The organism is Dietzia sp. KRD202 (assembly GCF_017168155.1).
Taxonomy (GTDB): domain Bacteria; phylum Actinomycetota; class Actinomycetes; order Mycobacteriales; family Mycobacteriaceae; genus Dietzia; species Dietzia kunjamensis.
Genome location: NZ_JABFAN010000017.1, coordinates 38893 through 94129, shown reverse-complemented (window position 1 = coordinate 94129; position 55237 = coordinate 38893). Strand labels below are relative to the sequence as shown.

The 55237-nt window shown below is 69.7% G+C and carries 54 protein-coding genes and 3 tRNA genes (1 of these 57 cut by a window edge); 31 read left to right on the top strand and 26 right to left on the bottom strand.

The window, feature by feature from the left end; genetic code table 11:
* A protein-coding gene (locus J1M64_RS13090; RefSeq protein WP_182631479.1) for a bifunctional 3-(3-hydroxy-phenyl)propionate/3-hydroxycinnamic acid hydroxylase crosses the window boundary here: on the top strand, window positions 1-1171 show its 3' portion. The gene continues 347 nt to the left of window position 1, outside the view; the window shows 1171 of its 1518 coding nt (coding positions 348-1518); its start codon lies beyond the left edge, outside the window; it ends in the stop codon at window positions 1169-1171.
* 105 nt (window positions 1172-1276) lie between these two features.
* Here J1M64_RS13090 and J1M64_RS13085 read toward each other — a convergent pair whose 3' ends face one another.
* The gene (locus J1M64_RS13085; protein ID WP_206474399.1) at window positions 1277-1459 is read right to left on the bottom strand and encodes a hypothetical protein; all 183 of its coding nucleotides are present in this window, start codon (window positions 1457-1459) and stop codon (window positions 1277-1279) included.
* A 405-nt stretch (window positions 1460-1864) separates the two neighbouring features.
* Here J1M64_RS13085 and J1M64_RS13080 point away from each other — a divergent pair, with 405 nt between their 5' ends.
* Window positions 1865-2608: a DUF2202 domain-containing protein gene (locus tag J1M64_RS13080; RefSeq protein ID WP_206474398.1), complete on the top strand. Its 744-nt coding sequence runs from the start codon at window positions 1865-1867 to the stop codon at window positions 2606-2608.
* Here the strand turns inward: J1M64_RS13080 and J1M64_RS13075 are convergent.
* Window positions 2562-3674 (bottom strand): cell wall metabolism sensor histidine kinase WalK, encoded by a 1113-nt coding sequence (locus J1M64_RS13075; protein ID WP_206474397.1) that lies wholly within the window; start codon window positions 3672-3674, stop codon window positions 2562-2564. The genes J1M64_RS13080 and J1M64_RS13075 overlap by 47 nt on opposite strands.
* Window positions 3671-4399, bottom strand: a complete 729-nt coding sequence (locus tag J1M64_RS13070; RefSeq protein ID WP_307872441.1) for a response regulator transcription factor — start codon at window positions 4397-4399, stop codon at window positions 3671-3673. The genes J1M64_RS13075 and J1M64_RS13070 overlap by 4 nt, the downstream gene beginning before the upstream one ends.
* 65 nt (window positions 4400-4464) lie before the next feature.
* On the opposite strand from J1M64_RS13070, the gene J1M64_RS13065 reads away from it, so the two are divergent.
* Genes J1M64_RS13065 through J1M64_RS13055 form a run of 3 tightly spaced genes read left to right on the top strand, consistent with a single transcriptional unit; the run spans window position 4465 to window position 8952 of the window.
* Window positions 4465-4989, top strand: coding sequence for a GtrA family protein (locus J1M64_RS13065; protein ID WP_206474395.1), 525 nt, complete (start codon window positions 4465-4467; stop codon window positions 4987-4989).
* Between the two features lie 5 nt (window positions 4990-4994).
* Window positions 4995-7055: a DUF6541 family protein gene (locus J1M64_RS13060; protein ID WP_206474394.1), complete on the top strand. Its 2061-nt coding sequence runs from the start codon at window positions 4995-4997 to the stop codon at window positions 7053-7055.
* 25 nt (window positions 7056-7080) lie between these two features.
* Window positions 7081-8952, top strand: coding sequence for a glycosyltransferase (locus J1M64_RS13055; protein ID WP_206474393.1), 1872 nt, complete (start codon window positions 7081-7083; stop codon window positions 8950-8952).
* A gap of 17 nt (window positions 8953-8969) precedes the next feature.
* Here the strand turns inward: J1M64_RS13055 and J1M64_RS13050 are convergent, their stop codons facing one another.
* The 7 genes from J1M64_RS13050 to J1M64_RS13020 form a co-directional block, all read right to left on the bottom strand.
* Window positions 8970-9632, bottom strand: coding sequence for an urease accessory protein UreD (locus J1M64_RS13050; protein ID WP_206474392.1), 663 nt, complete (start codon window positions 9630-9632; stop codon window positions 8970-8972).
* A gap of 200 nt (window positions 9633-9832) precedes the next feature.
* The gene (gene ureG / locus J1M64_RS13045; protein ID WP_374220853.1) at window positions 9833-10402 is read right to left on the bottom strand and encodes an urease accessory protein UreG; all 570 of its coding nucleotides are present in this window, start codon (window positions 10400-10402) and stop codon (window positions 9833-9835) included.
* Window positions 10403-10512: 110 nt separating this feature from the next.
* A complete protein-coding gene (locus J1M64_RS13040; RefSeq protein WP_241261509.1) occupies window positions 10513-12231 on the bottom strand; it encodes an urease subunit alpha in 1719 nt (572 codons plus the stop codon).
* Window positions 12228-12917, bottom strand: coding sequence for an urease subunit gamma/beta (locus J1M64_RS13035; protein WP_206474390.1), 690 nt, complete (start codon window positions 12915-12917; stop codon window positions 12228-12230). The genes J1M64_RS13040 and J1M64_RS13035 overlap by 4 nt, the downstream gene beginning before the upstream one ends.
* A 19-nt stretch (window positions 12918-12936) precedes the next feature.
* Window positions 12937-13602 carry an urease accessory protein UreF gene (locus tag J1M64_RS13030; RefSeq protein WP_206474389.1) on the bottom strand — a complete coding sequence of 222 codons (666 nt, stop codon included), beginning with the start codon at window positions 13600-13602 and terminating at the stop codon, window positions 12937-12939.
* Window positions 13599-14192 (bottom strand): hypothetical protein, encoded by a 594-nt coding sequence (locus J1M64_RS13025; protein WP_206474388.1) that lies wholly within the window; start codon window positions 14190-14192, stop codon window positions 13599-13601. The genes J1M64_RS13030 and J1M64_RS13025 overlap by 4 nt, the downstream gene beginning before the upstream one ends.
* A 131-nt stretch (window positions 14193-14323) precedes the next feature.
* Entirely contained in the window at window positions 14324-15319 is a 996-nt protein-coding gene (locus tag J1M64_RS13020) for a response regulator transcription factor (protein WP_206474387.1), read from the bottom strand.
* Window positions 15320-15914: 595 nt separating this feature from the next.
* On the opposite strand from J1M64_RS13020, the gene J1M64_RS13015 reads away from it, so the two are divergent.
* From J1M64_RS13015 to J1M64_RS12960, 12 genes are all read left to right on the top strand, one after another.
* Entirely contained in the window at window positions 15915-17333 is a 1419-nt protein-coding gene (locus J1M64_RS13015; protein ID WP_206474386.1) for an ABC transporter substrate-binding protein, read from the top strand.
* A gap of 3 nt (window positions 17334-17336) precedes the next feature.
* On the top strand, window positions 17337-18299 hold the full coding sequence (locus tag J1M64_RS13010) for an ABC transporter permease (RefSeq protein ID WP_206474385.1): 963 nt from the start codon (window positions 17337-17339) through the stop codon (window positions 18297-18299).
* Window positions 18296-19252: an ABC transporter permease gene (locus J1M64_RS13005; RefSeq protein WP_206474384.1), complete on the top strand. Its 957-nt coding sequence runs from the start codon at window positions 18296-18298 to the stop codon at window positions 19250-19252. The genes J1M64_RS13010 and J1M64_RS13005 overlap by 4 nt, the downstream gene beginning before the upstream one ends.
* A gap of 34 nt (window positions 19253-19286) precedes the next feature.
* On the top strand, window positions 19287-20132 hold the full coding sequence (locus tag J1M64_RS13000; RefSeq protein ID WP_206474383.1) for an ABC transporter ATP-binding protein: 846 nt from the start codon (window positions 19287-19289) through the stop codon (window positions 20130-20132).
* Between the two features lies 1 nt (window position 20133).
* Window positions 20134-20931, top strand: coding sequence for an ATP-binding cassette domain-containing protein (locus J1M64_RS12995; protein ID WP_206474382.1), 798 nt, complete (start codon window positions 20134-20136; stop codon window positions 20929-20931).
* Window positions 20931-22337 (top strand): amidase, encoded by a 1407-nt coding sequence (locus tag J1M64_RS12990; protein ID WP_206474381.1) that lies wholly within the window; start codon window positions 20931-20933, stop codon window positions 22335-22337. The genes J1M64_RS12995 and J1M64_RS12990 overlap by 1 nt, the downstream gene beginning before the upstream one ends.
* 113 nt (window positions 22338-22450) lie before the next feature.
* Window positions 22451-22648 (top strand): hypothetical protein, encoded by a 198-nt coding sequence (locus tag J1M64_RS12985; protein ID WP_206474380.1) that lies wholly within the window; start codon window positions 22451-22453, stop codon window positions 22646-22648.
* Window positions 22649-22653: 5 nt separating this feature from the next.
* Window positions 22654-24060: an amidase gene (locus tag J1M64_RS12980; RefSeq protein ID WP_206474379.1), complete on the top strand. Its 1407-nt coding sequence runs from the start codon at window positions 22654-22656 to the stop codon at window positions 24058-24060.
* Window positions 24057-25475: an amidase gene (locus J1M64_RS12975; protein ID WP_206474378.1), complete on the top strand. Its 1419-nt coding sequence runs from the start codon at window positions 24057-24059 to the stop codon at window positions 25473-25475. The genes J1M64_RS12980 and J1M64_RS12975 overlap by 4 nt, the downstream gene beginning before the upstream one ends.
* Window positions 25476-25641: 166 nt before the next feature.
* On the top strand, window positions 25642-26802 hold the full coding sequence (locus tag J1M64_RS12970; RefSeq protein ID WP_206474377.1) for an MFS transporter: 1161 nt from the start codon (window positions 25642-25644) through the stop codon (window positions 26800-26802).
* A 128-nt stretch (window positions 26803-26930) separates the two neighbouring features.
* The gene (locus J1M64_RS12965; protein ID WP_206474376.1) at window positions 26931-27797 is read left to right on the top strand and encodes a potassium channel family protein; all 867 of its coding nucleotides are present in this window, start codon (window positions 26931-26933) and stop codon (window positions 27795-27797) included.
* A 112-nt stretch (window positions 27798-27909) separates the two neighbouring features.
* Window positions 27910-28965, top strand: coding sequence for a hypothetical protein (locus J1M64_RS12960; protein ID WP_206474375.1), 1056 nt, complete (start codon window positions 27910-27912; stop codon window positions 28963-28965).
* Window positions 28966-29026: 61 nt separating this feature from the next.
* Here the strand turns inward: J1M64_RS12960 and J1M64_RS12955 are convergent, their stop codons facing one another.
* The gene (locus J1M64_RS12955) at window positions 29027-30226 is read right to left on the bottom strand and encodes a TerC family protein (protein ID WP_206474374.1); all 1200 of its coding nucleotides are present in this window, start codon (window positions 30224-30226) and stop codon (window positions 29027-29029) included.
* Between the two features lie 94 nt (window positions 30227-30320).
* Window positions 30321-30755 carry a DUF4442 domain-containing protein gene (locus J1M64_RS20420; protein ID WP_307872439.1) on the bottom strand — a complete coding sequence of 145 codons (435 nt, stop codon included), beginning with the start codon at window positions 30753-30755 and terminating at the stop codon, window positions 30321-30323.
* 149 nt (window positions 30756-30904) lie between these two features.
* On the opposite strand from J1M64_RS20420, the gene J1M64_RS12945 reads away from it, so the two are divergent.
* Window positions 30905-31096, top strand: coding sequence for a ferredoxin (locus J1M64_RS12945; protein WP_007633389.1), 192 nt, complete (start codon window positions 30905-30907; stop codon window positions 31094-31096).
* Here J1M64_RS12945 and J1M64_RS12940 read toward each other — a convergent pair.
* From J1M64_RS12940 to J1M64_RS12925, 4 genes are all read right to left on the bottom strand, one after another.
* Entirely contained in the window at window positions 31083-31688 is a 606-nt protein-coding gene (locus J1M64_RS12940; RefSeq protein ID WP_206474373.1) for a maleylpyruvate isomerase family mycothiol-dependent enzyme, read from the bottom strand. The genes J1M64_RS12945 and J1M64_RS12940 overlap by 14 nt on opposite strands.
* A 93-nt stretch (window positions 31689-31781) precedes the next feature.
* Window positions 31782-32897, bottom strand: coding sequence for a glycosyltransferase (locus J1M64_RS12935; protein WP_241261508.1), 1116 nt, complete (start codon window positions 32895-32897; stop codon window positions 31782-31784).
* Window positions 32887-33705, bottom strand: a complete 819-nt coding sequence (locus tag J1M64_RS12930) for an ABC transporter ATP-binding protein (protein ID WP_067714748.1) — start codon at window positions 33703-33705, stop codon at window positions 32887-32889. Before J1M64_RS12930 ends, J1M64_RS12935 begins: the two co-directional genes overlap by 11 nt.
* A gap of 12 nt (window positions 33706-33717) precedes the next feature.
* Window positions 33718-34605, bottom strand: a complete 888-nt coding sequence (locus tag J1M64_RS12925; protein ID WP_132062167.1) for an ABC transporter permease — start codon at window positions 34603-34605, stop codon at window positions 33718-33720.
* A 66-nt stretch (window positions 34606-34671) separates the two neighbouring features.
* Between J1M64_RS12925 and J1M64_RS12920 the strand changes: the two genes are divergently transcribed.
* The 6 genes from J1M64_RS12920 (at window position 34672) to J1M64_RS12895 (ending at window position 40947) form a co-directional block, all read left to right on the top strand.
* Window positions 34672-35688: an NADP-dependent oxidoreductase gene (locus tag J1M64_RS12920; protein ID WP_206474372.1), complete on the top strand. Its 1017-nt coding sequence runs from the start codon at window positions 34672-34674 to the stop codon at window positions 35686-35688.
* 93 nt (window positions 35689-35781) lie between these two features.
* A complete protein-coding gene (locus J1M64_RS12915; RefSeq protein WP_163375326.1) occupies window positions 35782-37149 on the top strand; it encodes a polysaccharide pyruvyl transferase family protein in 1368 nt (455 codons plus the stop codon).
* Window positions 37150-37252: 103 nt separating this feature from the next.
* Entirely contained in the window at window positions 37253-38611 is a 1359-nt protein-coding gene (locus J1M64_RS12910; RefSeq protein ID WP_069389251.1) for a TrkH family potassium uptake protein, read from the top strand.
* A 19-nt stretch (window positions 38612-38630) separates the two neighbouring features.
* Complete coding sequence (locus J1M64_RS12905) at window positions 38631-39269, top strand: TrkA family potassium uptake protein (protein WP_061229485.1); 639 nt, start codon at window positions 38631-38633, stop codon at window positions 39267-39269.
* Window positions 39270-39410: 141 nt separating this feature from the next.
* Window positions 39411-40391 (top strand): nitronate monooxygenase family protein, encoded by a 981-nt coding sequence (locus J1M64_RS12900; RefSeq protein WP_069389250.1) that lies wholly within the window; start codon window positions 39411-39413, stop codon window positions 40389-40391.
* A 4-nt stretch (window positions 40392-40395) separates the two neighbouring features.
* Window positions 40396-40947 (top strand): PadR family transcriptional regulator, encoded by a 552-nt coding sequence (locus J1M64_RS12895; protein ID WP_069389249.1) that lies wholly within the window; start codon window positions 40396-40398, stop codon window positions 40945-40947.
* Here the strand turns inward: J1M64_RS12895 and J1M64_RS12890 are convergent.
* The gene (locus J1M64_RS12890; protein ID WP_206474371.1) at window positions 40934-41974 is read right to left on the bottom strand and encodes an NAD(P)H-quinone oxidoreductase; all 1041 of its coding nucleotides are present in this window, start codon (window positions 41972-41974) and stop codon (window positions 40934-40936) included. The two genes, J1M64_RS12895 and J1M64_RS12890, sit on opposite strands and share 14 nt — an antisense overlap.
* 139 nt (window positions 41975-42113) lie before the next feature.
* Between J1M64_RS12890 and J1M64_RS12885 the strand changes: the two genes are divergently transcribed.
* Window positions 42114-42199, top strand: a tRNA-Ser gene (locus J1M64_RS12885).
* Window positions 42200-42242: 43 nt separating this feature from the next.
* On the opposite strand, the gene J1M64_RS12880 is transcribed toward J1M64_RS12885, so the two are convergent.
* The 3 genes from J1M64_RS12880 to J1M64_RS12870 form a co-directional block, all read right to left on the bottom strand.
* Window positions 42243-43169: an alpha/beta fold hydrolase gene (locus J1M64_RS12880; RefSeq protein ID WP_206474488.1), complete on the bottom strand. Its 927-nt coding sequence runs from the start codon at window positions 43167-43169 to the stop codon at window positions 42243-42245.
* A 255-nt stretch (window positions 43170-43424) separates the two neighbouring features.
* Window positions 43425-45161 carry a bifunctional UDP-sugar hydrolase/5'-nucleotidase gene (locus tag J1M64_RS12875; RefSeq protein WP_206474370.1) on the bottom strand — a complete coding sequence of 579 codons (1737 nt, stop codon included), beginning with the start codon at window positions 45159-45161 and terminating at the stop codon, window positions 43425-43427.
* 122 nt (window positions 45162-45283) lie between these two features.
* Window positions 45284-46342 (bottom strand): pyridoxal phosphate-dependent aminotransferase, encoded by a 1059-nt coding sequence (locus J1M64_RS12870; protein ID WP_206474369.1) that lies wholly within the window; start codon window positions 46340-46342, stop codon window positions 45284-45286.
* 105 nt (window positions 46343-46447) lie between these two features.
* On the opposite strand from J1M64_RS12870, the gene J1M64_RS12865 reads away from it, so the two are divergent.
* Window positions 46448-46539 (top strand) — tRNA-Ser (locus tag J1M64_RS12865).
* Between the two features lie 47 nt (window positions 46540-46586).
* Window positions 46587-46659, top strand: a tRNA-Arg gene (locus J1M64_RS12860).
* Between the two features lie 59 nt (window positions 46660-46718).
* On the opposite strand, the gene J1M64_RS12855 is transcribed toward J1M64_RS12860, so the two are convergent.
* The 4 genes from J1M64_RS12855 to J1M64_RS12840 all read right to left on the bottom strand — a co-directional run bounded on the left by J1M64_RS12855 (window position 46719) and on the right by J1M64_RS12840 (window position 49641).
* A complete protein-coding gene (locus J1M64_RS12855; RefSeq protein ID WP_206474368.1) occupies window positions 46719-47762 on the bottom strand; it encodes a hypothetical protein in 1044 nt (347 codons plus the stop codon).
* Entirely contained in the window at window positions 47762-48106 is a 345-nt protein-coding gene (locus J1M64_RS12850; RefSeq protein ID WP_154829336.1) for a PadR family transcriptional regulator, read from the bottom strand. Before J1M64_RS12850 ends, J1M64_RS12855 begins: the two co-directional genes overlap by 1 nt.
* Before the next feature lie 223 nt (window positions 48107-48329).
* On the bottom strand, window positions 48330-49220 hold the full coding sequence (locus tag J1M64_RS12845) for an oxygenase MpaB family protein (RefSeq protein WP_206474367.1): 891 nt from the start codon (window positions 49218-49220) through the stop codon (window positions 48330-48332).
* A 76-nt stretch (window positions 49221-49296) separates the two neighbouring features.
* Window positions 49297-49641 carry a hypothetical protein gene (locus tag J1M64_RS12840; RefSeq protein ID WP_206474366.1) on the bottom strand — a complete coding sequence of 115 codons (345 nt, stop codon included), beginning with the start codon at window positions 49639-49641 and terminating at the stop codon, window positions 49297-49299.
* A gap of 266 nt (window positions 49642-49907) precedes the next feature.
* Here J1M64_RS12840 and J1M64_RS12835 point away from each other — a divergent pair, with 266 nt between their 5' ends.
* Entirely contained in the window at window positions 49908-50852 is a 945-nt protein-coding gene (locus J1M64_RS12835) for a DMT family transporter (RefSeq protein WP_206474365.1), read from the top strand.
* Here J1M64_RS12835 and J1M64_RS12830 read toward each other — a convergent pair.
* Window positions 50811-51503, bottom strand: a complete 693-nt coding sequence (locus tag J1M64_RS12830) for an NUDIX hydrolase (RefSeq protein ID WP_206474364.1) — start codon at window positions 51501-51503, stop codon at window positions 50811-50813. The two genes, J1M64_RS12835 and J1M64_RS12830, sit on opposite strands and share 42 nt — an antisense overlap.
* Window positions 51504-51573: 70 nt before the next feature.
* On the opposite strand from J1M64_RS12830, the gene J1M64_RS12825 reads away from it, so the two are divergent.
* Both J1M64_RS12825 and J1M64_RS12820 read left to right on the top strand, forming a co-directional pair.
* On the top strand, window positions 51574-52422 hold the full coding sequence (locus tag J1M64_RS12825) for a hypothetical protein (RefSeq protein ID WP_206474363.1): 849 nt from the start codon (window positions 51574-51576) through the stop codon (window positions 52420-52422).
* Complete coding sequence (locus J1M64_RS12820; RefSeq protein ID WP_206474362.1) at window positions 52422-53393, top strand: ADP-ribosylglycohydrolase family protein; 972 nt, start codon at window positions 52422-52424, stop codon at window positions 53391-53393. The genes J1M64_RS12825 and J1M64_RS12820 overlap by 1 nt, the downstream gene beginning before the upstream one ends.
* Here the strand turns inward: J1M64_RS12820 and J1M64_RS12815 are convergent.
* Window positions 53361-53870 carry a hypothetical protein gene (locus J1M64_RS12815; RefSeq protein ID WP_206474361.1) on the bottom strand — a complete coding sequence of 170 codons (510 nt, stop codon included), beginning with the start codon at window positions 53868-53870 and terminating at the stop codon, window positions 53361-53363. The genes J1M64_RS12820 and J1M64_RS12815 overlap by 33 nt on opposite strands.
* 140 nt (window positions 53871-54010) lie before the next feature.
* On the opposite strand from J1M64_RS12815, the gene J1M64_RS20220 reads away from it, so the two are divergent.
* Window positions 54011-55237, top strand: a 1227-nt coding sequence (locus tag J1M64_RS20220) for a DUF2339 domain-containing protein (RefSeq protein WP_206474360.1), incomplete at its 3' end; no start/stop codon positions are given.

Sequence of the window (55237 nt, the reverse complement as noted above, 5' to 3'; positions counted from 1 at the left end):
TGCCGGTCTCGCGCGCCGCGAACATTGCACGTTCCGCGGCGGGGTCGAGGTCATCGATGTCGCCAACACCCGGGAGGGTGCCCGGGTGACCATGGTGGACTCGGTCACCGGTACGCGGGAGACCGCCCACGCCGCGTACGTCCTCGGATGTGACGGGGCGAACAGCGTCGTCCGATCGTCGATCGGAACCGGGATGGAGGAGCTGGGCCCGGAGCAGCGTTGGCTGGTCGTGGACATCGCCACCGACAGGGATCTCGGGCACTGGGACGGCGTGCACCAGGTGTGTGACCCGCAGCGGGCCGCGACCTTCATGAGGATCGGTCCGACCAGGTACCGCTGGGAGTTCCGATTGCTGCCGGGGGAGAGCGCACGCCGGTACGGTGACTTGCCCGCCCTGTATCCGCTCCTCGCTCCCTGGATCCAGAGCGCGGACCCCGGCGAGCTGGACGTGGTGCGGGTGGCCGAATACACCTTCTGCGCCCGGGTGGCGCTGCGGTGGAGGGACCGGAGGATCTTCCTGCTCGGTGACGCCGCGCACCTCACCCCGCCGTTCATCGGCCAGGGACTGGGGGCGGGATTTCGGGACGCGGACAACCTGGCCTGGAAGCTCGCCGGGGTACTGCGGGGCGGCCTTTCCGCGTCGCACCTCGATTCCTTCGAGCAGGAGCGCAGACCACATGCCCGCGCGATGGTGCGACTGGCCGTGGCGATGGGGTGGGCGATGACGAGCGGCGGGCACCTCGGGGGCGCGGTGCGGCGGCGGGTCGTCCCCCTCGCGGTGCGGATCCCGTCGATCGGATCGAAGATCATCGAGGGTGTCACCCCGCCGCTTGCGGCCTCCCGTCTCGTACACCGGGCCCCCGTGCGCGGCGGGCTCGCCGGGAGCCTGTGCCCGAACGTCACCGTCGGTGAGGACCTCCGACGCCTCGACGATGTCGCGGAGGGCGCAGTGGTGGTGGTGACAGTGGTCGAGCCCACTGCGGGCCAGAGGGCCGAGATCGAGCGTCGAGGAGCCCGTGTGATCCGCCCCGCGGCCGGTTCGGACCTACACCGGTGGCTCACGCGAGGCGGTGCCTCGGCCGCCGTCGTACGACCGGACGGGACCGTCCTGTGCGCCGCGAGGTCGCTGGCGGGCGTGTACACGCGGATCCCGGTGCTCACGTCGACCTGACCTGGCCGAAGGCCTGCCGGTATACGCCTCGCGCGCGACGCCCCGTGTCGGCCGGTGGGCCGGACGATGGGCGCCACGCGCGAGAGCGGTGCGGTGGGCTCGCGCTCAGGCGGAGCCGCGGGTGGACGGCGTCGACAGGACGACCCGACCGGTGGGCGTGTACGACGGCGAGACCGGGCGACGGTTCGGCGTCCGCAGCGGCGAGGACGGCGGGATGGCCCGGCCGGTCGGCGTGTACGAGAACGCGGTCGGCGCGTTGTTCATGGCGGGGTTTCGGTACTGCGACATGGGGATTCCTCCTGGTCGGGAAGCGAGCTGCACAGCCGCCACGTCCACTGGTGACGAGACGCCGGGCGCTGCTCGGATGCGTTGGGGGGAGGCGACGACGGCTACCCGGGAATGGCGCGGACCTGGTGGTGTTGGCGCCGGGTGAGATGGGGTGGCCGGAACGGATCGCTCCCGCGGAATCGAACGCAGTCGGCGGATGTGCCGTTCCCGGTTCGACCAGAAGCGGGCTTGTGTGCCCGCAGTGGAGAAAGAATTGCACGTCGCAGACCTGATCGCAAGGGGGGTGACGATCTTCACGTGATCCTTACGGAGACCTCTCGGGTGCCTCATGCGGAGGCGGTGGAATCGAGGTGTCGGACGAACCGGCAGACGAGGCCCCCCGCGGGGCAGGACGAGGTGAGGATCATGATGGCGAACTCGAACAGGACGATCCGTCGCTCGATGGGCGCGGTCGCGGCCGTCGGTGCGTTGGCGGTGGCGGGGGTCGGCGGATATGCGCTGGCCGGGTCCGACGGGCCCACGGAGGGCACCCGGGTCGCGACGGTGGCGACACAGGAACAGACCGGAGGGCCCCAGGGAGTCGGCGCGCCCGGGCAGGGCCGCCAGGGAGAGGGCCCGGGTAGGCAGGAGCACGGCCAGCACGGCCAGCACGGCCAGCACGGCCAGCACGGCCAGCGAGACCAGCAGGGCCACGGGCTCGAGATCCCCGCGCCCGCCGGCACGTTGTCGGCCGAGGAGGCCGAGATCCTGTCGATGATGCGCGAGGAGGAGCGGCTCGCCCACGACCTGTACGTGGCGTTGGGCGAGGCGTGGCCGGACCGCCGGTTCGACAACATCTCGGCTGCGGAGACCCGGCACGGCGAGGCCACGGCGACCCTGCTCGCGAACCACGACCTGTCCGACCCGTCGGTCGGCTCCACCCCGGGCGTGTACGCCTACCCGGAGCTCCAGGAGCTGTACGACGACTGGCTGGAGCGGGGCCTGACCTCGAAGTCCGAGGCGCTGGCGGTGGGCGCGGAGCTCGAGCGGCGCGACATCGCCGATCTCGAGGCCGCGATGGCGGCCACCGAGCAACCCGATCTGGACGCGGTGTACGAGCACCTCAGGGACGGGTCGGAGAAGCACCTGGCGGCGTTCGAGCGAGGCTGAACACGAAGGTGGACCCCCGGCCCGGGCCCCGGGAGGCGACTGTGAGGTCGCCCCCGTGGGCCCGGGCCAGTTGGCGTCCGATGGTCAGACCGAGGCCGGATCCGCCGGCGTGCCCGCCGGGCCCGCGATGGAACCGCTCGAAGACGCGCTCGGCCGAGTCGTCGTCCAGGCCGATCCCGGTGTCGGCGACGGTGATCTCCGCCCCGCCGGAGGTGCCGCGCACCGAGACCGTCACCCGGCCGCGTTCGGTGGCCGCCAGTGCGTTGACCAGCAGGTTCTCGACGACCTGCGCCACGCGGTCCGGGTCGACCGTCAGGCGCACCTCCCCGTCCGGCAGGTCCGGCCGCAGCTCGACCCCGGTCGGGGTGAACCGGGGTCGGAGCCGCTCGGCGGTACGACGCACCAGTTCGACCAGGTCGGTCTCCGTCGGCGCGAGTTCGAGGCGGCCCTCGGTGCCCTTAGACAGCGTCGACAGGTCCTCGGACAGGCGCCGGAGCCGGGCGCTCTCGGCACGGACGTGGCGCAACTCCTCCACGTCGAATACGCCGTCGGCGATGCCCTCCACGTACCCGTCGATCACGGTGAGCGGCGTGCGCATCTCGTGTGCGACCTCCGAGATGAGTCGCATCCGGCGGGACTCGGTCTGGTCGATCGCGCGGGCGAGTGTCGTCACGTCGTCGGCGAGGGCCGCGATCTCCCGCTCGGGGGGACGGGTGATGCGGCGGGTGTAGTCCCCGGCGGCTATCGCGGTGGTGGCGGCCCCCACCTCCGCCAGCGACCGGAGCATGCGGCTCCCCACGATCCCGGCGGCGAGGAGCGCGACCGCGACGCCGGCGACCGCCCCCCACACCGTGGCCGTAGTGACCGCGTCGGCGACGATCGAGCGCAGACCCGGGCCGGCGCCGCGGTTTCCGACCCCACCGACCCCACCGGGACCGCCGGGCCGGAGCGAGTCGTCGAAGAGCATCGGAGCCGTCAGCCGGACCACCACCAGCACCACGATCACACCGACCACGGCCACCGAGAGGTGGGAGAGGAACAATCGCCCGCGCAGGGTCCGGATCATCGCGCACCCCCGTGACCCGCCGGCCGGAGGACCTTGTAGCCCGCGCCCCGGACGGTGGCGACGAAGCGGGGTGCCGCCGGATCGTCCCCGAGGGCCCGCCGTAACCCGCGCACGTGGACGTCGACCACCCGCTCGTCCCCGAAGTACCCGTCCTGCCACACCGCGTCGAGGAGCTGTCGGCGGCTGAACACCTGCCCCGGGGCGGCCGTCATGGTGGCCAGCAGATCGAACTCGATCGGGGTGAGCGGGACCGCCGATCCGTCGACGGCGACCTCACGTGCCCCGACGTCCACGGTCAGCGCACCGACGGTGAGCGGCGGCGTGGCGACCACCACCGGACCCGCCTCGCGTGCCCGGCGCAGGACGGCGCGGACGCGGGCGGTGACCTCGCGGGGGCTGAAGGGTTTGACCACGTAGTCGTCGGCCCCGGCCTCGAGGCCGATCAGCCGGTCGACCTCCTCGGCGCGGGCGGTCACGAGGATCACGTACACCGGGGACACCGCCCGCAGGTCGCGCAGCAGGTCGAGGCCGTTCCCGTCGGGCAGTCCGATGTCGAGCAGGACGAGGTCCGCGGCGCCCACCAGCTCCTGGGCCTGGGCCGCGGTACCGGCCTCGTCGACGGCGAAACCGTCCGCCTCCAGGTACCCGCGCAGGACACGGCGGATGTGGGGTTCGTCGTCCACCACCAGGACGCGGCGGCGGGCGGCGGGGTCGGGGGAGTTCACGCCTCCAGTGTCCCCCTCGGCAGTGCGTGACGCTGTGCCCTCGGCCGGCGATCTACCCTGGTCGCGTGACGACATCCAGCGGCGGACCCATCCACGGCAGCCCGGCGGACCCGCCGGAGGACTCCGTCCTCGACTCCCTGCGGGGCGCCGTGGACCCCCTCGAGGCCCGCCACGAGTCCGACCCGACCCGCCCGACCGACCTGAAGACGCAGGTCGTCCGGTTCTTCCTCACCGGCGTGCTGTCGGCGATCGTCGACTACGGGCTCCTCCAGCTTCTCCGGGTCCTCGGCCTGGACTACGGCACGGCCAAGGCGCTGTCCTTCGTCGCCGGCACGCTCACCGCCTACTCCTTCAACCGCCGGTGGACGTTCCAGGCCGAGCCGTCGCGCGCCCGGTTCATCGCCACGATGGGCCTCTACGCGCTGATGTTCGGCGTGCAGTGGGGCCTGTTCATGGTGCTGACACCGTGGTTCCTCGGTATGGACTGGAGCCCGTTCTGGGCCACGACCGTGGCCTACGTCATCGCCCAGGGTGTCGCCACGGTCACCAACTTCATCGTCCAACGGACCGTGATCTTCCGGGTGCGCTGAGCACCGTGACGGTCGCGCTCGTCCTGCTCGCCGCGGTGGCACTGGTGGTGGTGCCGGGGGCGGCGGTCTGCCTGGCCGCCGGCACCCGGTGGCGGGACGCGGTGGCGGCCGGGCCGGCGCTGACGCTCGCGGTGGTGGCGGTCGGCAGCGCGGTCACCGCCGCCGTGGACCTGCGCTGGGGCATCGTCTCGGCCGGGGTGGCGGCGCTCGCCGCGCTGGTCTGCGCCGTCGTCGTGGGTATCGCGTCCCGGGTCACCGATCGGGGGACGTGGCGGCGTGGTGAGGGGGAGTACGACGACGACCCCCGCCGCGGCGGGCCGGGCCCGGGGGTGGCGGACCTCGTCGTCGTCGTCCTCGCGATGGTCCCGGTCGCCCACGTCCTCGTCGCCACCCGCGGTCTCACCGCCATCCCGCAGGGCTGGGACGCCATCTTCCACGGCGGCGCCACCCGGTTCATCGCCGAGACCGGGCGGGCCGGCCTGACCGACCTCGCGCCGGTGAGCCAGCCCGCCAACCCGCACTTCTTCTACCCGGACACCTATCACGCGTTCGCGTCGCTGCTGGTCGGGCTGCCCGGAGGCGGCCTGCCGGAGGCCCTGGGCGCCGTCTCCGCGGCGACCGGGGTGGTGTTCGTGCTGGGGGTCGCGGTCCTGGCGGCCCGCCTCTGCGGGGGGTCCCGACTCGCGGCGGTGGCGGCCGCGGCGGTCGCCGCGTCGGCGTGGACGTTCCCGTACCTCGCCCTGGTGCGCGGACCCGTACTGCCGTTCGCGCTGGGCGTCGCGGTGATCCCCGGACTGCTCCTGCTGGGTGAGCACCTCGCCGCCCGTCGGTCCCGGATGCCCGCGCACGCGCTGCTCCTGGGCGCCGGGATGGCCGGGGCGTGGTCGGTGCACCCGTCGGTGGCACTGGCCGCGGCGATCCCGCTCGCCGCGCAGGCCCTCGCCGGGCTGGCCGCCGCTCCCGGCCTGCGCCCGCGGCTGGCGGTGCTGGGCGCGTTCGTCCTGGCCGCCGTGCCCGCGGGGGCGTACGTCGGGTGGTCGGTGAGCATGGTGTCGTCCGGGACCACCCAGTCGCTCGCCGGGTTCTCGTGGCCACGGGAGGTGGGTGTGGCGCGGGCGGTCGCCGCGGTGCTCGACCTCGGTCCCACGGCGGTGGCCTCGGTGGGCATGGCCGTGGCGGTGATCGTGGGACTGGCGACGGCGGTCGCCGACCCGCGGCGGCGTCGCCCGCTCGCCGCCCCCGTCGCCGCGCTGCTCGTCTACGGGACCCTGTACGTCCTGGCCGCGGCCGTGCAGGGCGACTGGGTGCGGACGTTCACCGGCTTCTGGTGGGACGACTTCTACCGGTTCGCGTCGCTGCTCGTCCTGCCCTCGGCGGTGCTGGCCGGGGCCGGCGTGCGGGCGCTGGTTCCGCGCGGGTCGCTGCGCCGGCCGGCGGCCCGGGTCGGCGTGGCCGTGGCGGCGGCGCTGGCCCTGCTCACCGCCTCCGGGCACGCGGTGATGGCGCGGGACCTGACCGCCTGGGGGTACGCCGACGGGCCCGCGGTCACCGCCGACGAGCGGCTCGTGCTGGACGCGCTGGGGGAGAGGTACGACGGCGGGGTGGCCCTGAACGACCCGTTCGACGGCACCGCCTGGGTCTACTCGCTCCACGGGGTGCCGGTGGTGTTCGGGGCACCGCTCGCCGACGACCCGGTCGCGCAGGTCGGCGCCGACCGCATGACGCTGTACACCTCGGTCAACCGCTACGGTTTCGACCCGACCGTCACCCGCGAGATGCAACTCCGGGACGTGCGCTGGGTGATCGTCGGGACGGAGTCCGTGGGCGGGCCGGGCCGGCCGGGTGGGTTCATCGGGCTGCACCTCAACCCGAACCTGCGGCTGGTGGAGGCCACTCCGGGCGCCCGTCTGTACGAGGTCCTGCCGGTGCCCGCGGACCACCAGCCGCTGCCCCCGCCACCCGGCATCCCCCCGGTGACACCGCCTGGGCAGCCCCCGAACACCGGCTCACCGGTCGTCGAGGCGGCGCCCCCCGGCCCGGGGGCTAGCCTGGACGGCACCGCCTAACCGACTCCCAGGAGCGCATCGCCCCATGGACGCCACCACCGTGACAACCGCAGACGCCGACACCGGGACCGACCGGCCCGAGCGCGATCTGCTGCTCCAGCGCACCCTGTTCTCCGGCCCGCGCCGGTGGGTCAACGACGACCTGTATTCGCGGATCACGCGGGGCGTGGTGCGCCGCACACGCACCGAGCTGCACCTGGAGCCCGGCGCGATCGTCGACACCAACACCTACTTCGGCCGGTTCGAGGCGTCCTACTGGCAGCGCTGGACCGTCGTCACGGAGCTGACCGTACGGGTGTCGGTGGAGACAGCCGGGCAGGTCGACGTGCTGGTGCGCGCCTCGGACATCGGCTCCCACGTGCGGACGGTGGAGGTGGTCCACCACCACGGCGACGGCATGGCGGTGTTGCACGTGCCGGTGGACGCGTTCACCGACGGTGGCGCGATGTGGCTGGAGGTGCACGCCGTCGACGCACCCGCGACGGTGTCGGAGGTGGAGTGGAATACGACGACGACGAGGCCCGCCCGCCGCGCCGCCGTCGCCATCTGCACGTTCAACCGGGCGGATGACTGTGCGGCCACGGTCGACTCGCTGGCCTCGGATCCCCTCGTCGCGGACCTGATCGACGACCTCTATGTCACGGACCAGGGCACCGATCTGGTGGAGACCCGCGATCCGTTCCGGCACGCGGCGGAGGAGTTCGGCGACCGGCTGCATTACCTGCGCCAGCCCAACCTCGGCGGTGCCGGCGGCTTCAGCCGCGGACTGTACGAGGCCACCGAGCCGGACGGCCCGGGGCCGGTGGACGTGCTGCTCATGGACGACGACGTCCGCGTGGAGCCCGAGACGGTGCTGCGGCTGTTCGCCTTCGCCGCCGTCACCCGCGAGCCGATGCTCGTGGGTGCCCAGATGCTCTACCTGTTCAACCCGGACTATCTGCTGGTCTCGGCCGAACGGACGCAGCTCGACGAGCTCCGGGGCGGGTTGGACGCCGACGAGTTCGCCCTGCGTGACGAGTCGGTGGTCGCGGGTCGGCAGGAGCGGCGGATCGACGCCGAGTACAACGCGTGGTGGTCCTGCCTCGTCCCCGGCGAGGCCGTGGAGCGGGTCGGGCTCCCCATGCCGTACTTCTTCCAGTGGGACGACATCGAGTACGGCCTGCGCTGCCGCCAGGCGGGGATGCCCACGTGCACCCTGCAGGGCGCGGCGGTGTGGCACGCGGACTTCTACTGGAAGGACGGCGACGACTTCGGCCAGTTCTTCTCCCTGCGCAACTCGCTGACCACGGCCGCCGTCCGGCAGGGGATCGACCCGAAGGACATGGCCAAGAACCTCGCCCGGAGCGTCCTGCGCGCGGTGGCGGCCATGCAGTACGGGCTCGCCGCCACCCGCCTGCGCGGCATCGAGGCGTTCCTCGACGGGCCCGACGGCACCCACGGCGTCGGTGACGGCGGTCAGGCCGCGCTGGCCGCGATCCGCGCCGAGCGCGCGCGGTACCCGGAGACCGCCAAGCTCGGGGTGGAGGCCCTGCCCGCCGGGATCGGTGTCCGGCGCAAGGTGGGGATCCCGCGGGAGGACCGCGAGGACCAGGTGCTCGCCAAGCGGCTGCTCGTGCAGAAGCTGGGCCGGCAGCGCCGCGGCGTGGTGGCGATCCCCTACGAGGACGCGGCCTGGTGGCACGTCTCGCTGTTCGACGAGGTGTACGTGACCGACGCCTCGCAGACCGGGGTGCACCACCGCAAGGTGGACCCGGCGCGGTCCGCCGAGCTGCAGAAGCGGCTGGTCTCGCTGCTCGCCCGGTTCGTCCGGGAGGCCCCGGCCGCCCAGGAGCGGTGGCGTGCAGCGCAGGCCGAGCTCACCACGCGGGAGAACTGGGCGCGGCTGTACGGGGTGTGACTCCGCCCCGTGAGTGGTCAGGCCTGCGTGAGGACCGAGAGCGCCTCATCGACCGCCCGCCTTAGGTGGCATCCGTCGGCGGCCACGACGCGGACGCTTGTCCCGGGACACCGCCGGAGAGGTGAGACGGCACCATAGCTCGACGGCGAGCCGTGAGTGTCCAGCCATGCTCTCCAGTCGAGTCCCGGCACGTCCTCGCCTACCGCGAGGATGAGGGCGGATGCGCCGAAGTGGTGTTCCCCCACGCTCTCGAAGCCCATCCGCTCCACCGCGGCGACCTCACCGTCGAACTCCAACGTCGTCTCCGAGAGGTAGGTCACCGAACCCGGGTCAGGGTGTCTCACGACGGCATCCAGCAGCATGACGCACGAGGTGGAATCCACCGACACCTTCGTGAACTGGGTGAATTCAGATTCCGGGAACAACAGCCGGGGTTCGGATACGAACTCCAACCGGGAATCCGCCACCACCTCTAGGCAAAGGTCCTCGGCCGAACCCTGACCGGACTTCGCCTTCTGCACGGGCATCGCGCCCTGTCCGATTAGGCGCACCCGGCCGCCGTCGCGGACCACTATTCGCTGCCGCAGGCGCTCACCCGAGATGAGGCCGCTGGTCGCGGACTGAACAATGAGTGAGGCCGTATCGTGCGCGAGCCCCCGGGTGTGTCCGTGGGTGAGCATGCCAATCTCGTACGGCCAACGGAAATTCCGCCGAGAGAGGAAGTTGCGCCCTCCCTGACCGGAGATCTCTATGTCGAGGGAGTGCGACGGCGTGCCATGGCGGGGCCCTTGTCGAGCAGATACATCGTCGGAGGCGCCGGCCCTTGACTCCGGGAGGGGCTGCGCTGACCCCGCAAGAGACGGCGCGTCCGGCGGCGCGCTCAGAAGAGCACCTCGTCACAGATCATTCTGGCGAACTCGCCGACACCGTCACCGGTCGAGCAGTTGGTGACCAGTACCGGCCTGCCCTGCCGTACCTCGCGCGCCTCGGCGACCATCAGTTCGAGGTCCACGCCGACGTGCGGTGCCAGGTCGGCTTTATTGATGATGAGGACGTCCGCCCGTAGGACACCGGGCCCGCGTTTCCGGGGGATGTCGCCACCACCGGAGACATCGATCACGAACACCCAGAAGTCGACGAGGTCATCGGAGAACGTCGAGGCCAGGTTGTCCCCGCCGCTCTCGAGCAGGATGACGTCGGTGCCGGGGAAGGCCTCATCGAGCTGCTCGGCGGCCTCCATGTTCATGGTCGGGTCCTCGCGGATCACCGTGTGCGGGCACGCCCCGGCCTCCACCGCGAGTACCCGGTCGGCATCGATGAGGCCCGAACGTCGCAGCCGCTCCGCGTCCTCGGCCGTCACCAGGTCGTTCGTGATGACGGAGACGGACTTGCCGATCCTCTCCAACTCTGGGATCAGCACCTCGACCAGCGCGGTTTTACCCGAGCCCACCGGACCACCTATCCCCACTCGCGCAGCAGGGTTCGGTTGCGACCCGTGGACAGCCGGCACGGCCACGTTCCCTGGGGTCGACTGAAGCTCAGGACTTTCCACTCGAATTGTCATCTCAGCATGTACTTCCTGGTCAGAGGGCGCTCGTCGAACGAGTGCACCTTGAGTTTCTCCCCGTTCACGGACACGTCGAAGGTGCGCGGATCAACCCGCACGTCGGGGAGCGCGTCGTTGAAGACCATGTCGCTCTTGCGCAGGTGGCGCGTGGACGTGATGGGATGGACCGCCTTGGTGAGCCCGAACGGCTCGAGCGATCCGGACCGGGCGACGATGTCGGAGACGAAGACGGCGCTGACATGCTTCTTCGCCGACCCCCGGCCACCCCACATGGGGCGTTGGATCTGCGGCTCCGTCATCATCAGGCTGCCAGCGGCGTCGCCCATCTTGGCCCAGACGATCATCCCTGCCTTGAGCACCTGCACGGGCTTCACACCGAACGAGTCGAAAGGCCACAGGACGAGGTCGGCCATCCGCCCCGCCTGCACCGATCCGACGTGCTGGTCGATGCCCACCGCGATCGCCGGGTTGAGGGTGGTCTTGGCGATGTAGCGCTTGATCCGTTCGTTGTCCCCGCGCGCGGTCGTCTCCTCGGGCAGACGACCGCGGTACTCCCGCATGACGCTCGCCAGTTGCCACGAGTTCGCCACGTTCTCCGCGAGACGGCCCATGCCCTGGGTGTCGGAACCGAAGATCGAGATGGCGCCGATGTCGTGCAGCAGGTCCTCGGCGGACATGGTCTGTGGTCGGATCCGGCCTTCGGCGAAGGCGACGTCAGCCTCGGATCGTGGATCCATCTGGTGGCCGATGAGCGTCATCGGTACACCCTCCTCGAGCGCTGACCACGCGAACGGGTTGGTCGGGTTCGTCGAACCCGGGATGACGTTCGGGTACGACACCACGCTCAGGATGTCCGGGGCGTGACCGCCACCCGCACCCTCCACGTGATACATGTGGATCGTGCGGTCGCCTATCGCGGCCATCGTGTCCTCCGCGAAACCGAACTCGTTGATCGAGTCGGTGTGCAGGTGCACTGCGAAGTCGTGCCGGTCCGCAGCGACCAGTGAGCCGTGGATCACCTCTGGTGACGCGCCGAAGTCCTCGTGGACCTTCACCGCGACCGCGCCCGCTTTCACGGCGTGTGCGACCGCGGCGGGGTCGGAGCCGCCGCGTGCGAGTAGTCCGAAGTTGACCGGCGAACTCTCGGTCCCCTGCAGGTAGCGGCCCATGACGTGGGCGGTGCCGGAGCCGACGTCGAACACCGGCCCGGGGGAACTGCCGATCAGGGTGGTCGTCCCCCCGGCGAGAGCGTGTTCGGACTGCTCGGCGGAGAACATGTGTCCGTGCGATTCGATCGCCCCGGCGGTGACGATGCAGCCCTGCGCCGAGATCGACGTGGTGTTCTGACCGCACACGAGGTCCGGGTGGACCCCCGGCATCGTCGCCGGATTGCCCGCATTGCCGACCCCGACGATCCGACCGTTCCGGATGCCGATATCGGCTTTGACGATGCCTTGCACCGCGTCGATGATCAGAGCGTTCTGGATCACGACATCCAGCGCCCCGTCATCGGTGGTGACCGTCGCGGAGAGCGCCTCTCCGTCACGCATGTTTTTCCCTGCGCCGACGGTGAGCTCGTATCCATGGTGCGTGTAGTCCTTCTCGACCTCGGCGAGCAGCGACGTGTCACCGAGTCGCACCAGATCGCCGGCGGTGGGGCCGTAGAGCTGTGCGCGGGACGCCGGCGTCATACCGGCACCACCCATCGTCATGATTCCTCCAGGATGTAGCCGCGCAGTCGGGCCTTCTCGAACGCCTGCGCGCGGGTGTCGGAGTCGTCGAGGTGGCCGTTGACAAGGCCCGCCTGACCGTGGATGACGCGGTCGCCGACGAACGGCGTCAGTGTGACGACCTTGGGGATTCCCGGTTCGAATCGCGTGCCGCCGCCGGCGTTGATCGCGAGTTTGTGCCCGTACGCGGCCGCCCGGTCGAACGACAGGGCCTTGTTGACCTCGAAGAAGTGGGTCATGCTGCGAACCTGGATGTCGCGGTCGCCGGTATTGACGACCCTGAGTTCGATGAGGTCCGCGGGGTCGAACGCCATCTGCACCTCGCTCAGCGCGATGACTTCTCCGGGGACGGGGCCGTCGGACATCTCGGCGATGGGCGAATAGATGGTCAGCAGTTTGCTGCCCGCCGGGGTCGGGAGCTCGAGCATGATGTACGAGATCATGCTCGGCACGCCGGGTTCCACCTGCGAGGGAGTGAGTAACCGCCCGGCGCGCTCCCGGACTTCCGGGAACGACACGTTGGAGCGGGCCATGAGCATCGCCTCGTCGGTGAGGTAGGCGACGGCCTCGGGGTGGCTCAACGGGATCCCCTCGCGGAGGTTGCGCCGTGCGAACTCGGCGGCGGTGAAGAGAGTGAGTCTTTCGGATTCGGTGGGTGTCAGGTTCATAGGTCTGTCCTCGGTGTCGTCACGACGCGAATAGTCGGAGATCAGAGTGCCGGTGCCGCTCCGCGGCGATGTCGTGCTTCGGTGTCCACGCCGTCGGCCGGGCGCCGTCGGGGACCGGGAGTGCGAGGAGGTCGTCGAGCCTCGACGCTGCCCGGGTCATGAGTTCCTGGATGCTCCGGTGTCCGGCCGCCCCGAGTCGCACGGCGCTGCTCGAATACGACGAGATGACCTGCCACCCGGAGAGTGCCTCGATGTCGGCCAGTTCAAGTCCCCTGGCCCGGCCCACGGCCGCCTGCGCCACCGGTAGGTGCGTTCCCGCTGGACACACCCGCCGGAGCAGCGCCGATCTCGTGTCCCCGAGACGCGCCCATACTCCGAGCAGTGCTCCGCCCGCCCGACGGGAGGCCTTACGTGCGGCCTCTCCGATCAGGTGCAGATCGAGCTCGTCGTCCAGCGCGAGTAACGCGTCGGTCGCGTCACATCGGAAAGCCCGGTCGAGGAACACCCGGTCGAACGAGTTCCACCGGTGCACGAGAGCCTCGTCGAGAAGTGCGGCGAGTTCGGCGGGGGAGGTGGCCCAGCCGTCCGCGACCAGCGTCTCGAGTCCCGACGAGAATGACCCGGCGCCCGCGGCGAAGGCCGGGTCGGCGTTGAGCAGGAGCTCGATGCGCGAGGGGGAGGTCATCGCGAGGCGTCCACTCCGGACGCGGCCGCTCCGTGGGAGTGGGAGTGGGAGTGGGAGTGGGAGTGGGAGTGGGAGTGAGCATGACCGCTGTCGCCGTGACCGTGAGGATCGTGTTCGACGATCCCGGCCCCGTCGGTCCACGCTCCGGAGTCGATCACCTCGATCAGTCCGCTGTCGAGAAACTGTTCGATGCGCACCAAGTAGTCCTCGCGCGGCCCGTCGAGGAGGACCGTCACGTACCGCCCGGACGTGCGGATTCTCCAGTGGAGGTGCCCGGCGTGCCAACCCAGTTGGATGCCGCCCTCGGCGTCCCGCGCCCGTAGGTGCAGTTGCTCGGTGTCCTGGGCCTCGATCACCACCGCGCGTCTGCCCGTCAGCTCCAACACGGAGCCGTTCCGTAGCGAGACGGTCCTCGGGAGTGCGATGCCGTACTCGGTTCCGTCCTGGTCGACGGCCTTGAAACGTCTACGGCCCAGCTCGGCCTGGGGCACTTTCAGCCGGACTATCCGCCCGGCGTCCTCGTGGGGCAGCAACTTCTCCTGAATTCCGGCATCGAAACGATGGCCGATGAGGGTGCGGAAAGTCTCCATATTCAGACCATAGGCCGGATGCTGAATTTCATGAATACGCCATTTGACGCATTTTTCGTTCTTCCGTGGAGGTGGCAGAGGAAGCTGGGGGGAGCGAGAGGGAATCGCGAAACGCTCCCGAAACAAAAGGCTCAGCCGAGCTCTGTGAACGCGGGATGCCCGAGCAGATAGAGCCCGTCGATCATCGCCAGCCGTGTCACCGAACTCCGGTTCGCCACACCCAGTTTCACGAGAATGTGTTCCACGTGCTTGGAGACGGTTCGCGGACTCATGAAAAGGCGTTCTCCGATCTCCGTGTTGGGTAGCCCTTCGACGATTCCGGTCACGACCTCTACCTGCCGCCGGGACAGGCCGGCCGGCACAGGCGCCTTTCGCCACGACACGTAGTAGCCCCCCGCGCCGCGGCGGGCCCGCTCGACCCGGACCCGAACGGGCTCGTCCGCCCCGTCGGGCCAGATGGCGAATCGCGTCACCTGTCCCCGGGTCGGCCACGTGCGCACGAGCACGGCACGGATGAGTTCTGCGGTCTCCTGACTGTTCTCGGGTTCGAAACTCGTGAGGTGGAGATCGGCGTCGAGCAGGAGGGCTCCGTCTGCCTCTCTGCGGGCGCGACGCTCGCGAGTCCGGAACAGGAACTCGCCTAGCGCGGGAGCGACCGCGGCGAGTGCCGCCTTCTCCTCTTCTCCCGGCGGGAGGTTCGCATCTGTGTTGCCGGTGACCATGCCGACGTAGCGTTCCCCGTGGAAGAGCGGCAGATAGATCCCTTCCCGGTAGCCCAACGGGAGGATGAACTCCTGGTAGAGGCTCGAATCGGCACGGTCGATGAAGGCGTCGGTGTCCTGCCACCCCTTCGGTCGCTTGTCGCGGTGGAGCGCGGGCCAGCATAGGTCGTCGATGAACACCTGCCCGTTGAGGGCGTCCAGGAGTTTGCGCGGGAAGCGCTCGGAGTGCAGTGGGTGGTGGAGGCCCGCGGCCGGGTCCCATTCCGCGAGTTCCAGCGAGGGGTACTCAACGAACCTGTTGAGCTGCGTCAGAACCTCGTGCGCGGCGGTGAGTGCCGGGACCGCGTCAGCCTGTGTCACGCGGATGGCGTTGATGGTCGCGTCGAGAATCGTTGTCGTCTTCATCGCTCTCCCCAGAAATCCTCGTCCATCTCCGTCGCCCGTCCCTCGGGTGAAGGGCGGCCGACAGAGAAAATAATGACGATCTAATACTTCTGGTCGAACCCCACGCTGTTAATAGCGCGTTACTTCTCGTAAGTGTCTGTTAAATCGCGTGACCGCGAGAAATCCACCGCCCCGACGGAGGTCCGAGACCATTTTAGAAGTGCCGTGAATCACATGTTGACAATGTCCCGGAAATGCAATCTCCGAGAATACGCACGATGACGTATTTCAGAATCCGGCGCCCCTTTCTACTGTTCTTCTCACATCGTTCCACGTATCGACCCCGGCGTGCCGGAGGTCGATCGCTCAAGGAAAGGGCGCGCATCTCATGAAGAATCTGTCTACATCCCTTGGGTGGAAGCGGCGGACCGGAATGGTCGCCGCTTCCACCCAAGGGATGTAGACAGATTCTTCATGAGATGCGCGCCCTTTCCTTGAGGGAGGGGGCGGCGGCAACGGAGACGATCAGACGCTCATTATCGGCATCGAGTCCGAGGCCGATGTCCTCGACCCGCAGGCCGCCGGCGGGTGGGTCACGTGGCGGATCAACTCTCAGATGTACGAGCCGCTCGTGATGCACGACTTGCAGACCCCGTCCGACGAGGCGGCCGTGCCCGAACTCCGCCCCGGCCTGGCCGAGTCCTGGGAGATTTCGGACGACGGTCTCGAGTACACGTTCGAGATCCGGGAGGACGTCACCTTCCATGACGGCACCGACCTTGACGCGGAGGCCGTGGAGTACAACATCCGCCGGATGTGGGACGAGTCGTCCCCGCAGTACAGCGCGACGGCCGCCGGTCAAACGAACTTCGTCTGGCAGTTCGTGGACGAGGTGGAGTCCGTCGACGAGCACACTCTCGTCGTTCGGATGAGTCAGCCGTTCTCCCCCTTCCTCCGCATGCTCGCGCAGGGCGGCAACGGATCCACCGGCATCATCAGCCCGACCGCACTCGAAGAACACGGCGAGGACATCGCCGAGCATCCGTCCGGGACGGGGCCGTTCGTCTTCGAGGAGCGTGTCCGTGGGGAGCGCATCGCTCTCGCGCGGAATGACGACTACTGGGGTGAGGTCCCGGATCTCGACGGCGTGATCTTCGTTCCGATCCCTGACCCCGCCGGCCGCTCGGCCGCTATCCGCAGCGGAGAAGTCGACGTCATCGCCGTGCCGTCGCCGGACTCGGTCGAGCAGCTCGTCGACGAGGGCTTCCAACTCTCGGATGGCCAGCCGCCGCATGTCTGGTACCTCTCCTTCAACATGGAGGACGAGTACATGGCCATCCCCGAGGTCCGGCAGGCCATCAACCTCGCCATCGACCGGGAGGGCATGGCCACCAACCTCTTGAGGGGCACCGCCGAGCCGGCGTACGACATCCAGGCCCCGGCGAACGACGCGTATGTCGAGCGCACCGACGCCTACGGGCGAGACCTCGACCGCGCCCGGGAGCTCCTCGCGGAGGTCGGGCTCGAGGACGGCTTCTCCACCAGCATCGCGACGTCGGTAGACGGTTCCGGACAGATAGTCCCGGCCCCGATGGCCGAGTTCATCCAGCAGAACCTTGCGGAGGTCAACATCGACGTCCAGATCCAGACCATGGAGTGGATCTCGTACCTCGGTCGGTGGGGCGAGGGCGCAGGCGACGTCGGCATGATGCAAATGTCCTGGGGTATGGACACCCCGTACTGGCTCTACATCGTCACGTCCGCCGACATGATCGCCCCCAACGGTCCGAACACCGGCTACTACGACAACCCGCAGCTGGACGCCGTCATGCAGCGCGCGATAACGGCTCCGACAGAAGAGGAAGCGGTCGAGTTCTGGCAGCAGGCTAATCAGATCGCCACCGACGACGCCGCCCTCGCCCCGATCGTCAACGACCGTGCGCCGTACATCCTGGCGCCCCATGTCGAAGGTTGGGTGTCGGCGAGCCAAGAGTGGTACGACCTGACCGGCGTCAGCCTGGACTTCGAGGGGTAAGCCATGGCCCTCATGATTGCCCGACGTCTCGGATCCACCGTCTTCGTCCTCTTCGGCGTGGTCCTGATCGTCTTCCTACTCCTACAGTTGGTGCCAGGTGATCCCGCCCGGACGATCCTGGGCGCCGGCGCGACGGAGGACGCCGTCGAGGCGGTGCGCCGGGAGCTCGGCCTCGACCAGTCGGTGGCCGTGCAGTTCTTCAGCTACCTGGGCGGGTTGCTGACCGGCGACTTCGGCCGGTCGCTGACCATCAACCAGCCCGTCCTCGACATCATCCTTCCTCGCTTCCAGAACACCCTGGTGTTGTCGTTCGCGGCACTGGTCCTGTGTATCGCGATCGGCGTCCCGCTCGGGATCATCGCCGCCCGCAAGCAGTACGGCATCTTCGACCGCGTGTCGATGTTCGTCTCCCTGGCGGGGGCGAGTGTCCCGGTCTACTGGCTGGGCCTCATGCTGATCGGCATCTTCTCCCTCCAACTCGGCTGGTTCCCGACATCGGGGATGACCAATCCGCGGTCTCCGGGAGGAGGCGTGACAGACAACCTGGTCTACCTGGTCCTCCCCGCGATTGCCGCGGCGTCGGTGCCGCTCGCGGTCATCGCCCGCATGACGCGCAGCGTCATCGTGGACACCATGGAGCAGGACTACATCCGCACCCTGCGGGCATCGGGGATCCCTGAGCGGTCGATCCTGTGGAAGCACTGCCTCAGGAACGCGCTCCCGCCGATCGTCACCGTCATCGGACTGCAGATCGGCTACCTCCTCGGTGGGGTCATCTTCGTCGAAGTGGTGTTCTCCTGGCCGGGACTCGGCTACCAGCTCTACACCTCGATCACGCAGAACGACATGCCGCTCGTTCAGGCAGGCGTGCTCTTCATTGCGCTGGTCTTCGTCATCGTCAACCTCCTGACGGACACGGCGGTCGGCCTACTCGATCCACGCACCCGCAGAAAGGTCACGGCATGAATACGGTTACCGGCACGCCGCCGGCGGTGGATTCGGCCGGCGAACGCACAGCGGCGACCCCCGCGCAGAAAACCGGCCCCCAGCCGGCCGAGTCCACCACACGGCCGTCCAGGTTGTTGCTCGCGCTCCGGGCGTTCATGCGGGACAGGATGGCCGCCGTCGCGGCCGGCATCCTCATCCTCACGATCGCGGTGGCGCTCTTCGCACCCATCCTGAGTCCCTACGATCCGACGATCGGAGACTCCGAGAGGCGGCTGGAGGGTCTGGGCTCGGCCGGCCACCTCCTCGGCCTCGACGGTCAGGGCCGCGACATCCTATCGCGTCTGATCTGGGGTACCCGCTACTCCCTCTCGGTCGCGGTGTTCCCGGTCCTCATCGTGCTTCCCATCGCGTTGCTCATCGGCTTGATCGCCGGCTACCTGAAGGGACGGGTGGGCGCGACGTTGATGCGACTGCTCGACGTGTTGTTCGCCTTCCCGCTGGTGCTTCTGGCCATCGCGCTCGCCGCGGTGCTCGGCGCCGGGTTCGGCAACGTGATGCTCGCGATCAGCATCAGCCTCATCCCCTATCTGGCGCGTGTGGCGTACACGTCGACGGTCCAGGAATCGTCCCGGGAGTACGTCGAAGCCGCCCGGGCAGGTGGAGCGCGGACCCCGGAGATCCTCTTCAAGGAGCTGCTTCCCAACGTCGTGTCTCCGTTGCTGGTCTATGCCACCACGCTGTGCGGGCTCATGGTCGTCCTCGCGGCAGGGCTGAGCTTCCTGGGCGTCGGCATCATCCCGCCGACTCCGGACTGGGGAATCATGACCGCCGACGGCGCCAGCGTCCTCCTGGAGGGCTACGCCCACGTCGCCACCATCCCCGGCTTCGCCATCCTCGTGGTCGCTCTCTCGTTCAACCTGCTGGGTGACGGCGTCCGAGACGCCCTGGACCCGCGCAAGCAGACCACATGATCCACGTACGCCGGCAACGAAGGAGCGGACGGCCATGCTCGAATTAAAACATCTCAGTGTCGACTTCCACACCGATGGTGGCGTCGTCCACGCGGTGAAGGACGTCAGCATCACCGTGGGGGAGGGGGAAATCCGCGGACTCGTCGGCGAGTCGGGATCCGGTAAGTCCGTGACGTCGATGACGATCCTGGGGCTGCTCGGGACGCGGCGGGCGAAGGTCTCATCCGGGGAGATCCTGCTCAACGGTACGAACCTGCTCAAGATGTCACAGAAGGAACTCGTGAAGATCCGGGGCCGGCAGATCGGCCTAGTGTCCCAGAACGCGCTCAGCGCGCTGGATCCCTCGTTCACCATCGGTTCGCAGATGATCGAGGTGATCCGCCTACACCAGAAGCTGTCGAAGTCCGACGCGTACGAGGAGGCCGTCCGGTCTCTCGAGCGGGTGGGAATGCCGGATCCCCCGCAGAAGTTGAGGGCTTACCAGCACCAGTTGTCCGGCGGCCAACGGCAGCGGGTGGTGATCGCGATGGCGTTGGCCGCCCGGCCGAAACTCCTGTTGGCCGATGAGCCCACCACCGCGCTCGACGCGACGGTGCAGAAACAGATCCTCGACCTGCTGCTCGAGATCAACCGTGATCTCGGCACCGCGATCCTCATGGTGACGCACGACTTCGGGGTCGTCTCCCACATGTGCGACTCGGTGACGGTGATGCGCAAGGGACGAGTCGTCGAGCAGGGGTCCGCCGACCAGGTGCTCAAGGCGCCGGAGCATCCGTACACGCAATCCCTCATCAGTTCCGTACCGAAGCTCCATCTCGACGACACGGCCCGGACCGTGCCGCGAGCGGAGCGTCGTCTCCACGTCTTCCAGGAGGCCTGACATGCCAAGCGACAAGTTCCTCGAAGTGATCGACCTCCGCAAGGTCTTCTCGGTCTCCGGAGGATTCCGTAACAAGAGCGCCGATGTCGTGGCGGTCGACGACATCTCGTTCTCGATCCGCAAGGGGGAAACGTGGGGATTGATCGGCGAATCCGGATCCGGGAAGACCACCACGGGACGGATGATCCTCGGGCTCGAGCACGTCACCTCCGGTCATATCGTGGTGGACGGACACGAGACCACCAACCTCACCGGTGAACGCATGCGCAAGATGCGCCAGAAGGTCCAGGTCGTGTTCCAGGACTCCGGTTCCGCGTTCAACCCTCGACTCCCGGTCGGTCCGCAGGTCGGCGCCCCGCTCCGCCGCTTTAAACTCTGCGACGCGAAAGAGGCGACTCGTCGGGTCCTCGAGCTCCTCGAGAAGGTGGGCCTCGACGAGAGCCACTACGACCGGTACATCCACGAGTTCTCGGGTGGGCAACGGCAGCGACTCGGCATCGCCCGAGCCCTCACCACGGATCCGGAGTTCCTCGTCCTGGACGAACCGACTGCGGCTCTCGACGTCTCCGTGCAGGCGCAGGTGCTCAACCTCCTCAAGGACATCCAGGAGGAGCGCGACCTGACGATGCTGCTCATCACCCACCACCTCGCACTGGTCGAGCACATGTGTGCCTCCGCCGGCGTGCTCTACAACGGGAGGTTCGCCGAGCAGGGGCCTGTCGACCAGTTGTTGCACAACCCCCAGAGCGAGGTCACCAAGAAGCTCCTCGACGCAGTTCTCGAACCGAAGGCGGCCTGATGACACTCACTCCCGAACACCCGGCCGGACACGCCTCCGATGACCGACGGACCACACACGACGGCACGCTCACCGAGGGTGAGGGCGCGGGCTCGGTAGCCGACGTCGTCGCCAGGTACGCGGAGGTAGAACCGAGGATCAAGGCGTTCGTGGAGTTCTTCGGCTCCGACGCGCGCGCTGAGGCGGACGCGGTGAAGTCCAGCGGCATCACCGGCCCGCTCGCGGGTGTCCCCCTCGCGGTCAAGGACCTCTACGACGTCGCCGGTCACGCCACGCTCAGTGGCTCGCGGGCAGCCGACACGACGTCGGCGTCTGCCGATTGCACGGTGGTACGAAAGCTCCGCGAGGCGGGGGCGGTCATCGTCGGTAAGACGGTGACCCACGAGTACGCCTTCGGTGCCATGTCGCCACCCACGCGAAATCCGTGGAATCTCAACCTGGTGCCCGCGGGTTCCAGCGGCGGATCCGGTGCGGCCGTGTCGGCGGGTGTGGTCCCGGCCGCGATGGGGACCGACACGGGCGGGTCGATCCGTATGCCGGCAGCGGTGTGCGGCGTGGTCGGGTTCAAGCCGAGCTACGGACTCATCAGCCGGGCGGGCATCACCCCCTGCAGTCCCGCCCTCGACCACGCCGGCCCTCTGACGGTGAACGTATCCCTCGCGGCCGCGATCGTCGACGCGCTCGCCGGCTTCGACCCCGAGGACCCCGGGAGCAGGCCGTTCTCACCTCCCGCCGCCGTGGCCTCGCTCGACCGGGGCGTCGACGGAGTGAAGCTCGGCATTCCCGAGAACTTCTTCTTCGAGGCATCCGACTCCGACATCGCGAACGCAGTCCACGCGGCGGCTCGTGAACTCGAGACGGCTGGTGCGGAACTCGTTCCCGTCAGCTTCCCGTCTCCCGAGGAGTGCAGCGATGCCGTCGTCACTATCGCCGCGGCCGAAGCTGCGCTGTACCACCGGGAGCGATTCGCCGAGCGTCGCGACAGATTCGCTCCGGATGTGGCCGAGGCACTCGACCTGGGCCTGGGCCTGAGTGCAGTGGACCTCCTGGAGGCCCTCGCCTTCCAGTCGGCACTCAAGAGCGCGACCGCCGCGATGTTCGACGGGATCGACGCTGTCATCACGCCCACCATTGGCACCGAACCGCCACCACTTGAGGCGACGTCGATGGTCCTCGGCGGACAGGAGATGTCCACCCTGTCCGGCCTCAACGCCTTCACCGTCCAGGCCAACCTCATCGGGGCGCCGGGGCTCGCGGTGCCCTGCGGTCTCAACTCCAACGGCATGCCGGTGAGCATGCACATCATGACCGCTCCCGGTCACGACGCCCTGGCGCTCTCCATCGGTCGCTCCTACGAGAAACGAACCGGTTGGGGTCGGCTCGTCCCGCCGCTCACCGCGCACTAGCCACCGGCACCGGGGCGTCTCCCCACCGGTCCGTCGACTCGACCCCGCTGCCCACCGGGCGCCCGCGGAGGCTCCGGTCAGTTCTCCACCATCCGTCTACAAGGAGGAATCCCATGTCAACGTCACCCAGGGTGTTCACCAGAGATGCAGTCAGAGCGCTGTTCGACTACGCCGACAGCAAAGTCACCGACGAACGTCTGTCCGCCAAATTCGCCGACTACACGCCGTTGTTGGAGATCGCGAACGCCGAGCCGTCCCAGCCTCTCGGTGAGACCGCGCCGGCGACCGCCTTCAACGCAGAGTGGGAGTAACGACCATGGAACCGTACGAACTCAGCTTCACCGAGGCCTCAGCCATGATCGCGGCCAAGGAGTTGTCGCCAGTCGAACTGACGGAATCCTCGCTCAAACGGATCGGCGAGGTCGAACCAGACATCCACGCCTACGTCACGATGACCGAGGAGTTGGCGCTCACCCAGGCCAGGCGGGCGGAGAAGGAGATCGCCGCGGGAAACTACAAGGGCCCGCTGCACGGGATTCCGCTCGGCGTGAAGGACCTCTATGACACCGAGGGGATCCTCACCACCTCGAGCTCGGAGGTCCGCGCGGGGTATGTGCCCGACGCGGACAGCGTCAGTGTGCAGAAGCTGACCGCGGCCGGCATGGTGGTCGTCGGCAAGACCCAGACCCACGAGTTCGCCTTCGGTGCGACGACACCGACGACCCGCAACCCGTGGGACACCTCGACGGTCCCCGGTGGGTCGAGCGGGGGCTCGGGGGCCACCATCGCGTCCGGTGGCGTGACGGTTGCTCTCGGTTCCGACACCGGTGGGTCGATCCGCATCCCCGCTTCGGTCTGCGGCACGGTCGGAATCAAACCCACCTACGGCCGCGCTCCCCGTGTGGGAGTCGCCTCCCTCTCCTGGTCCCTGGACCACGTCGGTCCTCTCACCCGCAACGTCCGCGAGGCGGCGCTCGTCATGGCGGCGATGTCCGGCTACGACCGGCGCGATCCCGCCAGCGTCAACAAGCCGGTGCCGGACTGGACTCCCGACCTCGGCGGATCGGTCAAGGGCACCCGCATCGGGATCCCGAAGAATTTCTACAACGAGCGCGTGCAACCCGAGATGTGGGAGGCCTCGATGGCCGCCGCGAATGTGCTGGAGGGACTCGGCGCGGAGCTGGTCGAGGTCGAGATCCCGCTCGCGGACAAGGTGCTGTCCACCGCGTGGACCATCATGCTCGCCGAGGCCGGCGCGTACCACCAGGAGGCGCTGCGCGCGACCCCGGAGCTGTTCACCGACGAAGTCCGGACCCTCCTCGAGGTCGGCGAGGGGGTGCTGGCCACGAGCTACATCAACGCACTGCGGACGCGGACTCTCATGCAGCAGGGCTGGCGTGACATGTACGCCGACATCGACGTTCTCCTGGCGCCTACGGTCCCCGGGCCCGCGGCGAGCGCCGACAACCCGGTCTTCGAGTGGGCCGCGGACGATATCGAGGGGGCGACCACGGCCTACAGCCGGGTCTGTGCACCGGGCAACCTGACCGGGCTCCCGGCCATCTCGATGCCCGTCGGCTACACGGCCGACGGTGGTCTGCCCCTCGGCGCGCAGGTGATCGGAAGGCCGTTCCGTGAGGGTGACGTGCTCCGTGTGGCGTCGGTCTACGAGAACGCGACGGACCACATCGGCACCCTGGCACCACTGAAGGCGGCGTCATGAGTGCGGGCGGGGAACTGGCATTCCTCGAGCTCACCGAGGTCGCGGAGCTCATCCGCGGGCGGCAGGTCAGTTCTGTCGAGGTGACCGAAGGGATCCTCCAGCGCATCGAGGACTTCGACGGCCGTCTCCAGAGCTACGCGACCGTCACCGGTGACTCCGCACTGGAGGCCGCGCGTGTGGCCGACGCCGAGATGGCGGCGGGGAACTACCGTGGCCCACTGCACGGGATCCCGGTGGCGGTCAAGGACCTGTGCTTCACGATGGACGCCCCGACCGCGGCCGGCGGGACCATCCGTTCAGACTTCGTTCCACCGTTCGATGCGACCGTGGTGCGCCGGTTGAAGGAGGCCGGCGCGGTCATCACCGGCAAGTTGCGCATGACCGAGGGCGCATACGCGGAGCACCATCCGGCGCTCCCCACCCCGCTGAACCCCTGGGGCTCCGACACATGGGTGGGATCGAGTTCCAGTGGTTCGGGAGTCGCTACGGCGGCCGGGCTCTGCTACGCCTCGCTTGGTTCCGACACGGGTGGGTCCATCCGCCTGCCCTCTGCTCAGAACGGGGTGACGGGTATCAAGCCGACCTGGGGACGAGTGAGCCGGCACGGGGTCTTCGAGCTCGCCGAGAGCCTGGACCACATCGGGCCGATGACTCGCAGCGCCCGGGACGCAGGCGTGGTGCTGTCGGCGATCGCCGGTGAGGATGTCCACGATCCGACCGCGGTGTCGGTGCCGGTGCCGAACTACGCCGAGAACCTGCGGCTGGACCGGCTGCCGAGTGTGGGAATCGACTGGGACCTGACCGCGACGTTCGACGAACCGACTCGGACGATGCTGACCGGGGTGGTCAGAACCCTCGAATCGCTCGGTTGGCGTGTTTACTCCATCGAGCTCCCCGATTTCGAGAACGCCAGCGCGGACTGGGAACACATGTGCGCGGTGGAGACCGCCGCCGCGCACGCCGGAACGTATCCGTCCCGCGCGAGCGACTACGGCCCGGCACTAGCGCACCTCATCGACACTGGACTCGGGCTCAGCGCGATCGAGTACCAGGCACTGTTGTCGAGGAGGCGGGCGTTCACCGGGCGGATGAAGAGGATATTCCAGGACATCGATCTGGTTCTGCTCCCCGGTGCGGGCCTCGCGTCGCCGACGACCGCCACGATGTCCTCGCTCGGCACGTCGCCCGAACTGCTCGCAGGTCTGCTGGTACCGACGGCTCCACTGGATATCAGTGGCACGCCGACCATCTCGCTCCCCGGCGGATTTACCGAGAGGGGTACGCCGATCGGGTTCCAGCTGTGCGGCGGCGACTTCTCCGAACAGTTGCTGGTGAGCGCCGCACACACATTCCAGTCGGCGACCGACTTCCACGAGAAGCACCCGGAGTTGGAGCGAACGACAGTGGCGGTGTGACCCCTTCGCTTCTCGGCCCGCCCCTCCGTTGCCCGTCGGCCGGGCGTATGCCGCCGGGCCCGAGACGGCGGCACGCTCGTGACGTGCCGCGAGGTAGGAGATGGTAACTACTCCCAATTTCATCCACGAGACGAATCGGAACATGTCCACACAACCATCTGGGCGAATGACACCTCTTCGTCTCCTCGCGCTCGCCGTGTTCTGCGGAGTATCCGCCAGCATCGTCTACATACCACAGGCTCTGCTGACGGATATCTCTTCTGATCTCGGGGTGTCGCACCAGGTGGCGAGCCTGATCGCGGCGAGCGCATTACTCGGGTATGCCGTCGGAATCCTCTTCCTCATTCCGTTCGGCACCCGCGTCCGCTCCTCCCGCCAGGTGATCGTTCAGGCGAGCGTGCTCACCGGGGCGCTGCTCCTGACCGCGCTCTCCCAGAACGTCGCAGCGGCGTCCGCGGCCTTCTTCGCGGTGGGGTTGGTGGGAAACCTGGCGCAGGTCATCATCCCGGCTGCGAACAGAATGTGTGCGCCCGAGAAGAGAGGGTTCACGAACTCCGTTCTGGTCGGCGCCCTTCTCGTCGGCTTGTTCGGCGGAAGGGCGCTGGCCAGTGCCTCCACGGACTGGATCGGCTGGCGAGGGACCATCGCCGCGTGTGCGCTTCTGGTCGTCCTGACCCTCCCCTCGACGCTGTGGGCTCTGCGCCGGGCGGCTCCTCCCGTCGGCAGCGCACTGTCCCACCTCGCTCTGGTATCCGCATCGCTCAGGAGTGCTCGCGGGAATCCGGTCCTGCTCCGAGCCGCCTTCACCCAGTCCCTCGTTCTCGCGACGTTCAACTCGGTGTGGGCGGTGATGGTCCTCCACCTGACCGGCCCTCCGCTGTCGTGGACGGTCACGCAAGCCGGATTGTTCGGGCTCGTCGGCCTCGTCGCGGGATTCCTGACCCCCTGGTCGGGGCGCTTCATCGACGCGCACGGAGCGCGCCGGATGACCGGCTTCTTCCTCCTTGTCCTGTTGCTCTCGTCGGGGGCGATCTATCTCACCCACAGTGCACCGGTGCTCTTCGGGGTGGTCCTGTTCTTCTCGACCTGGGCGAACCAGTCCGCGTTGTCCGGTAATCAGGTGCAGGCCTTGTCCACGTCGCCGGAGCATTCTGCCCAGATCAACACAGCGTTCAGTTTCATCGTCTTCTTCATCGGCGGGTTCGGTGGCTTCGTCGGCCCCCTCACATTCACGATGGGCGGAATCTCCGCCGTAGCTGTGGAGGTAACGGTGTCGTCCACCCTCGCGATGCTGGTCTGGCGTTTCGGGCCGGGTCCTCGTCACTGACGGGGGAGGGAGCCAGGAATCAATGTCGATGCGAAAACCAGCCTTCCAGGCTGGCCCCGGCCGTCCGGGTGGCGACCGGCCGCTCCCGCAGGCGGGAAACCGCGTACCTCGCCGCTTAGGGTGGGTTGATGGTCGAGGTCGTGTTGACGGTGGTGGGCGTGGCGCTCATCGTGGTGGTGTTGATGGACGTGTTCCACACGCTGATGCACCCCGGGGGCACCGGGTACCTGAGTCCCTGGGTGTTCGCGGGGATGTGGCGGGTGTCCCGGGCGACGGGCCACCGGGTGGGCAGCGCGGTGGGTCCGGCGGCCCTGGTGACGGTCATCCTGCTGTGGGTGGTGCTCCAGGGTCTGGGCTGGGGAGTGATCTACTACCCGCACGTGCCCGCGGACTTCACCTACTCCGACGGGATCGATCCGGACAGTCTCCCGGCGTTCGTCGAGGCCCTGTACTTCTCGTTCGTCACGCTGGCCACCCTCGGGTTCGGCGACATGGTCCCCTCCGATTCGTGGATCCGGTGGATCACACCGTTCCAGGCGTTGACGGGATTCGCCCTGCTCACCGGGGCACTGACCTGGTTCAACCAGGTGTATCCGCCCTTGTTGCGGCGGCGGGCGTTGGCACAGGAACTGTCGCGTCTGGACGAGGTCGACTTCGCGGGGCGGATCCCGGACCTGCCGGCGGAGCCGGTGTGTGCCCAGTTGACGGCGGTGGCCGACAGGGTCGAGGAGGTCCGGATCGACTTCTTCCAGCACTCCGAGGGCTTCTACTTCCGCGAGCGGTCCGCGGACCTGTCCCTGCCACGACAGCTGGCCGGCGCGGTGCGACTGTCCGAACCCGGCCCGGCGGGGTCGCCGGCCGCCGTGGAGCTGGGTCGCCGCCAGCTCGCAGTGGCGCTGGAGCGGCTCGCGGTGACGCTGGACCAGCAGTTCCTGCACCGCGGTGGCCCCCCGGAGCAGGTGTTTGACGCGTATCTCGGCGAGCACCACCCCTAGGGCTCCCCGCGCCCGAGTGGCGTCAATCCACAGGCCCGACCTGTCCACAGGCGGGCCACGGGGCCGGTGTTTCCGACAGAGTCCCGGCGGTGGCGTGCCGCAGAGTGTGGGCATGGACACCTCCGCACTCGGCCACACCGACCCGATCATCACCGGCGACGACCCGCCGCCCGGCCCGCTGACCACGGCCGAACTCGCGGCCGCCGTGCCAGACCCGGCCGGTCGCGCGCGCTACCGTCGGATCTGGCACGGGATGTACCGGAGGGAGGACCAGCCGGATGATCTCCGGCTGCGCAGCATCGCGTTGGCGCGTAACTGGCCCGAAGGGGTCTTGCGCGGGCGCAGTGCCGCCCTGCTGTGGGGAGACGACTCCGCGCCGGCGGGCGCGCCTCCGGAGATCTGGCTGCCGTCGACGCGCAGGTCGCGTCCCGGCAGGGTGTACCGCTACGGTTCGATGCCCCTGTCCGCTGTCACGGAGATCGACGGGCTGCGAGTCACCACCCCGCTGCGGACCTGCCGGGACCTGTCGGGAGATCTGACGTTCGAGGACGCGGTCGTCGCGGTGGAGCGGCTGTGCGGGATGCTGCCGGAACTACCGGGCCAACTGTCGGGGGCGGCAGGGCATCCCGCCGGTCGGGGCGCGAGGGCCTTCCGCGAGGTCGCCGGGGCGGCGGATCCGCTCTCGGGATCGGCCGCGTCGACCCGGGCCCGGCTCGTGCTGGCGGCGGCGGGGTGCGGGACGTTCGGGCACGGGCACACGGTCCGGCTGGGCCACTTCACGGTGGAGTTACCGCTCGCCGATCCCTTCGACCGGTGTGTGGTGTTCACGCCCGGCGGGCGGGCCCCGTCGTTCGGCAGACCCGCCGAACGCTATCGCGAGCACTTGCGGCGGGCCGGCTGGACGGTGATCGTCGTCCGCGGCCCCGGCTCCCCGGGCGGCCCCGGCTCCCCGGGCGGTGCCGCCTCGCTCGCCCCGGCCGCTGTGCCCGATCTGCCCGCCGGGCCGGCCGCGTTCGCTTCTTCCACCACACCCCCCGCCGGCCGGGCGGTCGGTCACCGCGCGGCGGCAGTGCTGAGGTCGCGCTGGCCGTCGACGGAGGTCCGGTCCCCGTTGCGCGAGGACGGCGCGGTGGATCCGCACGGCATGTGGTCAGGCAGCCCCTGGTGAGGAGCCCGGGTCAGGAACCCCGGTGAGGAAGCCCCGGCAAGGCCCGGCCCCGCCGCCGGCGTCAGCGGGTGTAGTCGGTCGCCTTCTCGTAGCGGCCCTGCTCGTCCCAGACCCTCCGCAGGAGCTGCTCAAGCTCCCACACGTCGCCCTCGCTGCCGAAGTACTTGCGCTCGATGTCCTTGAGCTTGTCCTCGTTCTCGACGATCTTCGCCCACAGCTTCGCCCGCTCGACCGGATCGTCGACGAAGTCCTTGTCGAGGTATTCGAGCGAGTGTCGCTTGAGGTTGCCGAGCACCGTGAGCGCCTTGCCGGCCGGGCTGAGCAGGGAGCCGAGGACCGTCACCACGAGCACACCAACGATGATGCCCAGCGAGAGGAACGTGGGGACCTCCACCACGTCCACGTGCTCGCCACCGTTGATGAACGGGAGGTTGTTCTCGTGCAGGGCGTGGAGGATGAGCTTGACGCCGATGAAGCCGAGGATCGCGGCCAGCCCGTACTTGAGGTAGACGAGCCGGTCGAGCAGGCCGTCGAGCAGGAAGTACAGCTGGCGCAGGCCGAGCAGCGAGAACGTGGTGGCGGTGAAGACGATGAAGACGTTCTGGGTGAGACCGAAGATCGCGGGGATCGAATCCAGCGCGAACATGATGTCGGTGCCGCCGATGGCGACCATGACGATCATCATCGGCGTCATGACGCGCTTGCCGTTCTCGATGGTGAACAGCTTGTCGTGGTCGTAGTGGTCGGTGGCCGGGATGAATCGCTTGGCCAGGCGCACCACCACGTTGTCGGCGTCGTCGTCCTCGTCGTCCTCGGCCAGCAGACGTCCGGCGGTGACGATGAGGAACAGGCCGAAGATGTAGAACAGGACGGCGAACTTGTTGAGCAGCGCGGCGCCCACGAAGATGAACGCGGTCCGCGCGATGATCGAGAAGACGATGCCGAACAGCAGTGCCTTCTGCTGGCCCGCGCGCGGCACCTTGAAACTCGTGAGCAGCAGCAGGAACACGAACAGGTTGTCCACCGAGAGCGCCTTCTCGGTGATGTACCCGGCGAAGTACTCCACGCCCATGTCGGTGCCGCCGAACACCCACACCAGGCCGCCGAAGACCAGGGCGATCCCCACGTAGAGCGCGGACCAGATGGCCGACTCCTTGAGGGTGGGGACGTGCTCCTTGCGCACGTGGAAGAAGTAGTCGAACAACAGCAGGGCGATGATGAGGCCGACTGACAACGACCATGCGAGCGGGGTGGCTCCCAACGGGGGTTCCTTTCCGGGGAGGGCCTGGGACCGGATTATCCTACCCGTGTCCGGCGGCGGGAGCCCCCCGGCGAGTGTCTCCGGCCGCTGTCCGTCAACCCCTGCGGCGGATCGACATCGTGTGCCGGGCCTCCACGACCGTCCCGCCGCGGGCGTCGGTGACCAGGGCCGTGTGGACGATGCTCGTCCGGGGCCGCGCGGTCAGCTGCTCACGGATGGAGTCGGCCTCCACGCGGGGGACCTCCACGACGCACCGCAGACGGCCGCGGCCGGGGGTGCGGAAGTCGATCGTCGCGGATTTGGTCCACACCTGGTAACCGGTGCCGAGCTGCCCGGACAGCAGCGCCCCCGAACGCGGTGCCGTTGGTGTTGGCCGTCCACGGGGCCACGTGCATGTCGAGTTCCCCGCGGGTCCAGTCCGGCGCGACGTGACGGATACGGATCCCCGAGCCCAACAGGGATAGAGCGAGGCCAGGACCGGGAACGCCCGGGGGCTCGAGGTGTATCGGTGCAGCAGCGTCTTGGGCACGGGGCGAGCTTAACTTACCGGCGGGTCAGTTCGGGGCGGCTGCGATCCGGTGACGAAACCGCGAATTCTCTAGACAAAAGGCACTGATTTGTCTAACTTCAGGTGTCCGACCACGGTACCGATCGTGGCCGACGACGAGGAGGCACGTCATGAGGATCATCGTGGATCCGGACCGGTGCGAGGGCCAGGCGGTGTGCGTCGGGCTCGCCCCCGCGGTGTTCGAGCTGGGGGACGACGACGAGGTGGTGCGCGTCATCGTCGACGAGGTCCCCGAGGAGCACGAGAAGCGGGCACGGAAGGCCGTCGCGAAGTGCCCGATGGCTGCTCTCAGAGAGGCCTGACGGGCCACGCCCCGGGGTCGCGTCCGGTCAGCGCCAGCGCCGTGTCCCGGGCGGGGACGTCCGGCCCCTCGTAACCGGGCACCGGGGGATCGAAGAGTTCCGGGGCCGGATTGTCGGCGAGATCCGCCCGGACGAACTCCAGCACGGCCCGATCGAGCTCGTCGCCCCACCGCAGGTCGATCCGCTGGGAGACGGCGAGATCCCACGCGTGGACGGCGAGGTCGAACACCTGTTGCGCCAGGTAGTGCTTCGCGGGCGCCAGCCCGTAGGACAGGTGCACCTCGTCGTCGTCCGGCGTCCCCCGCCACGCCGCCGCCACCGGCGGGCGGATCGCGTGCCAGTCGGTGACCAGCTCCGGCCCGGTCGCCTCGTGGAGCCGACGCAGGCGGTCCTCCAGATCGTCGGCCACCTCGTCGACGGTGCCGCCGGCCAGCAACCCCGGCACCCACACTTGCTCGTCGACCACGTGGGCCAGCACCTCGTGCGCCGTCCAGTCGCTGCAGGGTGTGGCGGCGTCCCAGTCGGTGATGGCGGGCAGGACCTCGTCGTAGAGGTCGGCGGCGCGGGACTGCAGGGCGATCCAGTCGGTCATGGACCCATCCTGCCAAAATCCGCTACTCCACCTCCGGATCCGCGAGTCCAATCGGCATAGCGGATCCGGATTCGCGGTAGCGGATTTCGTGGGTCAGCCGCCGGGCTTGTCGAACCGCTCGCCCGCACCCATCCGCTGCAGTCGCAGCCACTCGCGCAGGCCCGCCGGGTCGCGCCTCGTCACCAGGAAATACCAGCCGAAGCGCAGGATCTCCTGGGGGATGAGTCGCCGATTGCCGGGCTGGGTGAGCACGTATCCGCGGTTGCGGTAGGTGAAGTGGCGTTTGACCGGGTCGTCGGGGAACTGGGTGTGCATCCGGCCGCCGAGGATCGGCTTGAACTCGTCCGAGCCCTGCGGGTGCAGGTAGGCGGTGGTCAGGCAGGTGCCGAAGGGCTGGCCGGAGCGGACCAGGCGGCGGTGCATCTCCACCTCGTCGCCGCGGATGAACAGCCGTAGATCCGGAACGCCCACCCGGTCCAGGCAGTCGGCGGTGAACAGCGCGCCGTTGAACAGCGACGCGATGCCGGGCAGCAGGTCCTCGGCCGGTGCCGCGGCCCCGCCCGCCTCGCCGCCCGTCCCACCGGTCCCGCCGTCGGTGAACAGCTCGGAGCGGTGTCGTCGCCACACCAGGCCGCGCCGTAGCGGGAACGCCAGGCGGTCGGGGTCGTCGAGGTCGCACACCACCGGCGACACCTCGGCCAGCCCGTGGCGGTCCATGCAGCCCAGCAGGGTCGCCAGCACCTCGGGCCCCTCGGGGCGGCCGTCGTCGTCGGCGCACCACACCAGGCCCGCCCCGGTGGCCAGGGCGTGGAGCATCCCCAGTGCGAACCCGCCCGCGCCACCCAGGTTGTGCTTCGAGCCGATGTACGTGGCCTCGACCGGCTGGGCTTCGACCAGTTCTCGCACGGCCTGCTCGTCGGCATTGTCGATCACCACCAGGTGGTCGATCGGGCGGGTCTGGCCGCACACCACCTCGAGCGAGGCGCGCAGCTGCTCCAGCCGGCGGTGCGTGACCACCACGGCCACGACGCGCCGCCCGTCGCCGCCCCGCTGGGTTGCGCTGGCGGAATGCTCGCTTCCGGCGGGGTTGTGCTGCGTGTCGGGACCATTCTGGGCGCGCAGGTCCGAGCCCATCACCGCAGGGGCGTCCGACCCGGGCGTGTCGCCCGCACCGCCCGGGCGGCCCGCGCCCTGCCGCTCAGTCCTCATGGTGCATCCTGCCGATGTACTCGCCGATGGACCGCCCGGCCTCGGGGCCCTCGTAGGCGGTGACGATCTCCTCGATGCTGCCGCGCTGGCGGATCCGGCCGTGGTCGACCCACATGGCCGAGTCGCACAGCTGCGCGAGGAATTCGTTGGAGTGTGAGGCGAACACGAGGATGCCGGAGCGGGAGACCAGCTCGGCGAGCTTGACCCGCGCCTTCTTCATGAACTCCGCGTCCACGGCACCGATGCCCTCGTCGAGCAGCAGGATCTCGGGGTCGATGGAGGTCACCACCCCCATCGCCAGGCGGACGCGCATGCCGGTGGAGTAGGTGCGCAGTGGCATGTCGAGGTACTCGCCGAGCTCGGTGAAGTCGGCGATCTCCTCGACCTTCGCCTTCATCTGCTTGCGCGTCTGCCCGAGGAACAGCCCGCGGATGATGATGTTCTCGTAGCCCGAGATCTCCGGGTCCATGCCGACGCCCAGGTCGAAGACCGGCGCCACGCGACCGCGGATCCGGGCGGCCCCGCGGGTGGGCTCGTAGATCCCGGAGAGCAGGCGCAGCAGCGTGGACTTGCCGGCCCCGTTGTGGCCGACCAGCCCGATGCGGTCGCCCTCGCGGAGGGAGAGGGTGATGTCCTTGAGGGCCTCGACGACGACGACGTTGGACGCGTTACGGCCGATCGCGCCGCCGGCGGACCCCAGCACGGCCTTCTTGAGCGATCGCGACTTGGCGTCGAAGATCGGGAAGTCGACGCAGGCGTCCACGCAGTCGATGGACACGCCGCCGGGCGTGGGGACAGCGGAGCTCATGGGATATATCTCCTACACCCAGTACGGGACTCGGGAGCGGAACTGGCGCAGGGCCACGAACGCGAGGACCAGACCGACGGCGGTGCAGCCCAGGACGATCCACCAGTGATAGGCGGCGGTGGGTTCCCCGAGCATGGGGGCGCGGACGATCTCGAGGTAGTGGTAGAGCGGGTTGAGCTCGGCGATCCGGGCCCGCTCGGCGATCTCCCCGCCCTGCTCGTAGAGCGTCTGCGTGGTCCAGACGATGGGGGTCATGTAGAACAGCAGCTGCACCATCGAGTCCAGCAGCGGCGCGATGTCGCGGAACCGGGTGGCGAGGATGCCGAACAGCATGGCCACCCAGACGCCGTTGATCATGAGCACCGCCAGTCCCAGGACGGACAGCAGCAGGTCCCAGCCCAGTGGGCGCGGGAAGACCAGCATGAGCACCACCCAGATCACCAGGTTGTGGCACAGGAACAGGAACTGCCGCCAGACCAGGCGGTAGACGTGGACGCTCAACGCGCTGGGCAGCTGCTTGATCAGGCCCTCGTTGGCGATGAAGACCTCGGAGCCCTCCTTGATGCACCCGGAGATGAAGCCCCACATGATGAGGCCCACGGTGACGTGCGGGAGGAACTCGGCGAGCGGGATCTGGAAGAGGATCGAGTACAGCAGGCCGAGCGCGACGGCCATGACGCCGGTGGCGATGGTGATCCACAGGGGACCGAGTGTGGACCGCCGGTAGCGCTGTTTGATGTCCTGCCAGCCCAGGGACAACCACAGCTCGCGCTGGCTGAGCCCCTGCCGCAGGTCGGCGACGGCCCGGCGGAAGGTGTGGGAGTCGTTGACGATCTCACCGCGCACGCGCTCGTCGGGGAGCGTCGCCGAGGTGGGATCGGGAAGGGACTGGTCCTGCACGATCGGGAAGCCTACTAGAGCGGCCGGCGGTGGCAGCCCCGCAGCGAGTGCGCGTAGACAGTAGAGATGACGACCAGTACGCAGATCCAGCTCGCCAGCCGCCCCCGCGGATGGCCGACCCACGACAACTTCCGCACGGTCACCGTCGACCTGCCCGAGCTCGCCGAGGGCGAGGTGCGGGTGGCCAACGAGTACGTCTCCGTGGATCCCTACATGCGTGGCCGCATGAACGAGGGGCGCTCCTACATCCCGCCGTTCGAGCTCGACGAGACCATGACCGGCGCCGCGGTGGGGCGTGTCGTCGAGTCGCGGTCCGACGCCCACCCCGTCGGTGCGGTGGTCCTGCACGACCTGGGGTGGCGCGACGTCGCGCAGGCCGACGGTCGGCAGTTCCGCGTGGTGGACGAGATCGACGGCGTGCCGGTCTCGGCGTACCTGGGCATCCTCGGCACCACCGGACTCACGGCGTACGTGGGACTCATGCACATCGGACGGTTCCGGGCGGGCGAGTCGGTGTTCGTCTCGGGTGCGGCGGGTTCCGTCGGTTCCGCGGTGGGCCAGATCGCCAGGCTCGAGGGCGCGTCCAAGATCATCGGCTCGGCCGGCAGCGCGGAGAAGGTCGCCACGTGCACGGAGCGCTACGGCTTCGACGCCGCGATCAATTACAAGGACGGCTCGGTCCGTGAGCTCCTGCGGGGGCACTTCGGCGCCCGCGACGGTGAGGGTATCGACGTCTACTTCGACAACGTGGGCGGTGACCACCTCGAGGCCGCGCTCGACCTCATGAACGACGGGGGCCGCCTGGCCCTGTGCGGCGCGATCAGCTCGTACAACGCCACCGAGCGTGCGCCGGGGCCGGACAACATGTGGCACGCCATCACCCGGGGTCTCACCCTGCAGGGCTTCACGGTGAACAAGTACATGCATTTGTTCAAGGAGTTCGCGGAGAAGGTCGGCCCGTGGGTCTCCTCGGGCGAGATCGTGTTCGACGAGACCGTCGTCGACGGCATCGACAACTCGGTCGACGCGTTCCTCGATCTGATGAAGGGCGCGAACGTGGGCAAGATGCTCGTGCGGATCTGATCCCACCGATCTGACCCTCAGTCCGGTCCGGCGGCCGGCGGCGGTCTGACCCGGGGGGGCGTGGCCCCACGGGGGTGCGGCAGGGTTGACGTCATGACGCCGACTCGCCGAGCCGCGCCCGCCGCCCGCCTGAGACGACGGGCCCGACGCCGGCTCGACGGCGTGCGCGCCACCGCGGACGCGCGGTGGGGCCGGCCGCGGGAGGGCCACCGGCCCGTGTACCTCGTCGCTCCGGCCGGTCACCCCAACCACGGCGACGAGCAGCTGTTGGCGGGGTGGCTGCGCTACCTGCGGCACGCACTGCCGGGGACGCCCGTCGTGGTGGACTGCCACACGCCCGGCCAGGCGGCGGTCCTGCACCATTCCGAGCACCCGGACGTGCTCTTCACCGACACCCTGTGGCGCCTGGCCTCCGAGCACACCGGCGCCGACGAGGCGATCGGGTTCTGTCGCGCCGCGGTGGGCGACCCCGGGCTGCGTCCGGCGCTGGCCACGGGCATCGACCTGCTGCGCAGCGCGTCTGTGGTCCACCTCATCGGCGGGGGCTTCGTCAACGACCTGTGGCCGCATCACCTGGGCGTGGTCGCAGCGGCGGGGGAGGCCGGCCGGGCGGCGGGCGCGCGCGTGGTGGCCACCGGTCAGGGGTTCGTGCCGTGCGGGGACGCCGGACGGTTGGCGGGGGCGTTGCGCGACTACGACCTGGTCACCGTCCGTGACGCCGACTCGTTCGAGCTCCTCGCGGGCACGGGGGTGCCGGTCCGTCACGTGGCCGACGACGGCTGGCTCGCCCTGTCGGCGGCGGGTGGCGTCGAGGCCGGCGACCACCCCGTCTACTCGTCCGACCCGGACGCGTGCCGCGACCTGGTGCTCTGCGCCCAATCCGACCTGGTGGAACCCGAGGTCCTCGCCGCCACCGTCGCGCGGATCCTCGCCGCGTGGGCGGTGCCGGGCGAGCGGATCACCGTCGTCGAGTCGATCCCCGGTGGGGACCGGGTGGTGTGGGACAGGGTGTGTGCGCGCGCCGCGGCCGCGTCCGGTGCCGGCGGTGGCCGGGGCGGAGACGGCGACGACGACGAGGTGGGCCGCGCCCTGGCCGATCTGCGGTTGCCCCGTGCGCGTTTCGTGCCCTTCCAGGAACTGTGGGCCACGGGTCTGCCCGCCCGGCCTGGGCAGGTCTGGCTGACCACCCGTTTCCATCCGCATCTCTTCGCGGCGGCCCGCGGGGCCTCCGGGGTGGCGCTCCGGTCGGGGTCGGTCTACTACGACGTCAAGCACGGGTCGCTGCTCGCGGCCGGATCGCGGTGGAGTTCTGTGGCGGCCGACGACGGCCCGCGCACCGTCGTTCCCCGGGTGCCCGCGGCGGGCGGCGTCGATCCGGCAGCCGTCGCCGCGCTCGTGGAGGGCGCGGAGCGGTTGGCGCAGGAGATCTACGCGGGGGTCGTGGGCCGCACGCTGCGGTGATACGCAGCCGGTTCACGGAGGGCGAACTCCTACTGTTCATCGGTGGCGCCGAGGTCTACTGTTCGACCTCGTGACTGCGTATGGGCGGGTGTCACCGTCTGTGATGCGGCGGTGGGCGGGCTGGGCGACGTTGAGTCCGGTCCGGGTCGTCGCCCTGAGTTTCGCTGCGGCGATCGCGGTGGGGACCGGGTTGCTGCTGCTGCCCGCGGCGGTGGCGTCCGGGGGCGCCACCAGTGTGACCGCAGCGCTGTTCACGGCGACGTCGGCGATGTGCTTGACCGGGTTGATCGTGGTGGACACCCCTGTGCACTGGTCGGGATTCGGCCAGGCGGTCATTCTGGGCCTGATCCAGATCGGTGGCCTGGGGATCATGACCATGGCCTCGTTGGTGGGGTTGATGTTGGCGCACCGGATCGGGCTCAAGGCACGGTTGAACACCGCGGCCGAGGCCCGGGCGGCCGAACTCGGCGACGTGCGGGGCGTGGTCGTGGGCGTGGTCCGGATGAGTCTGCTGATCGAGGCGGTCACCGCGGCGGTTCTGGCGGTTCGTTTCGCGGTCGGGTACGACGAGTCGGTGCTGCGGTCGCTGTGGCTGGGCGTGTTCCATTCGATCTCGGCGTTCAACAACGCCGGGTTCGCGCTGTACAGCGACAATGTGATCGGCTTCGCCACCGATCCGTGGATCTGTGTGCCGTTGATGGTGGCCGTGATCCTGGGCGGGTTGGGCTTCCCGGTCCTGTTCGAGGTGGGGCGGCGCATCCGCCGGTCCGGGTCGGCGGCCCGGGAGCACCCGCGGTGGAGCCTGCACACCCGGCTGACCGTGCACGTCACGGTGATCCTGCTGCTGGCGGGGTTTGCGGCGGTCCTGGCGCTGGAGTGGACCCGCACGCTGCAATCGTTCGGTTTCGCCGACAAGGTCCTGGTGGCCGCGTTCCAGGGGACGATGCCCAGAACTGCCGGCTTCAACAGCGTCGACTACGCGCAGATGGACGATGCCACCCTGCTCGTGACCGACGTGTTGATGTTCATCGGAGGCGGCAGCGGAGGCACCGCGGGCGGGATCAAGGTGACGACCTTCGCGCTGCTGCTGTTCGTCATGGTCGCTGAGGTGCGGGGCGAGAAGACGGTCACGATCTTCGACCGTCGTGTGGACACCCGCGTCCAGCGCCAGGCGTTGGCCGTGGCCCTCATCGGTATCGGATTGGTGACGGTCTCGACCATCGTGCTCCTGGCGGGGACGCCGTTCGGGCTCAATGAACTGCTGTTCGAGGTCACCTCCGCGTTCGCCACGGTGGGGCTGTCCACCGGCATCACCGCGCGGCTTCCCGAGTGGGGTCAGTGGATACTGATCGGACTGATGTACCTGGGCCGGATCGGCCCGATCACCATGGTCAGTGCCCTGGCCGCTCGCCAGCGCGGACGACGGTACGACCTTCCCGCAGAAAGGCCTCTCATTGGCTAGGAAATCAGCGCCGGACGCCGTGGCAGTGCTCGGTCTGGGTCGGTTCGGCAAGTCGCTCGCCCTGGAGTTGATGTCCCAGGGCGCGGAGGTGTTGGGCGTCGACGCGAGCGATGCGGTCGTGCAGAAGATCGCCAACCGCCTCACCCACGCGGTGGTGGCCGACACCACAGACGAGGAGTCCCTACGTCAGTTGTCGGTGCACGAGTTCGATCGCGCGGTGGTGGGGATCGGCTCCGACCTCGAGGCCAGCCTGCTGACCGCCTCGGCCCTGATCAATATGGGCGTGGCCAACGTGTGGGCCAAGGCGATCAGCAACTCTCACGCCAAAATCCTCACGCAGATCGGTGTGCATCATGTCGTGCGGCCGGAACACGACATGGGCAAGCGGGTGGCCCACCTGGTCCGCGGCCGGATGATCGACTACATCGAGTTCGATGACGGATTCGCCATGGTCAAGACGACCGCCCCCGCGTTCGCGACGGGTCGCAGTCTCGGTGCGACGTCGATCCGCACGGACCACGGCGTGACCGTGGTGGCGATCAAGCGTCCCGGGGAGGGCTTCACCTACGCCGCCGCCGACACGATCCTGCACCCCGGAGACACCATCATCGTCTCCGGCAAGGTACGCGACACCGAACGCTTCGCGGAGCTGTCCTAGACCGCGACTCCCGTCCGTGAGGTGTGGGTTCTGTCGCTGACGCGAGGCCGCCGACTTTTGTGCAACTAGTTGCATGAAAGTCGGCGCGACCGTACGGTCGGGGGAGAAGTCTGCTCCGCCCCGCTCTCGAAAGGACTGCTCATGGCCCTTCCCTCAGTGCTCGCCGGCCCGCTCACCGTCCCGGTGGTCGCCTCGCCGATGTTCATCTACTCCGGCCCCGAGCTGGTGGCAGCGCAGTGTCAGGCGGGGGTGATCGGGTCGTTCCCGGCGCTCAACGCTCGGCCGCAGTCGGCGCTGGCCGAGTGGATCGAGCAGGTGCGGGAGAGCAACGAGGCGTTCGCCGCCGCTAACCCCGACCGGTACGTCGCCCCGTTCGCGGTCAACCAGATCGTCCATCGCTCCAATGATCGGCTCGAGCAGGACCTGGCCACCGTCGTCGAGCACGAGGTGCCGATCGTCATCACCTCCCTCGGTGCGCGCGAGGAGGTCAACGAGGCCGTCCATTCGTACGGCGGCATCGTCCTGCATGACGTGATCAACGACCGGTTCGCCCGCAAGGCCGTCGAGAAGGGCGCGGACGGGCTCGTCGCGGTCGCCGCAGGCGCCGGGGGACACGCCGGCACCCAGTCGCCGTTCGCGCTGGTCAGCGAGATCCGCGAGTGGTTCGACGGCCCGCTGCTGCTGTCCGGGGCCATCGCCCACGGTCGCTCGATCCTCGCCGCACAGGCGGCCGGTGCCGACCTCGCCTACGTGGGTTCGGCGTTCCTCGCGACCGAGGAGTCCCGCGCCACCGACGCCTACAAGCAGATGATCGTCGACAGCGGCGCCGGCGACATCGTCTACAGCAACCTCTTCACCGGTATCCACGGGAACTACCTGCGGGGCAGTATCGAGGCCGCCGGCCTGAACCCCGACGATCTGCCCGAGTCCGATCCCTCGGCCATGGACTTCGGCTCCGGGGGGACCACCGACTCCAAGGCGTGGCGCGACATCTGGGGCGCCGGTCAGGGCGTGGGCGCGGTGGACTCGGTCGGGACCGTCCGCGAGCTGGTCGAGCGGCTGCGGTCCGAGTACGACGACGCGGTGACGGCTCTCACCGCGGGTCTGCCCGCGACCCGCTGACCCGATGTCGCTGAAGTTCGCGATCCTCACCTCCCTCACCGAGCGGGAGGGCAGCGGCATCGAACTCGCCCGCCGGTTCGACAAGTCGATCGGGTACTTCTGGCCCGCGACCCACCAGCAGATCTACCGCGAGCTCGATCGGCTGGCGTCCGCGGGCCTCATCCACGAGCTGCCTCAGCAGGGACCGCCGCGGCGGGGGCAACCCAGGAGGTTCGCCGTCGCCGACACCGGCCGGGACCTGCTGGTGGAGTGGATCGGGGAGGACGACGAGCCCGAAACGATGCGCTCGAGCCTCGCGGTCCGTGTCCGCGCGGCCGCGGCCACGGGCAGGGTGGATGACCTTCGGCGGGCCCTCGGGTACCACCGCCGCCAGCGGGTGGAGAACCTACGGCGGTACCGGGAGATCGAGGAGCAGGACTTCGCGGACCGCGACCCCGTCGAGGTCCGGGGTGCGCTCCAGCACCAGGTGCTCAAGTTGGGCATCCAGGCGGAGCAGGCGTGGGTGGGCTGGTGCGACGAGACCCTCGACGTGCTGGATCGCATCAGTCGACCGTGAGCAGGATCTTGCCGTGGCTCTCGCCCGACTCCAGCAGGGCCAGTGCGTCTGCGGCCCGGTCGAGCGGGATCTCGCGGGAGACCCGGGTGGTGACGTCCCCTGCTGCGACCATCGGCCACACCTGGTCCACGACCTCCCGGCAGATGCCGGTCTTGCCGCCGGGGCCGTCCGCAGGTCGGGCCCGGAGGTTGGTCGCGAGGATGCCGGCCCTCTTGGGCAGTAACCGGCCCAGGTTGAGCTCACCCTTCACCCCGCCCTGCAGGCCGATGACGATGACGCGACCGTCCGGCGCCAGGGACGCGATGTTCTTCTCCAGGTACTTCGCGCCCATCACGTCCAGGACCAGGTCGACGCCGCGGCCGCGCTCGTCGTCGTCGGTCCAGTCCTTGACCCGTTCGACGAAGTCCTCGTCCCGGTAGTCGATCACCAGGTTCGCGCCCAGGTCGCGGCACATCTGCACCTTCTCCGGCCCGCCCGCGGTGGTGGCCACGCGGGCCCCGAGCGCGCGGCACACCTGGATCGCGTGGGAGCCGATCCCGCCGGCACCGCCGTGGATCAGCACCCGCGGGGCGTCGAGGTCGGTGTCGCCCCAGCGGGCCTGCGCGGCCAGGACGCCGCGGCCGAGCCCGCCCGTCATGGCCAGGTTCGACCACACGGTGCACGCCACCTCCGGGAGCGACGCGGCCTCGTGGAGCGAGACCCCGGCGGGGACCGGCATGACCTGCCCGGCCGGGACGGCCACCTTCTCGGCGTACCCGCCGCCGGCCAGCAGCGCGCACACCTCGTCGCCCACCGCCAGGCCCTCCACGCCCTCGCCGACCGCGGAGATGCGGCCCGAGCACTCGAGGCCGAGGATCTCGGAGGCGCCGGGCGGCGGCGGGTAGTGGCCCCTGGACTGCAGCAGGTCGGCCCGGTTCACCGCGGAGGCCGCGACATCGATGAGTACCTCGCCGGCGGCCGCGACCGGGTCGTCGACGTCAGTCAGGCGCAGGGTGTCGGGGCCGTTGTCATACGCGATTGCCTTCATGTCCTCCGACGGTAGCCGGGATGAGACCCGAGGGCAGGCGGGCTGGGTGCGCACGCCCGCGGTCCACTACGATGAACGGCGTCGTCAACGCGGGTTCCACGTGGAACCACGCGGTCGTGCGTGTCGCGGCAGGCGGCGGGGAAGTGTGGCAGAGCGGCCGAATGCACTCGCCTTGAAAGCGAGCGTGCCTAAACAGCACCGGGGGTTCAAATCCCTCCACTTCCGCCCAGGTCCGATCCGCGCGGGCCCGAGTCGAGGCAGGGCCGGCTCAGGCGGTCGTCTCCTGCAGGTCCGCTGCCGCGACGTAGCGGATGATCTCGAGCACCCGCGGGTACGAGCGGGACTTTCCCGAGACGATCGAGACGTGGTCCTCACCCTCGAGCAGGACCAGTTTGGCGCGTCCTCCCCGGCGGGTGACCTCGTCGACGTAGCGCCGGGAGTTCTCCGCCGAGACGGTCGCGTCCCGGTTGCCGTGGATCGCGACGACCGGTGTCCCGGTGTCGATGTTCTGGATGGGGTCCACCGACGCGTACCGCCACGGGAACTCGGAGGGCGTCCCGCCGATCGCCGTGACGATCCTGTCGTCCCCGTGGTTCGCTGCATAGACCATGTCCAGTGGTCCGGCGATCGAGATCACGCGCGTGGGCCGGAACGCGGGCTCGGAGCCCACCTCGTCGTCCTCGAGCAGGTGGCGGGTGCCGCCCCACACGGCGAGTTGGGCGCCCGCGCTGTGGCCCACCACCACTTCGTCATCGGTCGTGATCTGGGGGAAGCGCCGGTCCACCTCGACCACGTGGTCGAGCGCGTCCGCGATGTCCCGGAAGGTGACGGGCCAGCCGCCGCCGGACCCGACCCGGCGGTACTCCACGTTGTAGACCGCCATTCCGCGGCTCGCCAATTCGCGCGCCAGGGGGTCGAAGATGTCCGCACCCAGCTGGTTCTGCCACGCCCCTCCGTGGATGAGGACCGCGAGGGGGACGGTGTCGACCCCCTGGGCCCCGGACGGCAGGTACAGGTCCGCCCAGTTCTGTTCGGGATCGGCGTCGGAACCCCGGGTCGGGTACTCGAAACGCTGGACCGTGACCTCGTCCAGTCGGACGGTTCCCGCGTAGGTCGGGTCGACCTGCGGGATGGCGGTCGTCGTCATGCAGCCGACCAGGGTGAGAGCGCCGCCCACCAGGGCCGCACCACGCATGAGGAAGTGCCCCGGTCCCACGACGGGTCTTCGCGACGACATGGCCACCACTTCCTCAGGAGTCAATAAGGCGGGATACCTTTTTTCTCCTTGGGTGGGCACGGCGCACTGGACGGGGGCGACCGAAATCTCGGAGAGTGAAGCCGATCTTACTCTTTGTCCGGCCCGTGGCGCTGAGAGGTGCCCCCCGTGTCGGCCCCGGGTGTGTCGTACCGGCCCGGGAACCCGGCGAGCCTGCCCGCCTGTCCGGTCTCGTCAGCCGATGACGCTGATCCGGCCGGTCTCGGGGGCGCTCAGCGGGCCCTCCTCGGCCACGTAGCGACGCAGTGCGTCGAGATCGGTCACCCCGGCCTCGCGGCGGTCGCCGCGTTCGGCCAGGACCGAGCCGTCCCACTCGGGGGAGGAGAGGAACTCGTTCACCACGACGGTGTACTCGCGCCGGGGGTCGACGGGCTCGTCGTCGACCACGATCTCCGACACCCGGGCTCCGGGCGGGCGGCGGAGGTCGACGGTATAGCGCACGTTCGACGAGACCGCGGGGCCGTTGCGGCCGATGTCGTCGGCGAAGTGGTCGAAGGCCGCGCGGAGTTCCTCCCCGGTCACGGTGACCAGGTAGAGGCGATCCCCGTAGGGCTGCACGGTGTGCAGGTCGGCGTAGTCGAGGGGCCCGGCGGGGAGGTCGGTGCGCAGGGAGTCCGGGTTGGACAGGGCCAGCTCGGCGCCCCGACCCCGGGCGGCGTGAAGCTGGCCGTCCGCGATGAGATCCGCCAGTGGTGACTCGCCGTTCGCATCCATGGCCCGCTCGATGGTCTCGTCGGCGGTGCCGATGACCTCGCGGGCTTGCGGTGCCGCAGCGGCCTGGGCCTGGCGGACGAGCTCCTCGGTCCCGGCGTCGGGTTCTATGTCGAGGTTGACCGTCTGGTTGAACACCGACGTCTGGGGCCGGATCACGTCGCCAGTGGCGGGGGCGACCGCCAGGTCGACGACGGTGACGGACCGGCCGTGGGACGCGGGGGCCACGACGACGCGCTCGTCGTTGTCCGAGTCGAAGACACGGCAGGTGGCCGGGCCGCCGGAGGCTCCCACGATCAGGGCGTCCACGGCGGGGTTGAGCTGCTTGACCAGGTCCAACTCGGTGAGCTCGTCGGGGCAGGCCGCCGGATCGAGATTGTCGTGGACGGCGTCGGACTGGACCATGGCGACGATCGCCTCCACGCCCAGGAACCGCAGTGACTCCACGGTCTCGTCGATCGCGCGGAGGGGGTCGGTCAACCGCGTGGTCGTCTCCGGGACGGACGTCGACGGGGAAGTCACCGCCACGACCCCCACCCGGACGTCACCGACTCGGTGGATCGCGAAGGGGAAGGTGGGGGCCGAATCGGGCGACGGGATGGCGTTGGATGCCAGGAACGGGAACGCCGCCCCACGGAACGGCGGGAGCGGGGGATCGACGCGGCAATCCCGCTCGGTCGCGCACCCCGGCCTGACCAGGGATCGGACGTGGTCGGCGCCCTTCTCGAGTTCGCGTCGTCCCACGCCGGCCCCGTCCACACCGAGCCGGTTGAAGTACTCGATGGTCGCTCGGTCACCCAGCAACGCGGCCTCGGGGGCGGTCCCGCCGATCGAGTCGCCGGTGGCGAACAGCAGTGAATCCTCGGCCTGGTCGCGCAACTTTCCGACCGTGGCCGCGAGGTGTGGCCCGCCACCGGCGGGGCGGACGTTGCCCGAGCCGTCACGGAGCTCGCCCTGGAACCCCACGGGCCGGGACAGCGCACCGGAGAACTCCCCGATCCCCAGGATGCGGACCGACCGGGTCTCCGCCGCCGGGCTCCAGGGACTGCTGGTCTGCGCGTCGGCACGCGGAGGGGAGGCGAGGGTTGCGACGAGGACCACGGCCGCGAACAGCGCGAAAGCGACCGGCCCGACGCGGCCCGTTATGGACGTGTGGATAGCTGCGGAGTTCACCTCGTGCCATGAACTCTTCTGCTGCACATCGTCTCCTAGGGGGGCGGGGGCTCGCACGTTCCGCGATCCGGGGATCGCGAGATCGTGACCTGCTCTCCCAAACCCGGCCCATGCTGCCCTCGCGATGTCACGGGACCCCGCCGGAAGCATTACGTTCTGGTCACGAAATGCCGGGCGGCAGTGAGGAATCGGTCGTTTTCCTCGGGATCCCCGATGGACACCCGCACTCCGTCGCCGGCGAAACACCGGGTGACGACCAGGTGCTCGCGGCAGTGGGCGTCAAAATCAGCCGCGGCGTCCCCGAGGGGTAGCCAGACGAAGTTCGCCTGGGTGTCCGGGACCGCGTGCCCCATGTCGAGCAGGGAAGCCCGTACGCGGGAGCGCTCGGCGACGACCGCGTCGGTGCGGGCCCGCAGTTCGTCCCCGGCCTCGAGGCAGGCGATTCCGGCGGCCTGCGCCAGGGAGCTCACCGAGAACGGGACGACCATCTTCGCCACCGGTACCACCAGTTCGGCGGGTCCGACGAGGTAGCCGACGCGGAGGCCGGCCAGACCGTAGGCCTTGGAGAAGGTGCGCAGCGAGACCACGTTGGGCCGCGACATCGCCTCGGCGACGCCGTCCACCGGGTCCTCGGATCGCATGTACTCGTAGTAGGCCTCGTCCAGCGCCACGGTGACCCGTTCGGGGACGCGGTCGAGAAAAGCGAGGAGTTCGGCGCGGGTCACCGCCGGGCCGGTCGGGTTGTTGGGCGTGCAGACGAAGATCAGCCGGGTCCGGTCGGTGACGGTGGCGACGATCGCGTCGAGGTCCAGCGACCCGTCGTCCCGGTTGGGGACCGCGATCGGGACCGCGTGGGCGATGCGGGCGATGATCGGGTACGCCTCGAAGGAGCGCCAGCCGAAGACCACCTCGTCGCCCGGTGCACACACCGCCTGGACCAGTTGCTGGCACAGGGCGACCGAGCCGCAGCCGGCGGTGACGTTCCCGGTGGGCACGTCGAGGAAGTCCGCGAGCCGGTCGACGAGCGCGCCGGCGGTGATGTCCGGGTAGCGATTGGCGCTCGCCGCGGCCTCGGCGATGGCCGCCGCCACGCTCGGCAGCGGGCCCGCGGTGGTCTCGTTGGACGCGAGTTTGACCGCGCCCGGCACGGAGGCGCCCGGAATGTAGGCGGGGATGGCGTCGAGGTCGCTGCGCACGTCGGGGGACATGACTACAGGGTAGGACCACCCCCTGCGGGCCCGGTGTCCGGCCGTTTTGCGCACCGGCCCGGCCTGTGTGTACTGTAATTCCTCGTTGGCTCAGCAGAGCCTCCAGGAGGCGTGCCAGAGCGGCCGAATGGGACTCACTGCTAATGAGTTGTCCTCCTCAAAGGGGACCGGAGGTTCAAATCCTCTCGCCTCCGCCATGCCGGGGATCCGGGTGACCGGATAGCTGGCACGACAGAAGAATATTGCGCCCGTAGCTCAATGGATAGAGCACTTGACTACGGATCAAGAGGTTAGGGGTTCGAGTCCCTTCGGGCGCACAGAAGGAACGCCCCCGTCCACGCGGACGGGGGCGTTCGCCATTTCCGGCCTGCGGTGTTCACGCGGCGTTCGCGGCCCCCCGCCGGTATGCGCGCAGGGTCTCGATCTGATCCCAGACCACGATCACCCAGATCGTGGCGATGATGCTCCAGCGGATCGCGGTGGTCGCCGTGCCGCCGTCGTCCGCGACGAGGCCGGGGTGGATCACCGAGTCGTGGCTCAGCACCAGGACCGTGAGGAAGACACCGAAGACAACGTCGGCCACCACGTCGATGCCGAGCCGCGCCGGTGACCTGCCCGGCCTCACCAGGCGCCACACCTGGACGAGCGCCAGCGCTCCGATCAGCAGCACGTACCCCGTGAACCACCTGGTGGGGATGGCGGGGTTCACGAGCGGCTCGCCGCCGTTGAGATGGCCGATGTACAGGAACGTCGACGGGACGAACGGCACCGCGGCCAGGACGGCCAGCAACACCAGCGACACGACCGCGTCCGCGCGGGACTCGGCCCCGCCCCTGTGGCCGTCCAGGTGTGCCGGGTCCCAGGTGGGGGTCAGGGACAACGGACTGCGTTCGCCCTCCGAGGTCGTCCGCTCGATGATCACCACCACGAGCGTCCAGGCCGCGAAGGCCCAGAGCAGGGCGGCGGCGACGGAGCTGACGAGTTGGCCGATGAGACCGCCGAGCTCCGGCTCCGCGGTGGTGGAGACGTAGAGGATGCCGCCGGCCAGGGCGGCGATGACGCCCACGACGGGCAGGAGCCACCGCAGTACCCGGGCCCAGACCGGGTAGACGTCCGGGCCCACGAGGTACTGGCGGGCGCCGGCATAGCGGTGTGCGAGTTCGGCCGGGTCGCCCAGTCGCGCCAGGACGGCGCGCTCGGCGGAAGCGCGCTCGGCGGAAGCGCGGTCGGCGGAAGCGCGGTCGGCGGTCCCGCTCGGCGGGGTCCCGATGGCGTCGTTCACGGCGTCGTTCACGGCGTCGGGTTCGGCGGCGACCATGTCGGCGATGGTCGCGGCGATCTCCGAGGAGATGTCGTCGCGCTGGTCCTCGGGGAGGTGGCGGACCACCTCGGCGATGTAGCGATCGGTCAGTGTGGACATCACGCGTCCGCCTTCCGCAGATCGGTGTAGCCGGCACCCAATGCCAGCCACTCGGCGTGCAGGCGCTCGGCGGTCTCGGTGCCGAGCGCGGTGGTCTCGTAGTACTTGCGGGGCCTGGGCTCCTCGGTCCGCCACGTCGAGGTGAGCAGGCCCTGTCCTTCGAGGCGGCGCAGCAACGGGTAGAGGGTGTTGGCCTCGGTGGCGATTCCCGCCTCGGCCAGCGTGGTGAGCAGGGCGTACCCGTACCTGGGCGTCCGGCAGGCCAGCAGACTCGCCAGAACGACCGACCCGCGCCGGAGTTCCTGCAGGTGGGTGCCCAGTGCCGCGTCCACGTCGTCGACCATGCGGTACACGTTACTGTGTGACACACACTATGTAAATGGCGCACAGTCTCGTCGCGGGCCCTCTCGCTCCACCCGCTGCACTGCGACACTCCGCCATCGACCGGCCCTGACCGGCCCTGACCTGCGGTGCCCTGCGGACCGTGTGCAGGGCACCGCAGGTCGGGAGGCCGCGGCCCGGCGCACTGCCGGGGTCGGGCCTGTGTGGGATCTCGCGGTCGACGCGTCAGGAAGCCGGCGAGGCCTTGGCCTTCTTGACCCGCACCCGCTGGTAGGGGGCCGCGACGGACTCACCGATCGCCTGCGCGATGAGGTCCTCGGCGGTCCGGTTCTTCCGCGCGAGTGTGGCGACGAGCTTGGTGAACCGGGCCCCGCGGGCGAACTCCTTGGCGCTGCGGTCCTCCACGGCGAAGAACAGCTTGGCCTGATCAGGGAGCAGCGACAGCACGCCGTTGAGGATCTGGCGGGTGACCCACCTGGCCACCGGGCCCTTCACGTCCGGGTGCCGGAGCGAGTGGCCGGCCATCGCGGCGAAGATGGTCAACGCCTTGGTGTCGAGGCCCTCGCGTACGTACTGGTCGACCTCTGCGAAGGTCTCGAGGTGCGGGCCGGGGACGTGCAGTTTGTCCGCGCCGATGTGGGACTCCACCACCAGGCGGTCCGCGTCCGCGGTGCTCAGGCCCGGGCCGAACTCCCGGTAGCCCCGGACGGCCGACCAGATGTACGTCCACCACGTCCACCGCATCCATTCCGGCTGCTTGGCCTCCTCCACCTCTCCGGTCTCCGGGTTGGTCCAGGTCGCCATCTCGTGGAGGTGGTCGACGCGCTTGGCCGCCGCGTCCGCGTGGGCGGTGTCGGCGAAGACCGAGTCCCGTAGGTAGGCGGCCGTGCGGTCGAACCGGGCGGCCATCTCATCGGCGCCCTCGCTGGTCAGCGAGACCCGATCGAAGTGGGTCATCATGCCCGGTTCGAGCATCTGGAGGAAGAGCGCGTTCTTCGCGCCGAGCCCCGAGGCCGGGTCCGAGAACACCCGCCAGGAGATGCTGTCGGGGCCGTAGTAGCCGTCGTCGGAGCGAGGGGCGTCGGAGAGCCGCAGGGGCACGCGGGTGTCGGTCATGGAGTCACCTTCGGGTTAGGTGGATCGGGGGGAATGGTCGGTGAGAGCCCGACCAACACCGTCGATAATAGGTCCTTCATACTTCGTACCGACGCAGACGGTGAGGAAGGCCTGCGACCGCGAGCCGCGAGACGGCTGTCTCGAGGGGGCCTCGCCCGACGAACACCGCCCAGAGGGCGCACCCGGCCGTCACCCCGAGAGTCATCGGCGAGAACGGGTCCAGGGCGCGGAAGTCGTCCATCGGGTCGAAGTGTCGGCCCTCGGCGCGCGCGATGGCGATCCACGCCGCCCAGACGAGGAGGTGTGCGGTGTACGCGGTCAGGGGCATCGCGCCCAGCACCCGTACCGGCCAGAACATCCACCGCAGCCACGTCCCGCCGATAAGGATGCACACCCCGCTGACCGCGAGTGCGAATCCCATGGACCCGACCGCTTCCCCCACGCCCGACGAGTGGGCCCGTCCCGGAGCCGCGACAGAAACCACAGTCCGACCTCTGACCGCGCGCCGTCGTGGCTCGAGGAGGCGGTGGCGGCCCCACGGACACCCGGCTCGAGGCCGGGACGGTGATCGTCGACGCGGAGGGGTGAGGGCGGAGGAGTGAGCGCGGAGGGGTGAACGGCCACGGTCCGGGGGTGGGACGCGAGAGTACGACGACGACGAGGTCGGCCGCTTCGTAGGCTGTGCCGATGTCTCAGCCCGCGCGAGAGGCGCTCCGCCGCAACGCCGGCCATCTGGCGTCGGTGGCCCTGGTGCTCATGTGGAGCTCGGGCTATGTCGGCGCGGAACTCGGGATCCGGGCCGACGGGACCCCGCTGCAGCTGCTGGGCTGGCGGTTCTCGATCCTCGGCGTGCTGTTGGTGACCGTCTGCCTCGTGCTGGGGGTGCGGTTGAACGATCGCGCGGCGTGGGCGCGGCAGGCGGTGTTGGGCCTGTTCAGTCAGGCGTTCTTCCTGTTCATGATCTTCGAGGGGGTCTCCCGGGGCGTCGACGGCGGCACCGCGGCGCTCATCGCCGCGCTCCAGCCACTGCTGGTGGCGACGGTGGCGGGCAGGGTCCTCGGCGAGCGCACGACGGCCGGCATGTGGGTCGGCATGGTGCTGGGGATGGCGGGCGTCGTGGTGGTGGTCTCCGGCGGTCTCGACGCGGGCGCCGCCCCGTGGTGGGCGTACCTGTTCCCGGCGGCGGGCATGCTCAGTCTGGCCACGGGCACGGTTCTCACGCAGCGGCTGCGGCCCACCGAGACGCTGCTGCAGTCGATCACCATGCAGTCCGTCGTCGCGGGGGTCACCCTGATGACCGCGGCTCTGGTGACCGGCCAGGCGGCGCCCGTGGCCGAACCCGACTTCTGGGCGGCGGTGGCCTGGTTGGTGTTCCTGTCCACCCTGTGTGGGTACGTCCTCTTCGTCTTTGTCACCCGCACCCGCGGCGCCACAGTCGCGAGCGTGCTGCTCTACCTCACCCCGCCCACGACCATGGTCTGGGTGTGGCTCATGTTCGGTGTCCCGATCACCCTCCCGGCCGTGGTCGGCATGGCGATCAGTGCAGTCGGCGTGACCCTGGTGCTGCGGTCGCGGGCGGCGCGGGACGCCTCAGCGCGCGCGCCGGAAGAGCGCGGCCGGGCGACCGCGTAGGGCCGTGGACAGCGCCACCTCACCGTCGTCGTCCAGGACGGGTTCCAGGTGCGGTCGCATCCGGCGCGCGAAGTTGTCCTTGTGCAGCTCCTCGCCGATCACGGCCTCGTGCACGCGACGCAGCTGGAGCAGCGTGAACGGTTCGGCCAGGAAGCCGTCGGGGTCGGGGCCCACGTCGACGTAGCGCAGGCGGATCTCGTAGCGCTCGCGGACGTCGCGTATCGCGGCGTCGACGATCGCGTCGTGGTCGAACAGCAGTGAGTCGATGCCGTCGAGTCGGCCGTCCGCGGTGACCCGGGTGAGTTCGCCGTTCGCTCCCGCCAGCGCGGATTCGGGCAGGGGGAGCGCGTGGGCGGCGGAGACGGCCCACGTCCGCTCGTCCCGCCACGGGTCGTCGAAGAGCCGCAGCAGGCGCGGACGAATGGTCTCGTGCGGCGCGATCCCCACCTTCTCGCGGAGTACGTGGTCCGCGGTCTCGGCGACGGTCGTCCGCTCGCGCAGGAAGGCGCCCGGGAGCGCGCGACCGTCCGGATCGGTGCGTGACTGCGTGAGAACCCGCAGTTGGGGGGCGGTGCCGCCGGCTCCCGTCACGGTGAGGATCGCCAGGTCCACGGCCACGGCGGGCCGGGGGAATTGCTCGAGATCGGACATGGCCTTCACTTTAGCGCGATCGGCGTGCTAATGTTTAGCGCGTTGAGAGTGCTAAAGAGGTGGAGGGGTAATGAGAAGTCGACGAGACGACGGTATGGACGGGGCCGGGGGCGAGGCCACCGAGTGCGCGTGGGGCGTGTTCCTGGACACGCTGATCCTGCGGATCGGTGCTGTCGGGGACGGTGACGCGCTGGCGCTGGTGGCCCCGCCCGGGCCGGAGGGGTGGAGCCAGCAGCTCGTCGTCCGGTCGGACCGTGTTCGGGGATTCATGTGGGTCACCCGCGGGATCGCCGGCAGCACGGCGGCCGAGGAGGTCGTGGCCAGCGCCGGCGCCGACGGGGCGTTCGCACTGGCGGACGCGATCGTCCGCGTGGCGCGCGAGGACCTGCGGTTGCCGCACCCCCAGCTGTTCACGGCCCGCGCGAGCGGACGAGGAGCAGCCGAGTTGGCGGAGTCCCTGGGGCTCGCGGACGCGGACGCGCCGGGTGGGCCGGACGGCCGCACCGACAGCGGGGTCCGCGGTGGTCCGGACGCCCTGCGTCCGGTGGTCGTGGAGGCGGTGGGGAGGATGTTCGGGCAGGAGCCGGGCGTCGACGACGACGGTGACGTGTATTTCACCGTCGCCGGCACCACGGTGTTCGTCATCTTCAGCCCCGACGGCGGGCTGGTCCAGGCCTGGGCCCTCGTGGTCCGCGGCGTGTACAGCCGTCGCAACACCGCGGTCGAGGTGGATCTGCTCAACAGCAAGGGGATGTGGAGCACCTGGTACCTCAGCGGGCGCGACGTGTTCCAGCGGATCACCCTCCCCGCGCGCCCGCTCTCGGCGGACAACATCGAGGGCATGCTCCGCGCGTTCGCGAAGGACCTCGAACAGAACCGGGATGAGCTGGCGTACCGGCTCGGAGGGAAGGTGGCGTGATGACGGGCAGTGGAGACCGGAGGCGGGACGACCGGGTCGCCGGGGTGATGCTCGGTACCGCCGTGGGGGACGCTCTCGGCGCCGGATACGAGTACGGCTCCGCGCCGCTCGGTCCCGAGGGGCCGCGGATGATCGGCGGCGGACTGGGCGGGTTCGCGCCCGGACAGTGGACCGACGACACGTCCATGGCGTGGTGCGTGCTCGACGTGGCCGCCCGGGGTGGGGGCCTGCTCACGGACGAGGCGCTCTCGGAGGTCGCCCGCAACTTCGGGCGGTGGTACGACTCCGGCCCGCCGGACATCGGCAACCAGACCGCCGCCGTCCTGCGGGCCGCGGGGCCGGCGCCGACGGCCGCCGCCGCGCGGGAGGCGGCCGAGGAGCACTTCAGACGGAGCCACCACTCCGCCGGCAACGGTTCCCTCATGCGCACCGCGCCCGTCGCCCTGGCCCACCTCGGCGACACCGGGGCGATTGTCCGGGCCGCCACGGGCGTGAGCGACCTGACCCACTCCGATCCGCGCACCGCCCAGGCGTGCGTCCTGTGGTCGTCGGCGATCGACCGCGCCGTGCGGGAGCAGGTCCTGGACCTCCGTGGCGGGCTGGCGCACCTCGACGGGCCGGACCGGGAGTACTGGGAGGCCTGCATCGACGAGGCCGAACAGGGGCCGCCCGAACGGTTCCGCCGCAACGGGTGGGTGGTGACCGCGCTGCAGGCCGCGTGGTCGGCGATCCACCACACGCCGATTCCCGCCGCGGATCCCGGGCGGCACCTGGCCGACTCACTGGTCACGGCGATCGGGATCGGGGGCGACACGGACACGGTCGCCGCCATCGCCGGGGGCCTACTGGGCGCGCGCTGGGGTGCGTCGGCCGTGCCGGCGCAGTGGCGGGACATCTGCCACGGCTACCCGGGTATCGGGTCACGCGAACTCGAGCGGCTATCGATCGACGCCTGCCTTCCACGCGCGTAGTTGCTCGGCCGCTGCCAGGAGCGCTTTCGCGAACTCCTCGGTCTGGTCTGGATCCATGTTCTCGGGCGGATCCTGGAGATGAACCCGTCCCTCCCGGCCCCGCGCGCTGACGGACCAGCGTGTGGCCCCCGGGGATCGGGGGTCGCTCGGGGACCAGATCCTGCGAGGCCCCAGGCGGTACCTGTGGTAGGCCGCCAATGCCTCAGCCCGGGTCTGGCCCGGTTCCTGCCGGAAGACGCGGATGAACGTGCCCTCGAGGACCCCGCCGGCCAGACCGCACCGGGGGCAGGACAGTGTTCCCTTGAGGGAGATCGGCTCCCACGCAGTGACCGCGCTGGTATCGACGTCCACGACCTCGCCACACCACGCTGTGGTCTCCTCGGTCTCGGCCGACTGGTGGTGCCAAGAGAGGGTGCCGCCCTCGGAGATGAAGTGCATCGGGGTTCCGCCCTCGACGCCGATGATGTTCTCACTCATGCCTGCTCCGTCCGGGCCCGTAGCTCATTCTGATCTATCGGCCCGGCGGGCGGAGTCGTTAGTCCGGGACGGCGCTCCGTGTCGAGGTGTCAGGGGAGAGGGGCATGGACGCTGGCAACGGAGCGGTAGATGATTCAGGGGTGAACCCCCAGCAGTCCGACCTGCAGCGCGCCCTCGCCGACCTCGACGCCCGTCTCGGACGCATCACCGCAGAGGTCGGGGAGGTCCGGGCCGGGTTGTCGGCACTCGCCCGACAGTCCGGTCCGGCGGTGGGCGGACAGTCGCCAGCGGAGTCGCCGTGGCGTGCGGGCGCGCCGCCTCAGGGGACGCCGCACCCGGTGACGCCGGCCCCGTCTGGCGCCCCGGCCCCGGTTGGCGCTCCCTCGCAGCCTGTGCCCGCCCCGGCACGTCCGGGCGGGCCCTGGCGGCCACCCGGACAGGACGACCCCACGGGGCGGTACGGGCCGCCGCCCGCGCACCCCGACCGGCCGGCGCAGCTGTCCGACCGGCCGTGGCGGCAACCGTGGGACGCGGCGCCGCGCCAGTCGCCGCGGCGGAGGCCGCGCATCACGGCCGCCACCGTCATCGCCGCGATCGGCGGGTCGGTCATGCTCGCCGGCATCGCGTTCCTACTGGTCGTGGCCATCCAGGCGGGGTTGTTCCCGCCGCTCGCGCGGGTCGTCGCCGCCGCGGTCCTGGCGGTGGTGCTCGTCGGCCTCGGCCTGCGACTGCAGTCCCGCCACGAATCCGCCACCACCGACCCCGCGGCCCACACCGACCCCCGGGCCGCCGCCGACCCCGACGGCACCCCGGTCAACCCCGGCGCACTGGCCCTGGTCGGCACGGGCCTGGCAGCGGCGATGCTCGACGTCATCGCCAGCACCACGCTCTACCTGTGGATCCCCGTCCCGGCCGCGTACATGTTCGTGGGCGGGCTCGCCCTCGGAGGGATGGCACTCGCGGGGCGCTGGTCCTCCGGGCTGCTGGCCTGCCTGGTCTCGGCCGGCACGATGCTCCTGGCGCCCCTCATCTCCACCGGTGTCGAGCTGCCGATCTTCGTCGCGATCGTCGGCATCGCCACCGCGGTACTCGCCGCCGAACTCGGGGCGGCCGTCCGCGTCGTGTGGTCCGTCCTACCGGGGTTCCTGCTGGCCGGCTACCTCTCGCAGGCCGCACTCCACAGCCGCGGCGAACAGATCGCGCTCATCGCGACCGCGCTCGTCTTCGCCGCCGTGGGCGCAGGGGTGGCCTGGTATGACACCGCCCACCGTCGCCCGGCACTCGAGAATGCCGCCCTCGTCGTCGTCCCCACCGCCCTGCCCCTGTCCCTTATACACATCTCCGAGCCCACGAGACGCGTAGTAATC

What these genes read in the sequence shown, in the direction of transcription:
- J1M64_RS12960 (WP_206474375.1), top strand. Translation starts at nt 27,910, where the DNA reads ATGGACACCTCCGCACTCGGCCACACCGACCCGATCATCACCGGCGAC.
- J1M64_RS13050 (WP_206474392.1), bottom strand. Translation starts at nt 9,632, where the DNA reads ATGCTCACCCACGGACACACCCGGGGGCTCGCGCACGATACGGCCTCA.
- J1M64_RS13005 (WP_206474384.1), top strand. Translation starts at nt 18,296, where the DNA reads ATGAATACGGTTACCGGCACGCCGCCGGCGGTGGATTCGGCCGGCGAA.
- J1M64_RS12975 (WP_206474378.1), top strand. Translation starts at nt 24,057, where the DNA reads ATGAGTGCGGGCGGGGAACTGGCATTCCTCGAGCTCACCGAGGTCGCG.
- J1M64_RS12990 (WP_206474381.1), top strand. Translation starts at nt 20,931, where the DNA reads ATGACACTCACTCCCGAACACCCGGCCGGACACGCCTCCGATGACCGA.
- J1M64_RS12855 (WP_206474368.1), bottom strand. Translation starts at nt 47,762, where the DNA reads ATGTCCACACTGACCGATCGCTACATCGCCGAGGTGGTCCGCCACCTC.
- J1M64_RS12995 (WP_206474382.1), top strand. Translation starts at nt 20,134, where the DNA reads ATGCCAAGCGACAAGTTCCTCGAAGTGATCGACCTCCGCAAGGTCTTC.
- J1M64_RS12915 (WP_163375326.1), top strand. Translation starts at nt 35,782, where the DNA reads ATGACGCCGACTCGCCGAGCCGCGCCCGCCGCCCGCCTGAGACGACGG.
- J1M64_RS12840 (WP_206474366.1), bottom strand. Translation starts at nt 49,641, where the DNA reads ATGGGATTCGCACTCGCGGTCAGCGGGGTGTGCATCCTTATCGGCGGG.
- J1M64_RS12930 (WP_067714748.1), bottom strand. Translation starts at nt 33,705, where the DNA reads ATGAGCTCCGCTGTCCCCACGCCCGGCGGCGTGTCCATCGACTGCGTG.
- J1M64_RS13085 (WP_206474399.1), bottom strand. Translation starts at nt 1,459, where the DNA reads ATGTCGCAGTACCGAAACCCCGCCATGAACAACGCGCCGACCGCGTTC.
- J1M64_RS13040 (WP_241261509.1), bottom strand. Translation starts at nt 12,231, where the DNA reads ATGACGATGGGTGGTGCCGGTATGACGCCGGCGTCCCGCGCACAGCTC.
- J1M64_RS12825 (WP_206474363.1), top strand. Translation starts at nt 51,574, where the DNA reads ATGAGAAGTCGACGAGACGACGGTATGGACGGGGCCGGGGGCGAGGCC.
- J1M64_RS12965 (WP_206474376.1), top strand. Translation starts at nt 26,931, where the DNA reads ATGGTCGAGGTCGTGTTGACGGTGGTGGGCGTGGCGCTCATCGTGGTG.
- J1M64_RS13030 (WP_206474389.1), bottom strand. Translation starts at nt 13,602, where the DNA reads ATGACCTCCCCCTCGCGCATCGAGCTCCTGCTCAACGCCGACCCGGCC.
- J1M64_RS12980 (WP_206474379.1), top strand. Translation starts at nt 22,654, where the DNA reads ATGGAACCGTACGAACTCAGCTTCACCGAGGCCTCAGCCATGATCGCG.
- J1M64_RS12985 (WP_206474380.1), top strand. Translation starts at nt 22,451, where the DNA reads ATGTCAACGTCACCCAGGGTGTTCACCAGAGATGCAGTCAGAGCGCTG.
- J1M64_RS13020 (WP_206474387.1), bottom strand. Translation starts at nt 15,319, where the DNA reads ATGAAGACGACAACGATTCTCGACGCGACCATCAACGCCATCCGCGTG.
- J1M64_RS12940 (WP_206474373.1), bottom strand. Translation starts at nt 31,688, where the DNA reads ATGACCGACTGGATCGCCCTGCAGTCCCGCGCCGCCGACCTCTACGAC.
- J1M64_RS12845 (WP_206474367.1), bottom strand. Translation starts at nt 49,220, where the DNA reads ATGACCGACACCCGCGTGCCCCTGCGGCTCTCCGACGCCCCTCGCTCC.
- J1M64_RS12910 (WP_069389251.1), top strand. Translation starts at nt 37,253, where the DNA reads ATGCGGCGGTGGGCGGGCTGGGCGACGTTGAGTCCGGTCCGGGTCGTC.
- J1M64_RS12945 (WP_007633389.1), top strand. Translation starts at nt 30,905, where the DNA reads ATGAGGATCATCGTGGATCCGGACCGGTGCGAGGGCCAGGCGGTGTGC.
- J1M64_RS12830 (WP_206474364.1), bottom strand. Translation starts at nt 51,503, where the DNA reads ATGTCCGATCTCGAGCAATTCCCCCGGCCCGCCGTGGCCGTGGACCTG.
- J1M64_RS12920 (WP_206474372.1), top strand. Translation starts at nt 34,672, where the DNA reads ATGACGACCAGTACGCAGATCCAGCTCGCCAGCCGCCCCCGCGGATGG.
- J1M64_RS12895 (WP_069389249.1), top strand. Translation starts at nt 40,396, where the DNA reads ATGTCGCTGAAGTTCGCGATCCTCACCTCCCTCACCGAGCGGGAGGGC.
- J1M64_RS13015 (WP_206474386.1), top strand. Translation starts at nt 15,915, where the DNA reads ATGTACGAGCCGCTCGTGATGCACGACTTGCAGACCCCGTCCGACGAG.
- J1M64_RS12890 (WP_206474371.1), bottom strand. Translation starts at nt 41,974, where the DNA reads ATGAAGGCAATCGCGTATGACAACGGCCCCGACACCCTGCGCCTGACT.
- J1M64_RS13000 (WP_206474383.1), top strand. Translation starts at nt 19,287, where the DNA reads ATGCTCGAATTAAAACATCTCAGTGTCGACTTCCACACCGATGGTGGC.
- J1M64_RS13075 (WP_206474397.1), bottom strand. Translation starts at nt 3,674, where the DNA reads ATGATCCGGACCCTGCGCGGGCGATTGTTCCTCTCCCACCTCTCGGTG.
- J1M64_RS12900 (WP_069389250.1), top strand. Translation starts at nt 39,411, where the DNA reads ATGGCCCTTCCCTCAGTGCTCGCCGGCCCGCTCACCGTCCCGGTGGTC.
- J1M64_RS12835 (WP_206474365.1), top strand. Translation starts at nt 49,908, where the DNA reads ATGTCTCAGCCCGCGCGAGAGGCGCTCCGCCGCAACGCCGGCCATCTG.
- J1M64_RS13025 (WP_206474388.1), bottom strand. Translation starts at nt 14,192, where the DNA reads ATGGAGACTTTCCGCACCCTCATCGGCCATCGTTTCGATGCCGGAATT.
- J1M64_RS12815 (WP_206474361.1), bottom strand. Translation starts at nt 53,870, where the DNA reads ATGAGTGAGAACATCATCGGCGTCGAGGGCGGAACCCCGATGCACTTC.
- J1M64_RS12970 (WP_206474377.1), top strand. Translation starts at nt 25,642, where the DNA reads ATGACACCTCTTCGTCTCCTCGCGCTCGCCGTGTTCTGCGGAGTATCC.
- J1M64_RS12820 (WP_206474362.1), top strand. Translation starts at nt 52,422, where the DNA reads ATGACGGGCAGTGGAGACCGGAGGCGGGACGACCGGGTCGCCGGGGTG.
- J1M64_RS13035 (WP_206474390.1), bottom strand. Translation starts at nt 12,917, where the DNA reads ATGAACCTGACACCCACCGAATCCGAAAGACTCACTCTCTTCACCGCC.
- J1M64_RS12870 (WP_206474369.1), bottom strand. Translation starts at nt 46,342, where the DNA reads ATGTCCCCCGACGTGCGCAGCGACCTCGACGCCATCCCCGCCTACATT.
- J1M64_RS13010 (WP_206474385.1), top strand. Translation starts at nt 17,337, where the DNA reads ATGGCCCTCATGATTGCCCGACGTCTCGGATCCACCGTCTTCGTCCTC.
- J1M64_RS12880 (WP_206474488.1), bottom strand. Translation starts at nt 43,169, where the DNA reads ATGCGTGGTGCGGCCCTGGTGGGCGGCGCTCTCACCCTGGTCGGCTGC.
- J1M64_RS13055 (WP_206474393.1), top strand. Translation starts at nt 7,081, where the DNA reads ATGGACGCCACCACCGTGACAACCGCAGACGCCGACACCGGGACCGAC.
- J1M64_RS12935 (WP_241261508.1), bottom strand. Translation starts at nt 32,897, where the DNA reads ATGAGGACTGAGCGGCAGGGCGCGGGCCGCCCGGGCGGTGCGGGCGAC.
- J1M64_RS13080 (WP_206474398.1), top strand. Translation starts at nt 1,865, where the DNA reads ATGATGGCGAACTCGAACAGGACGATCCGTCGCTCGATGGGCGCGGTC.
- J1M64_RS12850 (WP_154829336.1), bottom strand. Translation starts at nt 48,106, where the DNA reads ATGGTCGACGACGTGGACGCGGCACTGGGCACCCACCTGCAGGAACTC.